This window comes from Novosphingobium sp. HII-3, assembly GCF_002916655.1.
Lineage (GTDB): Bacteria > Pseudomonadota > Alphaproteobacteria > Sphingomonadales > Sphingomonadaceae > Novosphingobium > Novosphingobium panipatense.
In genome coordinates this window covers 1-56290 of record NZ_PPSM01000015.1, presented here as the reverse complement: position 1 = coordinate 56290, position 56290 = coordinate 1, and the positions used below count along the sequence as shown (strand labels likewise).

45 protein-coding genes are annotated in these 56290 nt (G+C 63.1%); 26 read left to right on the top strand and 19 right to left on the bottom strand.

Translation table 11 applies throughout. The features are described from left to right. The first annotated feature begins 132 nt into the window (after positions 1-132). The 6 genes from C2R25_RS07775 to C2R25_RS07750 all read left to right on the top strand — a co-directional run bounded on the left by C2R25_RS07775 (position 133) and on the right by C2R25_RS07750 (position 11838). The gene (locus C2R25_RS07775; RefSeq protein WP_233203825.1) at positions 133-1338 is read left to right on the top strand and encodes a DUF6805 domain-containing protein; all 1206 of its coding nucleotides are present in this window, start codon (positions 133-135) and stop codon (positions 1336-1338) included. Between the two features lie 6 nt (positions 1339-1344). Further along, positions 1345-4158, top strand: a complete 2814-nt coding sequence (locus C2R25_RS20915) for a DUF885 family protein (RefSeq protein ID WP_103728674.1) — start codon at positions 1345-1347, stop codon at positions 4156-4158. Between the two features lie 178 nt (positions 4159-4336). Next, on the top strand, positions 4337-5245 hold the full coding sequence (locus tag C2R25_RS07765; protein ID WP_103728673.1) for a dihydrodipicolinate synthase family protein: 909 nt from the start codon (positions 4337-4339) through the stop codon (positions 5243-5245). Positions 5246-5255: 10 nt separating this feature from the next. Beyond that, on the top strand, positions 5256-6254 hold the full coding sequence (locus C2R25_RS07760) for a 4-hydroxyproline epimerase (RefSeq protein WP_103728672.1): 999 nt from the start codon (positions 5256-5258) through the stop codon (positions 6252-6254). 67 nt (positions 6255-6321) lie between these two features. Continuing rightward, positions 6322-8598, top strand: a complete 2277-nt coding sequence (locus C2R25_RS07755; protein WP_103728671.1) for a DPP IV N-terminal domain-containing protein — start codon at positions 6322-6324, stop codon at positions 8596-8598. 114 nt (positions 8599-8712) lie between these two features. Further along, positions 8713-11838, top strand: coding sequence for a glycoside hydrolase family 2 TIM barrel-domain containing protein (locus C2R25_RS07750; protein ID WP_233203824.1), 3126 nt, complete (start codon positions 8713-8715; stop codon positions 11836-11838). 221 nt (positions 11839-12059) lie between these two features. Here C2R25_RS07750 and C2R25_RS07745 read toward each other — a convergent pair whose 3' ends face one another. The 3 genes from C2R25_RS07745 to C2R25_RS07735 all read right to left on the bottom strand — a co-directional run bounded on the left by C2R25_RS07745 (position 12060) and on the right by C2R25_RS07735 (position 17347). Beyond that, entirely contained in the window at positions 12060-14975 is a 2916-nt protein-coding gene (locus C2R25_RS07745) for a TonB-dependent receptor domain-containing protein (protein ID WP_103728670.1), read from the bottom strand. Between the two features lie 262 nt (positions 14976-15237). Beyond that, positions 15238-16668, bottom strand: a complete 1431-nt coding sequence (locus tag C2R25_RS07740) for an amino acid permease (RefSeq protein ID WP_103728669.1) — start codon at positions 16666-16668, stop codon at positions 15238-15240. Positions 16669-16690: 22 nt separating this feature from the next. After that, positions 16691-17347, bottom strand: a complete 657-nt coding sequence (locus C2R25_RS07735; RefSeq protein ID WP_103728668.1) for a GntR family transcriptional regulator — start codon at positions 17345-17347, stop codon at positions 16691-16693. Between the two features lie 257 nt (positions 17348-17604). Between C2R25_RS07735 and C2R25_RS07730 the strand changes: the two genes are divergently transcribed. Next, on the top strand, positions 17605-18825 hold the full coding sequence (locus C2R25_RS07730) for an FAD-binding oxidoreductase (protein WP_103728667.1): 1221 nt from the start codon (positions 17605-17607) through the stop codon (positions 18823-18825). Between the two features lie 11 nt (positions 18826-18836). Further along, a complete protein-coding gene (locus C2R25_RS07725) occupies positions 18837-20024 on the top strand; it encodes a Xaa-Pro peptidase family protein (RefSeq protein ID WP_103728666.1) in 1188 nt (395 codons plus the stop codon). 146 nt (positions 20025-20170) lie between these two features. Here the strand turns inward: C2R25_RS07725 and C2R25_RS07720 are convergent, their stop codons facing one another. The 3 genes from C2R25_RS07720 to C2R25_RS20690 form a co-directional block, all read right to left on the bottom strand. Then, on the bottom strand, positions 20171-20377 hold the full coding sequence (locus C2R25_RS07720) for a cold-shock protein (protein ID WP_103728665.1): 207 nt from the start codon (positions 20375-20377) through the stop codon (positions 20171-20173). 224 nt (positions 20378-20601) lie between these two features. Then, complete coding sequence (locus C2R25_RS07715; RefSeq protein WP_103728664.1) at positions 20602-20865, bottom strand: antitoxin Xre/MbcA/ParS toxin-binding domain-containing protein; 264 nt, start codon at positions 20863-20865, stop codon at positions 20602-20604. Positions 20866-20962: 97 nt separating this feature from the next. Then, positions 20963-21136, bottom strand: a complete 174-nt coding sequence (locus C2R25_RS20690) for a hypothetical protein (protein ID WP_199183790.1) — start codon at positions 21134-21136, stop codon at positions 20963-20965. Between the two features lie 308 nt (positions 21137-21444). Between C2R25_RS20690 and infA the strand changes: the two genes are divergently transcribed. Both infA and C2R25_RS20365 read left to right on the top strand, forming a co-directional pair. Beyond that, a complete protein-coding gene (gene infA, locus C2R25_RS07710; protein ID WP_103728663.1) occupies positions 21445-21714 on the top strand; it encodes a translation initiation factor IF-1 in 270 nt (89 codons plus the stop codon). A gap of 32 nt (positions 21715-21746) precedes the next feature. Beyond that, on the top strand, positions 21747-21893 hold the full coding sequence (locus C2R25_RS20365) for a hypothetical protein (RefSeq protein WP_158250625.1): 147 nt from the start codon (positions 21747-21749) through the stop codon (positions 21891-21893). 138 nt (positions 21894-22031) lie between these two features. On the opposite strand, the gene C2R25_RS07705 is transcribed toward C2R25_RS20365, so the two are convergent. Further along, on the bottom strand, positions 22032-22763 hold the full coding sequence (locus C2R25_RS07705) for a dienelactone hydrolase family protein (RefSeq protein WP_103728662.1): 732 nt from the start codon (positions 22761-22763) through the stop codon (positions 22032-22034). Between the two features lie 689 nt (positions 22764-23452). Here C2R25_RS07705 and C2R25_RS07700 point away from each other — a divergent pair. Further along, positions 23453-25981: a TonB-dependent receptor gene (locus tag C2R25_RS07700; RefSeq protein WP_103728661.1), complete on the top strand. Its 2529-nt coding sequence runs from the start codon at positions 23453-23455 to the stop codon at positions 25979-25981. A 238-nt stretch (positions 25982-26219) separates the two neighbouring features. Then, a complete protein-coding gene (locus C2R25_RS07695) occupies positions 26220-27281 on the top strand; it encodes a choice-of-anchor A family protein (RefSeq protein ID WP_233203823.1) in 1062 nt (353 codons plus the stop codon). A gap of 161 nt (positions 27282-27442) precedes the next feature. Here the strand turns inward: C2R25_RS07695 and C2R25_RS07690 are convergent, their stop codons facing one another. The 5 genes from C2R25_RS07690 to C2R25_RS07670 all read right to left on the bottom strand — a co-directional run bounded on the left by C2R25_RS07690 (position 27443) and on the right by C2R25_RS07670 (position 34313). Next, positions 27443-29107, bottom strand: coding sequence for a GMC oxidoreductase (locus C2R25_RS07690; protein WP_103728659.1), 1665 nt, complete (start codon positions 29105-29107; stop codon positions 27443-27445). 234 nt (positions 29108-29341) lie between these two features. Then, positions 29342-30811, bottom strand: a complete 1470-nt coding sequence (locus C2R25_RS07685; RefSeq protein ID WP_233203826.1) for a sensor histidine kinase — start codon at positions 30809-30811, stop codon at positions 29342-29344. Next, positions 30811-31092 carry a circadian clock KaiB family protein gene (locus C2R25_RS07680; RefSeq protein WP_103728682.1) on the bottom strand — a complete coding sequence of 94 codons (282 nt, stop codon included), beginning with the start codon at positions 31090-31092 and terminating at the stop codon, positions 30811-30813. The genes C2R25_RS07685 and C2R25_RS07680 overlap by 1 nt, the downstream gene beginning before the upstream one ends. Positions 31093-31094: 2 nt before the next feature. Beyond that, positions 31095-32813, bottom strand: coding sequence for a circadian clock protein KaiC (kaiC, locus tag C2R25_RS07675; protein WP_199183789.1), 1719 nt, complete (start codon positions 32811-32813; stop codon positions 31095-31097). Between the two features lie 45 nt (positions 32814-32858). Continuing rightward, on the bottom strand, positions 32859-34313 hold the full coding sequence (locus tag C2R25_RS07670) for an L-serine ammonia-lyase (protein WP_199183788.1): 1455 nt from the start codon (positions 34311-34313) through the stop codon (positions 32859-32861). 265 nt (positions 34314-34578) lie between these two features. Here C2R25_RS07670 and C2R25_RS07665 point away from each other — a divergent pair, with 265 nt between their 5' ends. Beyond that, positions 34579-36678 carry a bifunctional diguanylate cyclase/phosphodiesterase gene (locus C2R25_RS07665; protein ID WP_233203822.1) on the top strand — a complete coding sequence of 700 codons (2100 nt, stop codon included), beginning with the start codon at positions 34579-34581 and terminating at the stop codon, positions 36676-36678. Between the two features lie 74 nt (positions 36679-36752). On the opposite strand, the gene C2R25_RS07660 is transcribed toward C2R25_RS07665, so the two are convergent. After that, complete coding sequence (locus C2R25_RS07660) at positions 36753-37757, bottom strand: sensor domain-containing diguanylate cyclase (protein ID WP_103728656.1); 1005 nt, start codon at positions 37755-37757, stop codon at positions 36753-36755. After that, the gene (locus C2R25_RS07655; protein ID WP_103728655.1) at positions 37750-37989 is read right to left on the bottom strand and encodes a hypothetical protein; all 240 of its coding nucleotides are present in this window, start codon (positions 37987-37989) and stop codon (positions 37750-37752) included. Before C2R25_RS07655 ends, C2R25_RS07660 begins: the two co-directional genes overlap by 8 nt. Positions 37990-38092: 103 nt before the next feature. Between C2R25_RS07655 and C2R25_RS07650 the strand changes: the two genes are divergently transcribed. The 13 genes from C2R25_RS07650 (at position 38093) to C2R25_RS07595 (ending at position 50452) form a co-directional block, all read left to right on the top strand. Then, positions 38093-38779, top strand: a complete 687-nt coding sequence (locus tag C2R25_RS07650) for a hypothetical protein (protein ID WP_103728654.1) — start codon at positions 38093-38095, stop codon at positions 38777-38779. A 127-nt stretch (positions 38780-38906) separates the two neighbouring features. After that, positions 38907-39899: a YihY/virulence factor BrkB family protein gene (locus C2R25_RS07645; RefSeq protein ID WP_233203821.1), complete on the top strand. Its 993-nt coding sequence runs from the start codon at positions 38907-38909 to the stop codon at positions 39897-39899. Between the two features lie 130 nt (positions 39900-40029). Further along, the gene (locus C2R25_RS07640; protein ID WP_233203820.1) at positions 40030-40407 is read left to right on the top strand and encodes a cytochrome c family protein; all 378 of its coding nucleotides are present in this window, start codon (positions 40030-40032) and stop codon (positions 40405-40407) included. 123 nt (positions 40408-40530) lie between these two features. Beyond that, positions 40531-41769 (top strand): CaiB/BaiF CoA-transferase family protein, encoded by a 1239-nt coding sequence (locus C2R25_RS07635; protein WP_103728652.1) that lies wholly within the window; start codon positions 40531-40533, stop codon positions 41767-41769. A 9-nt stretch (positions 41770-41778) separates the two neighbouring features. Next, complete coding sequence (locus tag C2R25_RS07630) at positions 41779-42426, top strand: GntR family transcriptional regulator (RefSeq protein ID WP_199183787.1); 648 nt, start codon at positions 41779-41781, stop codon at positions 42424-42426. A 196-nt stretch (positions 42427-42622) separates the two neighbouring features. Next, positions 42623-43831 carry a MaoC family dehydratase N-terminal domain-containing protein gene (locus C2R25_RS07625; RefSeq protein ID WP_103728651.1) on the top strand — a complete coding sequence of 403 codons (1209 nt, stop codon included), beginning with the start codon at positions 42623-42625 and terminating at the stop codon, positions 43829-43831. Positions 43832-43867: 36 nt separating this feature from the next. Then, positions 43868-45013 carry a CoA transferase gene (locus C2R25_RS07620; RefSeq protein WP_199183786.1) on the top strand — a complete coding sequence of 382 codons (1146 nt, stop codon included), beginning with the start codon at positions 43868-43870 and terminating at the stop codon, positions 45011-45013. Further along, positions 45010-45594, top strand: a complete 585-nt coding sequence (locus C2R25_RS21145) for a CoA transferase (protein ID WP_199183785.1) — start codon at positions 45010-45012, stop codon at positions 45592-45594. The genes C2R25_RS07620 and C2R25_RS21145 overlap by 4 nt, the downstream gene beginning before the upstream one ends. Further along, complete coding sequence (locus C2R25_RS21140) at positions 45506-46195, top strand: CoA transferase (protein ID WP_255400453.1); 690 nt, start codon at positions 45506-45508, stop codon at positions 46193-46195. Before C2R25_RS21145 ends, C2R25_RS21140 begins: the two co-directional genes overlap by 89 nt. Positions 46196-46215: 20 nt before the next feature. Then, on the top strand, positions 46216-47091 hold the full coding sequence (locus tag C2R25_RS07610) for an NAD(P)-dependent oxidoreductase (RefSeq protein ID WP_103728677.1): 876 nt from the start codon (positions 46216-46218) through the stop codon (positions 47089-47091). Between the two features lie 22 nt (positions 47092-47113). Then, positions 47114-48064: an SMP-30/gluconolactonase/LRE family protein gene (locus C2R25_RS07605; RefSeq protein WP_103728649.1), complete on the top strand. Its 951-nt coding sequence runs from the start codon at positions 47114-47116 to the stop codon at positions 48062-48064. Positions 48065-48134: 70 nt separating this feature from the next. Then, complete coding sequence (locus C2R25_RS07600) at positions 48135-48959, top strand: MaoC family dehydratase N-terminal domain-containing protein (protein ID WP_103728648.1); 825 nt, start codon at positions 48135-48137, stop codon at positions 48957-48959. A gap of 14 nt (positions 48960-48973) precedes the next feature. Continuing rightward, on the top strand, positions 48974-50452 hold the full coding sequence (locus C2R25_RS07595; protein WP_233203819.1) for an aldehyde dehydrogenase: 1479 nt from the start codon (positions 48974-48976) through the stop codon (positions 50450-50452). Between the two features lie 63 nt (positions 50453-50515). Here the strand turns inward: C2R25_RS07595 and C2R25_RS07590 are convergent, their stop codons facing one another. From C2R25_RS07590 to C2R25_RS07575, 5 genes are all read right to left on the bottom strand, one after another. After that, a complete protein-coding gene (locus C2R25_RS07590) occupies positions 50516-52336 on the bottom strand; it encodes an ABC transporter ATP-binding protein/permease (RefSeq protein WP_103728646.1) in 1821 nt (606 codons plus the stop codon). Between the two features lie 75 nt (positions 52337-52411). Further along, positions 52412-52645, bottom strand: a complete 234-nt coding sequence (locus C2R25_RS20905; RefSeq protein WP_233203818.1) for a hypothetical protein — start codon at positions 52643-52645, stop codon at positions 52412-52414. A gap of 30 nt (positions 52646-52675) precedes the next feature. Continuing rightward, the gene (locus C2R25_RS07585) at positions 52676-53320 is read right to left on the bottom strand and encodes a retropepsin-like aspartic protease (RefSeq protein ID WP_233203817.1); all 645 of its coding nucleotides are present in this window, start codon (positions 53318-53320) and stop codon (positions 52676-52678) included. 95 nt (positions 53321-53415) lie between these two features. Beyond that, positions 53416-54942 (bottom strand): oligosaccharide flippase family protein, encoded by a 1527-nt coding sequence (locus C2R25_RS07580; protein WP_103728676.1) that lies wholly within the window; start codon positions 54940-54942, stop codon positions 53416-53418. Positions 54943-54949: 7 nt separating this feature from the next. Further along, positions 54950-55951, bottom strand: a complete 1002-nt coding sequence (locus C2R25_RS07575) for a glycosyltransferase (RefSeq protein WP_103728645.1) — start codon at positions 55949-55951, stop codon at positions 54950-54952. Positions 55952-56290 lie beyond the last annotated feature (339 nt).

Below are 56290 nucleotides of genomic sequence, written 5' to 3'. Positions count from 1 at the left end.
AACCAACATCCCTGTACCCGCCGTCCGGAACCCAAACGGCGGCGCTTCTCATGATGAGATGAAGGGGGTCAATTTTAGACGCCGATCACCCCGCTAAGGGGGTCAATTTTGCACGCCGCTCCACACCACGTCATGTCGGCGCAGAACCCCGCGACGGGCGGTTTCACGTATATGACCCCGATGATGAGCGGCACTGCGCGCGGATACTCCGAGCCGGGCGGGGAAGAATTCTGGTGCTGCGTCGGGTCAGGCATGGAAAGCCACGCGAAGCATGGCGAGTCCATCTTCTGGGAAGGCGACGATACCCTGTTCGTGAACCTCTACATTCCTTCCACCGCGCGTTGGGAAGAGAAGGGGGTGAACCTGTCACTCGATACCCAGTACCCGTTCAAGTCAGACATCCGGATCGCGATCGACCAGGCACGGCAGAGTGCGTTTGCCATGGCGCTGCGCATCCCGGCCTGGGCTCGGGGCCGGGAGCAGGTGACGGTGAACGGCTCGGCTGTGCCCGTGACCACCGCCAACGGCTATGCAATGATCGAGCGCCGCTGGAAGAAGGGAGACGTCGTAGCCCTGAACCTGCCGCTCGATCTGCGTCTGGAGCCGGCGCAGGGCTCCACCGATGTCGTCGCCGTCGTACGCGGCCCGCTTGTGATGGCGGCGGACCTCGGTCCCGCGGAGAAGGACTGGGTCGGCGTGGAACCGGCGATGGTCGGCGAAAACCTCCTCGCCAGCTTCGTGCCGCAGGTTTCCGACCGTCCGCGTTTCCTCGCGAAGGGCGTCATCCGTCCCGGTGACATGACCTTCGTTCCCTTCTATAGCCAGTACGATCGTCGCAGCGCGGTCTACTTCAAGCGCTTCAGCGAGGCCGGCTGGAAGAAGGAAGAGGCCGCCTTCCTTGCCGAACAGGCGCGGCAGAAGGATCTGGCCGAACGCTCGATCGACATCATGCATCTGGGGGAAATGCAGCCTGAGCGTGATCACGATCTCACTTCGGAGATATCCTACCCCGTGTCCTATCGCGGCCGTAACGGGCGCGATGCGCGGTCCGGCGGCTTCTTTGATTTCAGCATGAAGGTGCAGCCGGGGCCTCTTACCCTTCAGGCGACCTACTGGGGCGACGAACGTCCCCGCGCTTTCGATATCCTTCTCGATGGTCAGAAGATCGCAACGCAGCGTCTCGCGCATGAAGCGCCCGGCACGTTCTTCGATGTCGATTACGCCATTCCGGAAAGTCTCACGAAGGGCAAGTCGAAGGTCCGCATCCGCGTCGTTCCCCATGACCGGACCACGGCGGGCCCGGTGTTCGGCATGCGCATCCTTAAAGCCAGGAAGTAACCCGCGATGAGTTCTGTGGAAGACGTCGCGCTCAGCATCGCCGAAGCGGATGAACTGGCGCGTGAGGTGCTGGGTGCGTGGGGACTGGCCCCGGATCATGCGGCAGCCGTGGCGGACACCATGGTACGCGGTGAACGGGACGGCTGCACCTCGCATGGCCTCTACCGCTTGTTGGTCGCCGCCAATTCGGTGGAGAGAGGCGTCGTTGCGCCCGATGCCGTGCCGCAGGTCAGTGAGCCTGCACCCGCTCTCGTGCGGGTGGACGGCGGTGGTGGCTTTGCTCAGTTGCCCTTCGAGCGTGGCGCACCCCTGCTGATCGAAAAGGCAAGGCGCTTTGGCATCGCGGCGCTGGCGATAAACAATGCGGTCCATTTCGCCGCTCTGTGGCCCGAAGTGGAAGCGTTGGCCGAGCAGGGGCTTGTGGCGCTCGCCTTCACGCCCAGCCACGCCTGGGTTGCCCCCGAAGGCGGCACCAGGCCCGTGTTCGGGACCAATCCGATCGCGTTCGGCTGGCCCCGCCCCGGCAGGCCCCCGTTCGTCTTCGATTTCGCCACAAGCGTGGTTGCGCGCGGAGAGATCGAGCTTCATCGCAGGGCTGGCAAACCGATCCCTTCCGAGTGGGGCTACGATGCCGATGGCAATCCCTCAACGAACGCGGAGGCGGTGCTGGCAGGAGCCATGCGAACCTTCGGTGCGCACAAGGGATCGGCGCTTGCCGCGATGGTGGAACTTCTTGCCGGGCCGTTGATAGGCGACATGACCAGCGCGGAATCACTTGCCGCCGATGAAGGGCGCGGAGGGTCGCCGCTTGGCGGAGAGTTGATTGTCGCAATCGATCCCGCCGGTTTCCTCGGCGCTGGAGTGGAAGAGCATCTGCGCCGGGCCGAAGCCATGTTCGGCGCCATCGAGGAGCAGGGCGCCCGTCTGCCCGGCGCGCGCCGTCTGGCCGCGCGGGCGCATTCCGAAGTGGCGGGGCTTCGCATCCCGCGCAAGCTCCACACTGAAATTCTTGAGGTTCTTGAAAGGGGGAAGAGTGTGAAGAAGTCCCTTGGAGGTGCCGTCCTCCTTGCCGGTGCCGCAATGGCTGCGCCGATGGTAGCGGTTTCCGCACCTGTCACTTCGGCCCCTGCGGCGAAAGTGCAGTCTGCCGACGCGATGTTCGAGGCGATTTCCTCGGCGGAGTTCACGTGGCGTCAGAACCAGGTTGGTCCGTGCGAGGATACGCCCAGGGACGCCAAGGTTTCTCTGCCTGACATCGGCCGGGAGGCGCAGGCGGAGCGCCTCGCCTGCTGGGAGAAGGTGGAACGGCAACTGGCCACAATACGGCAGGAGGATCTCTCTCCGGCGAACCGCGTCAACTTTGCGGTCTACAAGGGGCAGATCGACGCGCTTCTCGCGTCTCAACGCTACCGCGACTATGAGAAGCCGTTCAACGCCGATACCAGCTTCTGGGGTGACCTGACCGAGTGGGCCAGGAACCCGCTGAAGGATGCGGAGGCGGCCGAGGCTTATATCGAGATGCTGCGCGGCATACCGCGCTACTACGATCAGCAGATCGAGAACATGCGCGCCGGCCTGAAGCGTGGCTTCACGGCGCCCCATGTCACGCTGGCCGGCCGCGACAAGGGTATCGAACGTGTCGCGAACGCCAGGACCGCAGAAGAGTCCCCCTTCTACGAGCCGCTCAAGGAAATGCCGGCCACGATCCCTGCGGCCGAGCAGGAGCGGCTGCGCGCGGAAGCGCGCACGCTGATCACGCAAGGTGTGGTTCCGGCTCACGCCAAGCTGCTGTCGTTCATGCGTGGCGAGTACGAGACGGGCGCGCGCAAAACCCTGGCCGCCTATCATCTGCCCGATGGCAAGGCCTACTACCGTGCGAAGATCCAGGAGTTCGTCACGCTCGACAAGAGCGCCGAGGAGATCCACAAGATCGGTGTGTCCGAGATGGCCCGCATTCGCGGCCGCATGGCGGAGGTGATGGCGCAGGTCGGCTTCCAGGGCGACCTCAAGGCATTCCTGCATTTTCTGCGGACCGATCCTCAGTTCTATCCCAAGACGGCGAACGAACTGCTCTACCGTGCCGCATGGATCGCCAAGACCTTCGACGGAAAGGCCGACCAGTATTTCGGCAGGCTCCCGCGCAGCCGCTTCGCGATCAAGCCGGTCCCGGACGAAATTGCCCCCTTCTACACGGGCGGGCGGGGTGGCCCGGGCATCTACCTCGTCAACACCTACAACCTGCCGAGCCGGCCGTTCTATTCGCAGGTTGCCCTGACGCTGCACGAGAGCGCGCCCGGCCACGCGATGCAGATGCCGCTGGCGGCGGAGAACAAGGATCTGCCGGCCTTCCGACGGGAGACGTATCTCTCCGCCTACGGTGAAGGATGGGCGCTTTATTCGGAAGCACTTGGCGAGGACATGGGGATGTACGAGACGCCGTACGACCTCTTCGGCATGCTGAGCTACCAGGCATGGCGAGCATCCCGCCTTGTGGTGGACACCGGTATCCACGCCTTCGGGTGGAGCCGGGAACAGGCGCAGACGTACCTTCGCGAGAATACGGCCCTTTCCGATCACGAGATCGAGACCGAAGTGGATCGTTACATCTCATGGCCGGGACAGGCGCTGTCCTATTACATGGGCCAACTGGCCTTCGTGAACGGGCGCGCAAAGGCCGAAAAGGCGCTCGGCGCGAAGTTCGATATTCGCGCCTTCCATGATGCGATGCTGGAGCTTGGCGGAGTGCCGTTGACAGTGGTTGAGCAACGCGTCGATCGCTTTATCGCGGACGGCGGCAAGGGGCCCTACGCAGACGAATAGACTTCACGTTCAGCAGAGGGCTTCTACGGGAGGGGCGGTGCTGCGCATCCGCCCCTTTTCTCTCGCTCGCGGCGGCATGGACCCTCTCTGCGAACTTTGTGACAGGCGCTTTTTGCGTTTGCGAATGCCTCATGAATATCGTATACGATATCTAGTTTGTAACGTAGGACGGATATCGATGGCAATCGGATGGAAAGGCGTTTTTCCCGCAGTCACCACGCAGCTCAGGGAGGATCTTTCGATCGACCTGGCAGACACACAGCGGGTGGTCGACGACCTCATCCGTGATGGGGTGACAGGCGTCATCGCGCTGGGCACCGTCGGGGAAAACAACTCGCTCGAGTATGAGGAGAAGGTTCAGGTACTTTCCGCGATTGTGGAAGTCGTCGATGGCCGTGTGCCTGTCATCACCGGCTGTTCCGAATACGACACGCGCCGTGCCGTACGCTATGCCCAGGCAGCGGAAAGAGCGGGTGCCGACGGTCTCATGCTCTTGCCGCCCATGGTCTACGTGACCAAGCCGCATGAGCTGGTGGCGCACTTCAAGGGCGTGGCGGAGCAGGTCGGACTGCCGATCATGCTCTACAACAACCCACCGGCATACCGCACCGTGATCGACAAGGGCGTGCTGAGCGCGCTGGTGGACGTCCCCAACATCGTCGCCGTCAAGGAGTCCGCGCCGGACACTCGCCGTTTCACGGATTTCCGCAACGAATTCGGCGAGCGCTACGTGCTCTTCGCCGGGCTCGACGATGTCGCTCTCGAGGGTCTCTACCTCGGTGCTCAGGGCTGGGTCTCGGGCCTCACCAACGCCTTCCCCAAGGAGTCGGTCGAGCTCGTCGCCGCGTTCGAGCGGGGCGATCATGCCAAGGCGCTGGAGATCTATCGCTGGTTCATGCCGCTCCTTCACCTTGACGCGGAGCATGACCTCGTCCAGTCGATCAAGCTGGCCGAAGAGATCATGGGTCGCGGTTCGGAGCGCGTGCTGCCCCCGCGTTACGTGCTTGAGGGAGAGCGCCGCGCAGAAGTGATCGCGATGGTCGAGAAGGCCGCTGCCACGCGGCCTGACCTGACCCCCACCCGCTGAAGGAACGTCGATGCGGCACACATTCTTCTGCATCGACGGCCATACAGCCGGTAACCCCGTCCGCCTGGTGGCGGGCGGGGCGCCGCTGTTGAAGGGCGCCTCGATGTCCGAGCGGCGACAGGACTTTCTCGAACGCTTCGACTGGATCCGCACGGGTCTCTGCTTCGAGCCGCGCGGGCACGACATGATGTCGGGCGGCTTCCTCTATCCGCCGGTCGACCCGGCGAACGACGTGGGCATCCTGTTCATCGAGACCAGTGGTTGCCTTCCCATGTGCGGCCACGGTACGATCGGTATCGTGACGTTCGGCCTTGAACATGGCCTGATCCAGCCTGCGTTGCCGGGCCGGTTGCGGGTTGAGGTTCCGGCGGGGACGATCGAGATCGCGTATGAGGTGGAAGGCCCGAAGGTGACTTCGGTGCGCATCACCAACGTCCCGGCTTATGTAGCCGCACAAGGCATCGCGATCGACGTGGAGGGTATCGGCACTCTCTCCGTCGACGTGTCCTACGGCGGCAACTACTACGCCATAGTGGAGCCGCAGGGCGGCTACACCGGTCTCGACGATCTTGGCGCCGCGCGCATAATCGATCTCAGCGGCCGTGTGCGCGAAGCGGTACGGGCGAAGTTCGAGCCCATCCATCCCGTTGATCCGACCATTCGCGGCGTAAGCCACGTCCTGTGGGCGGACAAGCCGAAGCATGAAGGGGCCGATGGGCGCAACGCCGTCTTCTACGGAGACAAGGCGATCGACCGCAGTCCCTGCGGCACGGGCACCTCGGCACGGCTTGCGCATCTCGTGGCGACAGAGCGGCTCTCGGTCGGCGACACGTTCGTACACGAGAGCTACATCTGCAGCCGGTTCATCGGCCGCGTGGAAAAGGCCGTCACGCTGGGCGACCAGCCGGCGATCATTCCGTCGATCGAAGGTTCGGCGATCGCGACCGGCTTCAACACGGTCTGGATCGATCGTGAAGACCCGTTCTGGTCCGGGTTCCAGGTCAAGTGATCTGATGCGCCAGGCCCGCCGCGTAGGGGGCCTGGCACTCCATGCGTTTTTCCCGTGAGAGGTCTGTATGCCGCGTTCGCTCCGCCGTTCAAGCTCGTTTGGCGTTCTTGCCGCGGTGCTGTCTGCAGTTCTCTCTCCCGCCGCCGCTGCTCCCACGCGAGAGGAGATCGAAAGGTCTGTGAAGCTGCGCGAGGAGTGGCAGTACCTCACGCGCGAAATCGCCTGGCCGGCGCAGTGGACGCCGGATTCCCGAGCCTTCACGTACCGCAAGACCATTGAAGGCGGCTTTGCGTTTGAGACCGTGAATGCGGACACTCTGGCCAAGACGCCCGCGTTCGATCACCGGCGGCTCGCGAGCGAACTTGCCCGCGTCCTCGGCAGACCCGTGGAAGCTTTGCGGCTCCCCTTTGCGGAATTCCGCTACGAAGGCGACCGGCAGGTTATTGCGTTCTATCTGGATGAGCAGGGTTGGCGTTGCTCCATCGTGGCCTACTCCTGCGCGCGCCAGCGCGAAGCTGGACGGCCCAGGGGTTTCGGCGTTGTGCGCGATCTGTCCGTTCCCGCCGACAATCACCCGCGTGTTGCACCGGACGGGCGTCAGGAAGCGTTCGTCCAGGGCGATAACCTCGTCATTCGCCGAAATGAAACCGGTGCGATGGTGCAACTCAGCACGGACGGATCGGCGGGAGACTTCTATGATCCGGAAACGATCGCATGGTCTCCGGACAGCCGTTACCTGATGATCTATAGGGTGCGGCCCGGCTACCAGCGCCGCGTCGTGCGGGTAGAAGCGGCTCCTGAGGGCCAGATACAACCGGTCGTTCGATCGCAGCTCTATCCCAAGCCCGGTGATGCCGTGGATGTGGAGCAGCCCGTGCTCTTCGACGTGCAAACCGGGCGGCAGACGATGATCGATCCCGCACTGTTTCCGAACGCTTACGAACTCTCCGCGCCGCGATGGCGGCCAGATGGTCGAACCGTCGCTTTCGACTATGTGCGGCGCGGGCACCAGGAGGTGAAGATCATCGCCGTCGATGCGGCGAGCGGCAAGGCTCACGCAGCGGTCACCGAAGCAGCCGACACGTTCGTCTACGCGGATCGGCGCTTCGCGCACGAGCTTGGCCGATCCGGTGACGAGATCATCTGGGCATCCGAGCGGGATGGTTGGAATCACCTGTACCTCATCGATGGGCGTACCGGTCACGTGAAGAACCGGATCACACGCGGTGACTGGGTCGTCCGCGAGGTGGTGCGGGTGGACGAGGCGAAGCGGCAGATCTGGTTCGCCGCTAGCGGCATGAATAACGGCGAGGATCCTTATTTCCGCCACTACTACCGGGTCGACTTCGACGGGCGGAATCTCACGCCGTTGACCCCTGAGGCGGCCGATCACACGGCAACCCTGTCGCCCGACGGACGCTTCCTGGTGGACACCTATTCTCGCGTCGATGTTCCGAATGTCAGCGTGCTGCGGCAGTCTTCGGACGGCGCCGCGGTGGCGACCATCACGGAAGGCGACATATCCCGGCTGACAGCAGCGGGCTTCCGCCCCCCTGAAGTGTTCTCCACCAAGGGGCGGGATGGGAAAACGGATATCTGGGGCATGGTCGTCCGTCCGAGGGACTATGATCCCGCCAAGTCTTACCCGGTGATCGAGAACATCTACGCCGGGCCTCACGACAGCTTCGTGCCCAAGCAGTTCTGGCCGTTCGGCTACCATTCGGGCGGCGACAAGGTGATCGGGATGCAGGCGCTGGCCGATCTCGGGTTCATCGTCGTTCAGATAGACGGCATGGGCACGGCCAACCGGTCCAAGGCATTCCAGGACGTAGCGTGGAAGAACCTGCAGGATTCAGGCTTTCCCGACCGGATATTGTGGCACAAGGCGATGGCGGCTCGGGATCCTTCGTACGATGTCAGCCGCGTCGGCATCTACGGTGCGTCTGCCGGCGGCCAGAGCACTCTCAACGCCTTGCTGTTCCACGGGGACTTCTACAAGGCCGGGGTCGCCTACAACGGTTGCTACGACAACCGCATGGACAAGATCAGCTGGAACGAACAGTGGCTCGGCTGGCCGGTGGACGCGAGCTACGCGGCCGCTTCCGGCGTGGATCATGCGGCGCGGCTGCAGGGCAAGCTGTTCCTCATAGTGGGAGAACAGGACAGCAATGTGGATCCCGCTTCCAGCCTGCAGGTGGTGGATGCCTTGATAAAGGCGGACAAGGACTTCGATCTCCTGATTGTTCCGGGCGGCGAACACAGCGTCGGCCGGTCGAGCGGCCCGATCGACTACATCACCCGGCGTCAGGCAGAGTTCTTCATAGAGTCCCTTCAGCCTGACTGAGCAAGGCGGCTGTCGGCGTGACGGATGACGCGCCGACATCGCGTTCTACGATGGCTTTGCGGCGGTCGAGCAACATTTCACAGGGCACCGCGATGCCTGACCAAGGAGACCGACATGCGCCCTATCGTTCGATCAAGCGTGGCGGCGCTTGGCGTGAGTCTTCTGCAGTCGGTCGCCATGCCGCTAGCACTCGCCAACGAGGGAGGCACGGCCGAATGGGAGCAGCCCGAAGTCGTCCGGCTGGGCGCGGAGCCCATGCACACGACCTTCACGGGCTTCGACACCACTTCCGCCGCTCTCTCGCGCGACGCCAGAAAGTCCCGCTATCTGCTTTCGCTGGACGGAGAATGGAAGTTCAAGCTGTCGGCTACCCCGGAAACCCGCCCCGCCGGATTCTTCAGGCCGGACTACGACGTCTCCGGCTGGGGCACCATGCAGGTTCCCGGCATCCTGCAGGCGGAAGGCCATGGCAAGCCTGTTTTCATCGGCAGCGGTTATCCATTCCCGCGCAACCAGCCGAAGATCGATCATGGCCTGAATGAGGTCGGCTCCTACCGGCGCGACTTCACCGTGCCTGCGAACTTCGCGGGCCGGCGGATGCTTCTCACCATCGGAGCGGCCGGCGCTGCTTACTATGTCTGGGTCAATGGACAGCGCGTCGGCTATTCGGAGGATTCAAAGCTCCCCAGCGAATTCGACGTGAGCGCTCATGTGCGACCGGGCCGCAACACGGTGGCGGTCGAACTCTACCGCTTTGCGGACGGCAGCTATCTTGAGGACCAGGATTTCTGGCGCGTCAACGGCATCGAACGCAGCGTCACGCTCTATGCCGCGCCGCCGACTCACATTCGCGATCTGGTGATCGATGCCGGGCTGGAGGCGGATTACCGCACCGGCGCCCTGAAGGTGGCGGTCGACCTTGGTGGTCGTCCAGCCGCCATGGGCGTACGCACCACGCTTCTGGACGGCAAACGGCGCATCCTCGTACGCGAGGCATCAGGGCAAGGTACGCTGGTGACGTCGGCCCGTCTGCCGAACGTCCGCACCTGGACCGCCGAAGCGCCCAACCTCTACACGCTCCTTGTCGAACTGCTGGACGAGCAGGGCAGGCTGGTCGAGGCGACGAGCCGGCGCATCGGCTTCCGTACCGTCGAGGTGGCCGGCGGAGAGGTCCGGGTTAACGGCAAGCGGATCATGATCCGGGGGGTGAACCGGCATGAACATGACCCGCACACCTTCCGCATCGTGCCGGAGGAGGTCATGCGCCGGGACATCGAACTGATGAAGGCGGCGAACGTCAACGCCGTTCGCACCAGCCATTACCCGAACGATCCGCGCTGGTATGAGCTTGCCGACGAATACGGCCTCTACGTGATGGACGAAGCCAACATCGAAAGCCACGGCTACCTCAGTCTCTCGCAGGAGCATGGCAACGATCCCTCGCTCCTGCTCGGCAACGATCCCAGGTGGCGCATCGCACACCTGGACCGGGTTGCGCGCATGGTGCAGCGCGATCGCAACCATTCATCGATCATCTTCTGGTCGCTCGGCAACGAGACGGGGATCGGAGAAAGCTTCGAAGCCGCAGCGAAGTGGGTGAAGACCAACGATCCCACCCGCCTCGTCAGTTTTCTCGGGTGGAGCATGAGCAACTGGCGCCACCCGGTGAACAGCTACGTCGACATCTTCGCCCCCATGTACGACGACGTGCCCAAGATGATCGACTATGCCAGGGATCCCGCTTTCACGCAGCCGCTGATCCTTTGCGAGTACGCCCACGCAATGGGCAACAGCCTTGGCGACATCGCAGGATACTGGGAGGCGATGCGCAGCCATCCCAAGCTACAGGGTGGCTTCGTGTGGGACTGGGTGGACCAGACCATGCTGTTGAAGGACAAGGACGGACGGTCCTACTGGGCTCAGGGGGTGGACTTCGATCCCGATCCAAAGACACCAGGCATCCACACGGACGAAAGCCCGGTTGGCGACGGCGTTATACAGGCAGACCGTACGCCGGACCCGGAGTACTATGAACTGGCGCATGTACAGGCACCGGTGACCTTCACGAAGGAGGGCGAGCGTTACCTCGTCGTCAATCGGCATGACCATATCGACCTGTCGGGATTCACCTTCGACTGGAGCGTGACAGAAGACGGAATCGAGACCGCCAGGGGCGTATTGCGGGCGCCGCACGTCGACCCCGGCGAAAGTGGGGCGCTGGAACTGCAGCTTCCTGTCGCCGTCGACACGACGGCCGAGCGACTGCTGACGCTGCGAGCGCGTGCGAAAAAGGGTACAGTGCCGACCCAGCCGGCTGGCCACGTCGTCGGGTGGGAGCAGTTTGCGCTTGGTGAGCACAGGTCGCTGCTGGAGCACCGCGGTTCCGTCCTGCCGCAGGAGACCGAAAAAGGGCTGGCGCTTTCCGCTGCCGGCACGGTGATCGAGATCGACAGACACACCGGGCTTGTTATCCGCTACGATCGCGACGGTCGCACGCTGCTCACGGGTGGTGCGCCGAACTTCTGGCGTGCGCCGACGGACAACGACATCGGAGCGGGTGTCCCGAAGACTCACGCGATGTGGCAGCACTTCTCGGAACACCGCCGCGTCGAAGCGGTGACAAGGGAGGACAACAGCATCGTCGTGCGCCATGACATGGGCGTCGGATCGGTTAAGGTGGAGACCCGCTGGACCATGCAGCCCGACGGGACCGCGCGTGCCGTCGTCCGTTTCGACCCCCTTCGCGACACGCTGCCGGACCCGCTACGCCTCGGCCTTGCGTTCCAGACCTCTCCGGCGCTGGACCAGGTACGGTGGTTCGGCCGGGGGCCGCACGAGACGTACTCAGATCGCAAGACCGGGGGCATGGTCGGTCGCTGGAGCGGCAGTCTGGCAGATCAGTACCATGACTATGCGCGCCCGCAGGAAAGCGGCAACAAGAGCGACGTGCGGTGGCTGGAACTGAGCGGTGGTGGCAGCGGCCTGCGGGTGACCGGCGAGCAGCCTCTGTCGGTGAACGCGCTGGCGTTTCCTTACGCCGACCTCGCCATGAAGCCGTCCGGCACGAGGCGCAGTTCCGCCATTCGCTCACAGGGCAACGGCACGCTGTTGATCGACGCGGCACAGGCGGGGGTGGGAGGTGACACCGGCTGGAACCTGGATGGACGGCCTCATATGCCGTTTCGGATTCCCCTGAAGTCGGTCACCTGGTCCTTCACGATTGGCAGGCCCGGCGACTGAAGTTCCCGCGCTTCCGCCGCTAAAGGCGGAGCAGTCCCCTGTTTTGCAGTGCGTCCCCGGAGGCCGTCGGGCTGCCGGGGGGGATTTCGTCCGCGCCGCAACATCCGCGGCCACCTTCCGCGACCAAAAAGAGCCCGTCCGGTCTGAGACCGGACGGGCCACTCCGTCAGCGACGACTTTCCCGGGTGGATGAGTAAGGAAAGCCGCCGCTTGCTGGCGGATTAGAAGTTGACGGTGGCACCGATGAAGATCGTGCGACCAAGCGCATCGTAGACGCCTGGATACGTGTTTCCGTTGCCGAAGGTCTGCAGGAGGCCGGCGGACAGGGCCGGGGGATCCTTGTCGAACAGGTTGTTCACACCGGCCCGCAGCGTCAGTCCGTTGTCGATGGTCTGCGTAAGCGCCAGATCGATATAGTTGTAGGCATCGATCTTGCTGTTCACCACGGTTTCAGGCGCGCTGAGCAGCGGATTGTCAGTGAGGCTCGACAGCGTCGTGCCGCCGATGTGACGCCAGGAGACAGAGACGTTCGTGTCGCTCGGCGCCATCCAGGTGAAACGCGCGACATGGCGCCATTCCGGCGTCGGCTGACCGCAGGTGTAGCCGAACAGGCCCTTGCAGTCGTAGGTGCCCATCCCGGGGACCGGCTCCGAAACCTGCTCGAGCAGGTAGGTGCCGACAACGCCGACATTGATGCGACCGGCCTTCCCGATATCGAACGTGTAGTCCGCGTTGATGTCGAAGCCCGAGGTCTGCAGATAGCCGGTGTTGAGCGTCGTGGAAATCACATACCCGGCGTTCTGCCCGAACAAAGCACCCGATCGGGGATCGCGCCGGAAGAGCCCGCAGAAGTACGGATCGCCGGTTTCTGCGCACTGGCCAAGGATCAGGGAGGGTGCGATCGAGCCGATGTAGTCCTTCACCTTGATGTTGAAGTAGTCGATCGACAGCGAGAAGTTGCGCAGCGCCTTCGGCGTGATGACGACACCTGCGGTGTAGGTGTCCGCGGTTTCCGGCTTGAGTGCAAGGTTGCCGCCGCTGAGCGCGGAGCACGTTGCCGCGGGGCATTCGGCAATGCGGCCGTACTGTGCATCTGTCACGCCCGTGAGCTTGCAAATTTCCAGCGACGCCGAAGGGTTTGCCCCGGCGCAAGGGTCCTGCGCGGCGACGTTGCCAACTGCCGTCGTTGCGAACAGCTCTGCCACGTTAGGTGCGCGAATAGCGCGGTTGTAGCTTGCCCTGATGCGCAGATCGTCGATCGGCTGCCAGCTCAGCTCGCCCTTGTAAGTCCAGACGTTGTAACCGGAGCTGAAGCCGGTCGAGTTCTGCTTGTTGTCGTATGAAGAATAGCGAACGCCTGCGTTGAACGTCAGCGACTGGAAAAAGGGGCGGTCTTCGATCAGCGGGATCTCGATTTCACCGTAGGCTTCGGTGACCGAGATGATGCCGTCGGCGTTCATCGTGCCGTTCTGCTGTGCAACTTCGTCGGCTGTGAACTTGAGCGTCTCCCGGCGGCGTTCGAGGCCAAGCGCGATGCCGACACCCTGGCTGGCCCAGGGCATCGTGACGCCCAGCTTGCCCAGGTCACCACTGAGGTTCGCCGAAATGACCTGCAGGGAGTTGCGCGACGCGGTGTTGCTCTCCCCGAACAGGTATGCGGCCTGTTCCGCCGTCATCGCGTTGGGGAGGAACACATTGGCCGGGATGCAGTTGGGATCGGTGCCGTTGATCGCGGCAACGCAAGTCGGCACGCCGTTCACGTCGATCGCGTTCAGGGCATACCCGGCGCGAACCTGGTTCACGTCGTTGAGGTAGGTCTCCTTGAACTTGACCAGCGAGTACATGTAGTTGACGTCATAGCTGAAGCCGCTGCCGAGATCGCCGCGGAGACCCGCAGTGTAGCGGTAGTCGTTGTAGCGAAGGTTGTCCCGGCGGGGTGCCAGGGTGGTGCGGTACGCCACGAGCGATTCTTCGGTCGTGTTGGTGCCGGCTGCCGCGCCGCAGATGGCCTGAAGCTGGGCCGCGCTGGCGTAGGGATTGTTGCACGAGACGTCGAATGGGGTGCCCAGCCAGATCGCCGAGGGTGCGACCTGCGAGAACGTCTGGTCCTTCATGTACATGAAGCTGCCGTAGAGTTCCGCAGCCTGGCTGAACTCGTAGTGCGCGAAACCGCCGGCCGTGATGCGCTCGTCCGAACGCTGGAAGTAGGAATCGGGCGCGTAGTTGTAGGCGTATGAGGGATCGTAAGGAACCAGCGTACCGTCACCGTTGCGGTTGTTGACGAGCGTCTGGCCCTGGTACGCGCTCTTGTCCGACAAAGGAACGAAGACACCATAGGGCGACTGGCTGGAGCCACCGCAGAACAACGCGGTGGTCGTATCCTGCAGCGCACAGGCGGAAACGTCGCGGCTGGACTGGCGCACAGGGCTGAAGCTGCGATAACCGCCGTAGACGGTTATGTTACCGCGACCGTCCGCGAAGTTCTTGCCGACCGAGACGGTGATGTCCTGCTTGCCGCCGTCGATGACGGAACCCGGGGCGGGATCATAGCCGGCGGAACGCTGCAGCGCGCGCAGCGCACCGTTGTTGTTGTCATGTTGCGCAAAGCCGGCCTGGGCGTCGATCCGAACCCCGTCCAGATCCTTCTTCATGATGAAGTTGACGACACCCGAAAGCGCGTCGGAGCCGTAAACGGCCGAGGCGCCGCCCGACATGACGTCCACACGCTCGACCAGGCTGCTCGGCAGGAAGCTAAGGTTCACCGCCTGTGATGGCATCATGCGCTGACCGTCGACAAGGACGAGGACGCGCTGCGAGCCGAGGTTGCGCAGGTTGATCTTGGAGGTGCCGTCCGAACCGTTGGACACGTTCTCGTTCGCGTCAGCGGTGAACTGCGGCAAGCGGTTCAGGACCTGCTCCACGGTCGTGGCGCCCTGGTACCGGAACTCCTCCGACCCGACGATGGTCTGCGGGCTGTTCGATTCCAGATCTGCCCGCTTGATGCGTGTGCCGGTGACCACGATGTCATTGCTGATCCCGTCCTCCGAGCCGACCGGCGCTTGTTGCGCCTGAGCCGTCCCGGCGACGAGCGCAGTCAGCGCGACGGCGCAATAAAGTTTTCTCTGATGACCCCTCATACGGTGACTCCCTTGTTGGTAAGCCACAGGCTGCGTCATTTTGTACGACAAGTCAAATACCGTATACGAAATACTAAACGATCAGGAAAGCTTCTGTCTTGCCCGTGGAGATTTGGTCACAGAGCGGAGACAGCTGCCCCACTCGCACTGCCCCATTCCCGCAACTTCACGCGCGGGCTCGATCCAACAACGAGGGATGAGCGAGGGACGGCGGGCGTCGGCCCGGCGGTGCTGGCGGGCCGACGCAGGGCTTGAGTTCGGCTCAGGCCGAGGCTTGCCCAGCCGTTGCAGCTTCACGCGCGGCCTCGCTTCGGGTCCGGCCGTAGATGAAGTACAGCAACAATCCGATCACGTTCCAGGCTGCAAAGCGGACCAGCGTCGAACTCGGCAAGCTGAGAAGGAGATAGGCGCAGCCCGCGATGGTGAGCGTACCAACCAACATAGGCTGGGGGCAGCGGAACAGGCGGGGGAGCTGCGGTGCGCGCCGGCGAAGGATCATGAGGCATGCGCCTACGGACATGAACGCGATCAGAGTGCCTGCATTCGCAAGCTCCGCGATTTCATCGAGGCGGAAGATGCCTGCCACTATGGCGATGGAAATGCCGGTCATCAGCGTGATGCGCGTGGGAGCACCCGTACGCGGGCTCACTTCGGCCAGCGCGCGCGGCAACAGGCCGTCGCGTGCCATGACGAAGAAGACGCGGCTCTGGCCGTACATCATAACGAGGATGACGGATGGAAGGGCGATAACGGCGGCCAGTGCGACGAGGTGTGCCGCTACCGGGTGATCCAGGCTGCGCAGAACGAGCGCCAGGGGTTCGGGCGAATTGGCAAGGCTGAGGAAGGGGAGCGCGCCGACCGCAGTGATGGCGACAGCCATGTAGATCAGCGTGCAGACGACCATGGAGCCGATGATGCCGATGGTGAGGTCGCGACCGGGGTTCTTGGCTTCCTCCGCCGACGTGGCGACGGCATCGAAGCCGTAGAAGGCGAAGAAGACGATGGCCGCTGCGGCCATCACGCCACGCTTCTGACCTTCGATCTCGGTGCTCGCGAAGCCGTAAGGCATGAACGGTTCGAGGTTTGAGGACTGAAAGGCGGGCAGGGCCATTGCCACGAAAACAGAAAGTGCGGCCAGCTTGATGATAACCAGCACGATGTTGAGAGTGGCGCTTTCACGCGTGCCGGCAATCAGAAGACCCATCACGCCGAGAGCGACGACGACCGCTGGCAGGTTGATGATCCCACCGCCATGCGGTCCTACGAGCAGGGCCTGCGGAAGATCCAGTCCCGCCGCCTGCATCCACCCGACAAGGTAGCCGGACCAGCCCACCGCGACCGTGGAGCAGGCGAGCGAATACTCGAGTATGAGGCTCCATCCCACGATCCAGGCGATGGTTTCGCCCATCGCCGCGTAGCTGAACGTGTAGGCGCTACCCGCTGCGGGGATGAGCGTGGCCATTTCCGCATAGGCAAGAGCCGCGCAGGCACAGACCGCGCCTGCTATCGCGAATGCAAGGATGACTGCGGGCCCGGCCCGCTCCGCGCCGACGCCAGTCAGTGTGTAAATGCCGGTGCCTACGATGGCGCCGACGCCAAGAGCTATCAGGTGCGGCCAGCTCAATGTCTTGGCAAGGGAATGCCCGGAAGCGCGCTGGGATAGTTTCTCAATGGATTTTCGCGGTCCGAACATAGGTTTCCTGATGGTTGAGGGCTCAGCTCGGCTGGCTTGCGGTGAAATGGGCCCGCAGATCGTCCAGAGTGCTGGAGATGTGCGCGGTGAGAAGGTCTTTGACGCGGCTGGAGTCGCCCGCCAGCCACGCATCCAGCAGATCGCGGTGCTCAAGATGCGCACGGTCGCCACGGCCCGCCGGCTGCAGGTGCGCGATGACATAGCGTTCGGCAAGCACCTCAAGGCGCTCCACCAGCTGCGTGGTGAGAAGGCGGCCGCCTGGTCGAACGAGGCTTACGTGGAACTGTCGGTTGCGCACCGCTACGTCTTTGAGGTTTTCCTTCGTGGCGGCGTCAAGCCGCTCGAAAGCCTCGCACGCGGCGGCCCTGTCCGCATCATCGGCCTTAAGGCAGGCATAGGCTGCTGCTGCGGGTTCTATTGCAAGGCGTAGGAGATAAATCTCCTCCGCCTGGTCCTGCGACATGGGGCGCACGAACCATCCTCTATTGGCCTGACTGGTCAGCAGACCTTCGTGTTCAAGCTTGGCCAGCGCCTCACGAAGGGGGATCTTGCTCACCCCCAGTTCGGCTGCAAGCGCATCCTGACGCACCGGCTCCGAGACGGGAAGCTGCCCTTCAACGATACGCTCACGAATGACGTCGAATATGCGTTCGGCAAGAGTGCGGACGACGATGGTCACAGACGGGTCTCCATACAGGGGACGGCTGCACGGACCGTGTGTGCGGTGCCCCCGTATACGGTAGATGATCCTGGAAAGTGAGGCAATTGCGCTTCGCGAGGGGCATTCCTTTGGCCCAGCCGGGGCGACTCTGCGGCAATGCGGAGGAGCGGGTCAGCAACGGCAGCAGATAAGCGTGTCACAGCATCAAACCTTGCGTGGTTGCCCAGTTATATATACGGTATACGAAACAAGGCGGCTGTGGCAATGGAGTTTTCGTGAGCCTCATCGGAATCATAGGTGGAGGCGTAGTCGGGCTGAGCGCCGGCATCGAATTGCTGCAGGCCGGGCACCGGGTTGCGCTGGTCGATGATGACGCTGCTGGACAGGCCGCTTCGTGGGGCAATGCGGGGCACATCGCCGTCGAGCAGGTCGAACCGCTGGCTTCGTGGGCCATGGTGCGCTCGCTTCCCCACCGCCTGTTCATGCGTGGCGGCGCGGCGTCCTTCCCGCCGGGCGCGGTGGCCGAATGGCTGCCCTTCGGACTGCGCCTACTTTCAGCGGGACGCCCGAAGCGCTTTGCGACGGGATGTGCCGCGATGGCGCCGCTGATGGACCGCGCGCTCCCGGCCTGGTCTTCGCTCCTGCACCGGATCGGCGCGCAGGATCTTCTGCGGAGCGACGGGCATCTGGTGCTGTGGAACAGCGCCGCAGCAGCGCAGGCCGGCCGAAGAGCGTGGGAGGGCGCACGCACCGGTCCGGCCACCGTGCATCCGGCCAGCGGCGATGACCTCTCAGCCTTGTCGAGGATCTGCGCGCGGCCGATTTCGGGTGCCGTCCGCTTCAGCGGTACGGCTCAGATCGCCGATCTGGGTGCCTTGCGCCACGCGCTGAGGCAGGCCTTCGTCGACCTCGGAGGTGCGCTCGTACAGGAACGCGCCTCGCTTCAGCTGCAGCACGGGCGCGTGCAGGTGCACGGGTTGGAGGCGGACAAAATCATCGTTTGCGCGGGAGTCCGCTCAGGCGCGTTGATGAAAGCCGCGGGACACAAGGCACCGATCATCGCCGAGCGCGGCTATCATGTTCGCGCCGATGTGACCGGTTGGCCCCGCGATCTGCCGCCGGTCGTGTTTGAGGAGCGCGCGATGATCGTGACGCGGTACCGACAGGCCGTGCAGGCCGCCAGCTTCGTGGAGATGAACCGGCCGGACGCTCCGGCCGATCCGCGCAAGTGGGAGAGACTGGAAACACACATCGCCGAGCTTGGTTTGCCGATCAGCGGCCCCTTCCGCCGCTGGATGGGATGTCGGCCCACCTTGCCGGATTATCTTCCCGCCATGGGGCGCTCGACGCGGGTGCCAAACCTTTACTATGCGTTCGGTCATCAGCATCTGGGGCTGACGCTGGCCCCCGTCACCGGCAGGCTCATGGCATCCGTCATTGCCGGTGAGGCACCCGACATTCCGCTCGGCCCGTTTGACATCGAGCGATTTTCCTGAGGACCGATTTCATGATTGGCGGATCTACCATCGAAGCAGAGCTGGCGCGGCTGGCACCATGGGCGAATCCTGCAGCGGCGATTACACCTGATGAACGGGATGCTCGCATGGACCGGGCTTGCAGGTTCACCGCGAACAGTGGCGCTGACGCCCTGCTGGTGAACGCGGGCGCCTCGTTGCGGTATTTCGCCGGCGTGCCCTGGGGGCAGACGGAGCGCCTCGTTGCGATGTTGCTGGCCCCAGGGCGCAAGCCTGTCATCATCTGCCCGCACTTCGAGATCGGCACGCTGCAGGCGGATCTTGCCATCGCGGCGGAGATCCGGACCTGGCAGGAGGACGAGGATCCCATGGCGCTGGTCGTGGATAGCCTGCGAAGCATGGGAGCACGAACCCTTGCGCTCGATCCGGAATTGCCCTTCCACTTCGCCGAACGCATCCGGGTGGCGGAAGCGGTGAGGCTGATCGACGGCATGCCCGTGATCAAGCAGTGCCGCATGATCAAGTCGAGCGCTGAACTGGCGCTGATGCAGCAGGCCAAAAGCATGACGCTGCAGGTCCACGAGGCGGCGGCCAGGATACTGCGCCCGGGCATACGGCAAAGCGAAGTGGAGCACTTCATCGATGCCGCTCACCGCCGCCTCGGCGCGAGCGGGTCCAGCTTCTGCATCGTACAGTACGGAGAGGCGACCGCCTATCCCCACGGGCTTCCGGGTGACCGGGAGCTTCAGGAAGGGCAACTGGTGCTGATCGATACCGGATGCCGGGTCGAGGGATACCACTCCGACATTACGCGCACATACGCCTTTGGAACGGTGTCGCAGGACATCCGGGACATCTGGAACGTTGAAAAGGAAGCGCAGCAGGCAGCGTTCGATGCCGTGCGCGTCGGAGAAACCTGCGAGAGCGTGGATTACGCGGCGCGTGCCGTTCTGGACAAGGCAGGTCTGGGCCCCGACTATGCGCTGCCGGGCCTTCCTCACCGCACCGGCCACGGTATCGGCCTTTCCATTCACGAACCGGCCTATCTGGTGCGAGGCGACCGGACCCCGCTGGCGGTCGGAATGTGCTTTTCCAATGAGCCCATGATCGTCGTCCCCTCACGCTTCGGCGTGCGGCTGGAAGACCACATGTATGTGACCGAAGAGGGAGCGCGGTGGTTCACCGAGCCGCAGCACTCGCTTGAAGCGCCGTTCGGTTGACGCACCGGTGGCGGATCTGCGGCAAGCTGGCTGCCGTGGCCTGCGGTTCCGCCTGCTTCCGCTGGAACATCAGTCGTGACAGATAGCCACTCCTAACGCGGAAGCATGGTTGGCGGGCCTTGTGAAAGGCCCGCCGATCCGTGCGCTTACGCGGACTGGAGATTGACAGCCGAGGTCTTGCCGCGGCGATCGGTTTCCAGTTCGTAGGATACGCGCTGGTCCTTGTTGAGGGTGCGCATGCCAGCGCGCTCGACGGCGCTGATGTGCACGAACGCGTCGTCCCCGCCCGTTTCGGGAGCGATGAAGCCATAGCCCTTGTCGGCGTTGAAGAACTTTACGGTGCCGGTGATCATATGGGTATCCTTTGCCCAATGCAGGTATGACGGGCATACGCCAACGGCGGCGCATCCCGGCTTCGTGAGGCTGTAAGGGACAAAGGGGAGCCTTGGCGGCCCAATATCCGTCGCAGGCGACGTGTCAGCCCGGCTCTTGTACGCGGATCTGGACAATTAGATAGCCCTGATCGCATTTCTTCTCCAAATCGCCTTTCGAGCGCCGGTGAAACGCGACGGATGAATTAGCCCGTCGATTTCATGCCTGCCAAGGCATGTTCCACGCGGCCGAGGCCTTCGGCCGAATCCACCGCCAGATCAAGCGGTCGCCCGCCGAGCGTGACGCAGGCGGTGTTGAGGTAGGCGATGGCCTCGTCCCGGCCTCCCAGAACTTCGAACGCCAGCTTCGTCACCTTGCCCTGGCGGCTTGCCGCGTCCGGCGTCAGCTTCGGTGTGTTGATCCAGCGAGCCTTGGGGCGGGAAGGTCTTGGTTTCTCGTCTGTGTTCATTGCGGGGTTTCCTGCTTCTTGGTCGTTCACGTGATGGCAATCACCTCTCTGCCCTGCGGCAGGCCCGGGACTATGGCGTAGGCGGCGGATTGGATGCTCATGGCCATCGCGGATACGCGGCAGCGCCGATCTCGTGGCGCAGGCGCGCAATCCTGGCTTCGTAGTGGCGCACCAGATCGAAGCTCGTCCCATTGTCGCGACTGCTCTTATTATCGGCAGCGTACTGAATGAGTGCAACTTGATGGTGAAAAAGTAATTCATTGAGACCCATGCAAGCTCTCCATTCCGCGGAAGCGCGTTCAGTCTCTCAATCATCGACAGGCGATTGGATTTCGACGTTGAGAGTAGCATACATGATGTTTGGAGCTGTAGCGAGGACGATCGTCCTCATTGGCCGATATTTTGCGAAGGAAGCGCCGGTTGTAATTTCAGTTTTCCGATGTATATGGAGATAGCTGCGTCGGCTCTGTCGATGCTCGCTCGCATTTTGCGGGTGTTTTTCAAACATCAGCCAACTTTCATGATCGCAGACTGCGCACGCATGATCGCAGGCGCTCTCCGATTGTGGGAAATTCAAGTTTGGCCAAGGAAGAATTGCTGACCATGGAAGGGTTTATCGAGGAGATCCTCCCCGATGGCCGCTTCGCCGTCCTCCTCGACAATGAGCACAAGATCATCGCCTATACAGCGGGCAAGATGCGCAAGTTTCGCATCCGCTCCGTCGTCGGTGACCGCGTGCACGTCGAGATGACGCCTTACGATCTTTCCAAGGGTCGGATCGTGTTCCGTGAGAAGACACCTGGTCAAGCTGGCGGGCCGCCGAGGCGGCGCAGCGGATTCAGAAGATAAGAGGCGGGGCTGTCCCGTCAAAATAGGATACTATGCACATCGATACGCAAGGCGCTCAAGGGCGTTTCAATACTGCCACTTACCCCTCCCATGGATCGCGCGATCTCCAGATCAAGAAGCCGTCCGGCTTGTTGAGCCAGGAGCATCTTCGGCGTCTCGTCGCCGCCATGATCGACTGAGCCTCACCCATCGCGCAAGACCTCGCTGAGTGTCGGCGGTAAGCAGCGGTTCCGTCGTGGAACTCATTGTAGCCGCCCAAGCAGGCCCTCCTCCAGCGGGCGCGAGCGGGGGAGATGCTGCTTTCTCATTCTCCTCTGCTACACGTTCTCTTTTACTGTCGCCTCCAGGAACGCCAGTGTCTGCGCCCACGCCAGCCGGTCAATGAGCGGATCGTACCTGACGCCCGGCACCTGCTCCATTTCGGCGGCTTCGTCGTCCGAAAAGGCATGCCACCCCTCGCTATAGATCGTGATGTGGTGGTCGGCGCCAGCATGGCGTAACTCGTCCCGCAGCGCCTCGACATCGCTCGAAGGCGCATAAGGGTCCCGCTCGCCGGTCAGGATGAGCAGCTTCGCCTGCACCTCGCCGGCCTTGGCGCGGGCATGGGTGTTGAGGAGGCCGTGGAAGCTCACAACACCGCGCGCGGGGGCTCCGCTCCTCGCCAGTTCAAGGGCACACATCCCGCCAAAGCAGAAGCCGATGGCGCCGACACGCTCCGCATCGACCTGCGGCAAGCCACGCAGCGTCTCAAAGGCAGCCACGATCTTTGCTCGAAGCCGTGCAGGCTCATGGAAGAGAGGTGCCAACGACGCGTTCGCTTGCCTGGGATCGTGGTAGAAGGCGCCGTCGCCGTAGAGGTCACTTGCCAGAGCGACATAGCCTTCTTTCGCGAGAGCTTGTGCGCGCTTTATCGGTCCAAGTCCAAGGCCCCGTGCGTTGTGCATTACCAGGATAGCGGGGTGCGGGCCGGACCCTTCAGGCACGGCCAGTTGCCCTTTGAAGGTTGCTCCATCATGTGAATAATCGAATGCCCGCGCGTCAGTCATCATTCGCTGTTCCAGATTCTGTACAAGAAGGCGTGCTTTAACAAGAGTGTCACGGCGCCTCTAGGTTAGCGTCGCGCTTAGGAACCGGGGCCTTTGTTGCTCACAATGAAGCTCCCGCTTCTATGACCGTGATGCTGCCAATGCCTCTCTATGCCCAGAGCGCCTCTTGTATGCACAACTCTTCATAGCGGGTAGGCTTTCATCATCGTAGACCGCCGTCAAGCGCGGCAGGGGGCGCCGCCGAGTTTGCAGTCGCTGATCCTGCGCGCGATCAATGCCTCGAATCGCTCGCTGACCGCCTCGACATGGCGCTTCCATCGATCTGCAGGCAGCGTGTGCGCTCCGCACAACACGTCTGTAGTCCCTCGCGGCAACACCGATCCGTCCCAGTTGCCGCTCAAGAGCAGGAGCGCCGCCGACCGTTCTATCCGGGGGTGCAATCAGTTTTGTCTCGCGAGGCACAGACAACGTGCTTCGTGGCGCTGCCCTGTTCCGGTTTATCGGCGGAAAGTCGCCGCAAACTGCAGTATTTCCACGATTTGCAGGGAGAGCTGGAGCCTCCGCTTTGACGCTGCCGGTGTCGGTGACCGGCGGTTGGGTACTAGCCGAGCCGTTAAGTATGTCACACTGTAAGAACAGTGTTCCCGCAGCACTGGAAACCGGCGGCAAAGATCAGGGAGGGATCAAAAACAATGGGCGTTTCACGCTTCAAGATGGTTCTGGCGGCATCCACGTCGTTAGTTACCTGCACACCGGCGTTCGCGCAGTCTGCGACGGATGAAATCGTGGTGACCGCACGCCGTGTTGAAGAACGACTGCAGGACGTGCCGATCTCGATCACCGTGTTCAACGACCAGCAGCTCGACAACCGGAACGTTACCTCCGGCGCCGACCTGGCCACCTACACGCCCTCCCTGTCGGCGAATTCGCGCTATGGCCCGGAGGCTGCAACCTTTGCGCTGCGCGGATTCGTGCAGGAGAACTTCACCTCGCCGTCCGTTGCGGTGTACTTCGCGGATGTCATCGGTCCCCGCGCGCAAGGTGGCACCCCCGGCGGCAACGGAGCCGGGGTGGGGCAGTTTTTCGATCTGCAGAACGTACAGATTCTGAAAGGTCCGCAGGGGACCCTGTTCGGCCGCAATACCACCGGCGGCGCCGTGCTGATCGTACCTCAGCGTCCCACGGAAGAGCTGGGCGGTTACGTCGAAGGCTCGATCGGCAACTACGACATGTATCGCCTGCAAGGCGTGTTGAACCTGCCTCTAACCGACACTTTCAAGGTGCGCCTGGGATTTGAGCGGCACGAGCGCGACGGCTATCTGAAGAACCGGTCTGACATTGGCCCTGACGCTCTGGGTGATGTCGATTATTGGGCCGTTCGCGCGGGCATCCTGGCCGAACTGACTCCTACGCTCGAAAACTACACGATCGTTCGGTACGGCCATTCGGATTCGTACGGCATCACGGGCAAGGTTACGGTGGCTAACGTTGCGGGCTGCGATCAGGGCGTGGATCGCTCACGCTTCGGTTTGCCCACGCCCGGCAGCACGGCTTCCTTCCTCGCTCCGATCGCATGCAGCCAGGGCCTGGCTCGCGCCAAGGCGCAGGATTACGGGTACTGGGATGTCGAGAACGGCCATCCCGATCCTTCGCTCAAGATCAAGCAATGGTCGGTCATCAACACTACGACTTGGCAGGCCAGTGACGCGATCACGATCAAGAACATCGCGAGCTACCAGGAATTCCGTCAGAGCCAGGGCTTCAACATCGGCGCTGACAACTACGTCATTCCCGACACGAACCCCAATCCCGCTTTCCGCGGCCTTCCCTTCACCTGGGTCGGCCTTAATCCGGATCCGAATTTCGACAACGTCGAGCAGTACACCGCCACTGAAGAGCTGCAGATTCAGGGCCGCACGAGCGACGGCAAGTTGAACTATGTCCTGGGCGGTTATTACGAGACCAGCGGTCCGCTCAGCCCGTTCCAGGGTTCCTATTCGCCCATCACGTACACGTCCAACGCGCCGGTGGCGCCTGGCGTGACGATCCCAGTCCTTGTCACGATAAGTTGCAGCGATATCAACACGCTCCAGTGCCAGGGCGTCGACAGCCTCGGCAGCGGCCGGTTCCCGGGTCTGGTCCAGAATTCTCTGACACGCTATCGTTATGAAAATATTGGCTTCTTCGCGCAGGGGACTTACAACTTCACGGATCAACTCTCGGTTACCGGCGGTATCCGCTACACGATCGACAAGGTCAAAGGTCAAGGCGCGACGCGTCAGATCTTCTTCTTTGCCCCCAATACGCCGACCTTCACATGTGCGGCCTATCCGACGCGGCCGGCTGATAATCCCGAGAATTGCCTGACCACGATCAAGCAGAAGTCGGAAAAGCCCACGTGGCTCATCGATATTGACTACAAGCCCATGCCGGACGTGCTCCTGTACGCCAAGTATTCACGCGGCTATCGTCAGGGCAACGTGAACGCATCCAACACCGTGCCCGTCGCCTGGGGGCCTGAAAAGGTCGATGCCTACGAAATTGGCTTCAAGACCTCGTTCCGAGGCACGTTGAGCGGCTACCTGAACGCCGCTGCGTTCTACAACGACTTCTCCGATCAGCAGCTCGCTGCAAACCTCAATCCGGATCCGTCCATTCCCAACAACACGAACTCTCCGGCGCAGGCGATCGTCAACGCTGGTAAGTCCAAGATCCAGGGCATTGAAGTGGATGCGGCGCTGGCAGCCTACGGCTTCAACCTGACGCTTGGCTATGCCTATCTGGACACGAAGCTGAAGTCGTATACGCCTCCGATCTTCCCCGGCTACCTGCCTCCTACGACAGGGGCACTGGTTGGTGGTGAACTGCCTCAGTCACCGAAGCATCGCGTCACGATCACGCCCTCTTACACGCTGCCGCTCGATGACAGCATCGGCCAGATCACCTTGGCGGCGACGTACACTTACACCGCAAAGCAGGTCGCCTCCAACGATACGCCGTTGGGCATTCTGCCTTCTTCAAACCTCTGGAACTTGAATCTGAACTGGAATTCGATTGGCGGCAGCCCCGTCGACCTTTCCGGCTTCATCACCAATCTGACGAATGAAAAGTACCCGATCTTCGTCGGCAACAGCTGGGCCTCGACAGGCACTGAAAGCCTGATCCTCGGCCAGCCTCGCATGTACGGCCTCCGTCTGAAGGTTCGCTTCGGCGGAGAGTGACAATCCGCCAGGTGCCGCAGGACGGACGGTCCTGCGGCACTCGTACGTTTCGGGAGGTCCAACGCCGCCTCAGGCGTTCCCATGCGCCGGACGCAAGCTTACGGTGGCGGATCGAGGGCATCGTTGGAGGTGTTCCGGAAGCCGTTTCATCCGGAGACAGTCCGGCGTTTTCACTTGAAGCGGTTGCTCACCGCTGCAAGGCCCTCAGGCACTGTCCGCTTCCGCCCGAGGATTCTCCGTGCACCGCTTCCGTTCCGTCTCGCTACTCGTTTCCGGCGTTTCCGTAGTCCTCGCCGCCACACCCGCACTCGCCGGGTCTGGCATGATTGCTGGAACCGATGTTCTGCGCACGTGGAATCTCGTGGTGCTGGGCGATCTCACGTCCTCATCGGAAGTGGAGGGGCGCACCTTTGTCGGGGGCAACCTCAACGGCAACTCCTCCAACTATCAGATCCAGCCTCTTCCGCCGTCGAGCAGTGGAACGCCCGGGCTGACGGTCGTTGGTGATGTGAATGGCGGCACGAAGAACCTTAACAATGGTTCGGGTGCGATCGTGGGCGGCAATGTCAACAGCGGGTTCAATCTGAACGGTGCGAAGCAGACGGTCCAAGTGGGAGGAAGCGTTAGCAAGACGAACGTCAATAACAACGTACTCACCTCCGGGCTCGCAGCCAGTGATCCGGCCTTCGTTCAGAACCTATTTCAGCAAAAGAGCCTCATCGAGACATCGATGACCGGCCTGAGTCAGACGTTGAGTACGCAAACAGCCAACAGCCAGTTTAGTATTCGCGGCAACACCGGGACGTTCAATTCGCAGCCCGGAGCGGACGGCGTGGCGGTATTCAACATCTCTGCTGCCGACCTCGACAAGATTGGCGAGATCAAGTTCAACCTGAACGGTGCCGACACTGCCATCGTCAACGTGTCCGGCGAGGCAATCACGTTGAACGACAACTTCCTCGGCGGCACGCAAAACTTGGGCGAGCACGTGATCTGGAACTTCACCGAGGCGCAGAACCTTTCGCTGACGACCGCATGGGGCGGCTCTGTACTTGCCCCCGGCGCAGCCGCGACGACCGGGAATTATATTCAGGGTTCGGCAGTGTTTGGCAGCCTCGAACAGAACGGGGAGATGCACATCGGCACCTATGCCGGGGGGTATTACCCGCCGAGCACGCCGACACCTCCCTCGAGCAGCAGTTCCTCAGGGGGCACAGCCGTGCCTGAGCCGGGTACGCTTGGTCTGTTTGCCCTGGCCTTTGCCGCGCTGTTTTGGCGCCGGCGCCGCGTACCGGCCTGATAGGGAACAAGTAGAACACGTTCCATCCCCAAGATGTCTGCCCTTGCATGCGGACACTTTCGCTTCTGCGAACGGGTTCGACGCCAAAGTGCCACGTGGCAAATGCGAACTACATCGGCCGAAATCGGCGTCGACGGCAGATTGCAGCCGCCGTTCCCGAATCATCGGCTATGTGGATGTCGGGGGGGGCGCTTCACCTCATGCGTTGCCGAAGAGGGGTGGCCCTGCTCCGAAAGTCGCGCGCGTAGATGATCCGCCAGTCGCAGGGCGAGGGCGACAATTGTGAAGGTGGGATTTGCATGGCCGCCGGTCGTGAAGGTGGCACAACTCGATACGTAAAGGTTATCGACACCGTGAACCTGGCAATTGCCGTCCACCACACCTTCGCGAGGGTTGGACGCCATGCGCAGGGTTCCGATGTGGTGGAAGGTGCCGGATAGCTCGTCCCCGATGGGACCGGTGTCGTGAAGCCAGTCTTCCAAGACCAACGACCCGGTGCGGTTGCGCGAAAAGTGTTCGGCCAAGATCCTGGCGAAGTGCGCCGACGTTCGCCGTTCCTCAGGGTTGATGCGCCAGTCTACGTGAAGCTTGCGCAGGCCAAGCCTGTCCCTCTCGGCGGACAGGGTGACGCGGCTGTCGGGATCGGGCTTCTGCTCGAGGTCTATTACGAGATTGATCGACCTCACTGGAAATGCCGCGTGGCGGTGTTGCCACCCTCGCCGCCAGAGGTTCGTCAGCGCGGAACCGGGATCGCGCACAAGACGGTTTAAGGCCTTGGCCCTGCCAACAGGGGGAGCGGCAGTCGGGTAGGCCAGCGACTTCAGCGCCTCCCAGCCGGAGGCGGCATCGGCCTCGTATGTGAAGATCACGCTGGCGTTGAGCAGCTTACTCTCCCGCTGGACCTGCTCGGACATCGCAAGCCCGCTTTCATACTGCAGCCCCTGGCGGGCACCGAAGATGCCGTAACGATCCTGGAGGGAAAGGCCAGTGCGTTTGTCAGTTTCAAGGCGCGCGATGCGGCCCCTGGGATGCTGCATGAAGAAGCGGCCGGCGTTTTCCAGTCCCGTGCCAAGGCCGCCCTCAACATGGTCGCGGCTGGAAAGAAGCAGTCGTGTGCTCTCCAGACCCCCGGCGCAAAGCACGAAGGCGCGGGCCCGGACCAGTATGGTCCTGCCTTCGAGCGTGGAGGCCGTCACCGCCTCCACCCGCTGCGGCAGGCCTGTCTTCCCGGAAGCGTGCCAACGGATCACGTTGGCATGCAGGAGAACCTCCACGTTGGAGGAGGCTTCGAGCAAGGGCCGGTATTCGCGCCCCCAGTGGCGATAGAGCCGGTTGCCGATCGGGGCGTAGCGCCAGAGATAATTCGCCAGACGAGGATCATCAGGGGCTGCAATTTCCAGATCGCGAGCGGCTTCGGCGTCGTCAACCCAGGGGGTCGCGAACCCACATACCGTTTCCGCTGCACGGTAGTAATGAGCCAGGTCGGCATGGCGGATCGGCCAGCCGGAGTGCGGAACCCAGTTCCGCCGCGCGAAATCGATGCGGTCGAGCTTGCCGCAGCGTCCGGTCCATTCCGATGTGGAGCCACCTAGAATCCGGCACCGGCCGGTGTCCATGGTCATCGGGTGACCGCCGACTTGGCCTTCATACAGAGACTGCGTGTCCGGTTCGAATGCGGAACCCCCGCTTTCAAGGACGCCTATCGAAAGGCGGCTTCCTGCCAAGGCCTGAGCGATGGAAATGCCGGCTGCTCCCGCACCGATCAGGCACACATCGTAGTGCAGCCCGCCGTGCGGAGTGTCCGCGATGCGAAGATCCGTTATCACCGTTACTATTCACCCCGTATGCGTGACGGGTGTAGCGCGCGGTAAATGTCATGAGAACAGGGACAAGCCGAAGTGGACCTTTCAACGCCGGACGCGGGTCCAGTAGGCTTGGCTTATGTTAGTGATGTTATTGCAAAGGCAGCGGAAGTTTTGCTGTTGCACTGCAATGCGCATTGAAACCATAACGGATCGTCGCCCTTGCAAAAGGCGTGGAGAGATCCGTTGGCGCCTTTTTCAGGTCTCGACTTCGATGGGCAGGACCATGCGACAGACGACCCCGTCTGGTGCGAAATCGACGGTTGCTCCGGTGCCCTCGCCACGCGCGAGGCTGCGCGTGATGAGTGTCTGGCCAAATCCCTGCCGGATCGGTGGCGTCACAGGCGGGCCTCCGCTTTCCGCCCATACCACTTCGTAGAGGTTGCCGTTCAAGGTGGCGCCTGAGACCGTCACTTTGCCGTTCTCTGCCGACAGTGCCCCGTACTTTACCGCGTTCGTTGCCAGTTCATGCACGACAAGGCCGAATGCGATTGCCACATCCGGAGCCACTGTCCGTTCCAGCTTCGAAACAGCCAGGTGAGGGCCGGCGGCGCTGACGTAGGGCGCAAGTTCGGTCTCAATCAGCGCGGCCAGGTCTATGCCCGCCCAGGAGGCGTCCGCGAGAAGACTGTGGGTCGCGGCAAGAGCCTGTATCCGGCGCGTAAACCGCAGTCGAAATTCCTCGAGGCTGTCCGATCCCGCCAGAGTGCGGCCGCATATGGAAAGGACCATGGCAAGCGTGTTCTTCACGCGATGATCCAGTTCATGCATCATCAGCGTCTGCCGCTTTTCGAACGCCTTGCGCTCCGAGAGGTCGACGAGAGTTATCACCGACCCGCCGATGGTCTCTCCCGAAACGCGAAGGGGGGCTACGCTGACCAGCAGGTCCTTGCGGGCGTCCGGATGGAATGCGAAGGCTTCCACCCCCCTGGCGGCGCTGCCGGCGGCCGCCAGGTCAAGCAGGCCGTCCGATGTCGAAATCCCGCCGTCCTCGGCGAAGGCAAGGGGCAGCGCATCCGTGAAATGGCGGCCGATTGCCTCACCGGGCATCAGGGCGGAGGCGGCCGCATTGGCCTTGATGATGTTGCCGGCGCGATCGCACACCACGACCGCTTCGTTGGCGGAGGCGATGACGGCTTCGCCGATGCGCTCGGATTCTTCCAGGGCCGCTGCCTCGACGCGGGCGGTCACGTCGCTGAACGTCAGGGCACAGCCAGTGCCGAACGCCATCGGCAAAGGCGCTGCCGTGACCATGAGGTGCCGATTGCTTCCTCTATGGCTCTGCACGAACTGCACCTGATGGCGCCCGTGGCGCGCCTGTTCGATTGTCTCACGTACGACCTGCGCCGAGTTCGCATCGAGCTTCTCAAAAATGGGAAGATGCTGCAGTTGCGTCGCCGCGCAGCCGATGAGGGCGCAGAAAGCGGCGTTGGCGTAGAGCACGCGGCCCTGGTCATCGAGCGCTATTGCACCGATGTCCATCGCTTCCATGATGGCGCGGTAACTCTCCTGTCCTCCCGACAGCGCGAAAACCGTATCTTCGTTGGCGTTGCGGACGACGACCGCGTCTGCATCACCTTCGCGGATGGCGCGGAGTGTGTCCTCCGCTTCGACCAGGCGGCGCCGCAGCTCTTCCAGGGAAAGCGTATCAGGCACCGCTTCGTCCATCACGCAGGATCACCCAGTTGCAGATGGACCAGCACCTTTTCCGTATCCGACAGGTCCCCGATTATCTTCTGAATCGGCACCGGAAGTTGGCGGACGAGGGTGGGTATCGCCACGATGTTGTGCTCCCGGGCGAGCCGCGGGTTCTCTTTCAGGTCGACTACCTTGACCACGTAGCTGGAATCGAGGTGTTCGGCGCAGATCTTCTCGAGGTTGCGGATGGCGGCCACGGACTTCGGGGTCTGCCCGGCAACGTAGAGGGTGAGTTCTTTCGGCTTATTCATGATCATCCCCCAGAAGCGTTTCGACCAGCTGCGAGTTCCGCAAGATCTGCAGCGGCTTGATTACGGTAGTCTTCTTCCGCCTTCAGAAGGCGACGGAGTTCAGCTTCCTCGGCGGCCACTTCGGCCTGCAATGTCGCAATCTCCAGTTCCGCGCGGTGCCGGCGTTGAGTCACCTTGTCCTGCAGGGCCATGACCTCTGCCCGACGGGAGGTCTCTTGCCTGCGGTCCTGCGCCTCTGCAAGGCGACGCGCGGATCCTGTCAAGGCGCCGTGAGCGCCAAGATAGGGCTCAAGGAGCCGTATTCCGTTTTCCGTCATCACGAACTCGCGCACCTGGTTCGAGTGCGCCATGCCGCGGGCCTTGAGGAGGTAGAGTTCGCGATTGAATTCACCATTGACCTCGCGGTTCAGCAGCAGCAGCCAAGCGTCCATCAGCGAAGAGAGCCCGGCGTCAGTCTTCCCGACAGTCTGGTCATGGGCCAGATTTGTGAAAATGCCCGTGATGCCGTTGGACTTCAGGTAATCGACCATGCGCAGGAGCATGGCCTGCACCTCGAGCTGCTCGCCGCTGTCGAGGAAGGCTGAAATCGGATCGAGCACCACCAGCGACGGCCGGAAGCGCGAAATTTCCCGTACCATGATGGCGAGATGCATCTCGAGGCTGTAGAATGTCGGTCGTGCCGAAATGCAGCGCAGACGCCCTTCGTCGATCCACTTGGCCACATCGAGGCCGATGGAGCGCATGTTGCGCACGATCTGGTCGGCCGATTCCTCGAACGAAAAGACCATCGCCCGCTCGCCCCGGGCACAAGCCGCGTCGACGAAGCACATGGCGACCGAGCTCTTGCCGGCGCCCGCCACGCCGGAGAACAGGATGCTGCTTGCGCGGTGGAAGCCCCCGCCGGTCAGCATCGCGTCAAGGTCCGCGATACCGCTCGACAGGCGTTCGTCGTAAACCTGGTGTTCGAGCCCCAGCGAACTGACCGGAAGTACGCTGAAGCCGTCCTCGCCGATGAGGAAGGGGTATTCGTTTGTGCCGTGCGGGGTGCCACGGTACTTGACGATCCGCATCCGGCGGGTGGAGATCTGGTTGTGGACACGGTGATCGAGGAGGATCACGCAGTCCGAGACATATTCCTCCAGTCCCTGCCGGGTCAGGGCTCCGTCGCCCCGTTCCCCCGTGATGACGGCGGTAAGCCCCTTGTCCTTCAGCCAGTCGAACAGCCGTCGAATTTCAGCCCTGAGAATCGCGGGATTCTGGAAGGCGGAGAACAGGCTTTCGATCGTGTCGAGCACGATACGCTTGGCGCCGACTTCTTCGACGGCAAGCTCGAGGCGCATGAAGAGGCCTTCGAGGTCGTAATCGCCCACTTCAGCCAGTTCGGAGGGATCGATGGCGATATGTTCGATCGCGATCAGCTCCTCCTCGACGAGACTGTCGAGTTCAAAGCCTAGCGAGGCAACATTGTCTACGATATCCGAAGGGCGTTCCTCGAAGGTGACGAACACCCCCGGTTCGCCCGCGCGCGCGCCGTTCACGAGGAACGTGGACGCAAACAGCGTCTTGCCGCAACCGGCCGATCCGCAGACCAGTGTCGGCCGCCCGCGGGGAAGGCCGCCCATCGTTATGTCGTCGAAGCCCTCTATGCCCGTGAGGGCTTTTTCGATGCCGGCGGTCATGATCGTCCCAAGTTTCTTGAGGCCGGTGCTTAAGGCAGGCACGGGCCGGTGGCAACTACAGGATAGTTCCTTTGCGCCGGCGCAGAATCAGCATTCGACGACGTTGGCGGCAAGACCGCCAAGGCTCGTCTCCTTGTACTTGCTGCCCATGTCCAGGCCCGTCTGCCGCATGGTCTCGATCACGGCATCGAGGCTGACGATGTGCCGCCCATCGCCTTGCAGGGCCAGGTAAGCGGCGTTGATCGCCTTGACGACGCCCATGGTGTTGCGCTCGATGCAGGGTATTTGAACAAGCCCCCCGATAGGATCGCAGGTGAGGCCGAGATTGTGTTCCATGCCAATCTCGGCCGCATTCTCGATCTGCTGGTTCGTCCCGCCGAGGGCGGCGACCAGGCCGGCAGCCGCCATGGAGCAGGCGACGCCGACTTCCCCCTGACAGCCCATCTCCGCAGCCGAGATCGAGGCCCGCTTCTTGTACAGGAAGCCGATCGCGGCAGCCGTCAGCAGCAGCGTCCGTTCGCCATCGCGGTCCGCTCCCGGCACGAACTTGCGATAGTACAGGAGAGTGGCCGGGATCACCCCGGCGGCCCCGTTGGTGGGGGCTGTGACAACCCGGCCGCCGGCGGCGTTCTCCTCGTTCACCGCGAGCGCGAAAAGGCTCACCCACTCGAAGGTCTGAGCCGGCCCGAGGCTTTCCGCCTGAGACCTGAGCCGCGTGTGGATGGATTTGGCGCGGCGGCGAACCCTGAGGCCGCCCGGCAGGACACCCTCTTGCCTCAGGCCCCTCTGCACACAGGCGTCCATGGCATCGATGATGTGGTCAAGACCTGCAAGGGTCTCCGGCTCCGTCCGCCAGATCCCTTCGTTTCTGAGAACCAGCGTGGCAATACTAAAGCCGGTCTCTTCACCGAGAGCCAGCAGTTCGGCGCCCGAGGAAAAGGGGTAGGGCTGGCGTTGGTTATGCAGGCCCGCCGCTGTGTCCGCCGTTGCGCCTGCCGCTTCCGAGGCCATGAGCGAGTCGGCCGTGCCGCACACGATCGCGCCACCCCCGACGGAATACCAATAGGAGGATACCGGCTCGCTCTCACCGCCGATCCAGGCGGAGAACCGCATCCCGTTGGCGTGCACGGGGAGGAACGTGTCCGCGTGGAACACCAGATCGACAGCTTCCTCGAAGGCGATATCCTGCCCAAACTGGCGACTGCGCAGGCAGCCATGCTCCCGGATGTCCGAGAGAATGGCGGGCACCTCGTCGGGATTGATCGCTTCCGGCCGCAGCCCGGAGAGACCGAGCAGGATGGCGCTGTCGGTCGCATGGCCCCGGCCGGTGAGAGCGAGCGATCCATAGAGATCGCATGTGACACGGCGAGGCGCTTGCGGCAGACTTTCCATGAAGGACAGCGCCGCGCGCATCGGCCCCACCGTGTGGGAACTCGATGGACCTATGCCGATGGAGAAGATCTCCAGCACGCTGATCGCGAGGGCTGAGAGGTCGGCATCGGAGATGTCGTGAGTGGCGGGGGCTGCGGCGTGTGTCTGCATGGCGTTATCGACGGTATAACGTGGTTTCCCGGCGGCGAAAGAGCGGCTCGCAACGCGGGAAGGTGCATCTTCGCGCGTCCATCGCTTTGCCGGACCGGGACAGTCCATCGGGCATGCGATTGATACAAAGTGTTAAGGCGTGATCATGCAGGGTCGAATCGGAGAAGTGCACTTCAAGGTAGGATGATCAGTTGATGGTGCTGGTCCAGTTATGATCGTTGCGTTCGCCAGAAAGATCCGAAGCAGTCTGGCTTCGGAATACCTGTTGCCACTGCTTCTACTTACAGGCGCAAGCTTTTCCTGTGTGCTGATACTGCTGTTCTACGGAGCCTCGGTTCAGGACCAGATGCAGCTGGAACGGGAGGAGAAAGCGCTTCAGAACGTGGTGAAATCGGCTTCCCTGCTGGTGCGTCACGACCTTCAGGATTATGCGAAGTGGGACGAAGCGGTTCGCCATATCGACCAGCGCGTCGATCCCGCCTGGATCGAGGATAACGTCGTGGCCTATCTGGGCGGCACCCAAGGATACAACGAGATCTTCGTCCTCGATGGAGAGGATAGGGTAGTCTACAGCTGGAAGGACAGCCGGTTCGACACCCGCGTGGCTCAGCGGCGGCTTGGCCGCGATTTCATGGACTCGCTCGCCCTCGTACGACGCATTCCTCAAGACGGTGCGCCGATCGTCAGCGGCTTCTCCCGGGCCAACGGGCAGATCTATCTCTTCGCGACAGCGGCCATCGTTCCACTCACCTCAAAGGTGAGCCTCAGTGGACCACGCCCCAAGCTGCTTGTGATCGCACGGATCGTCGATTTCGACTGGCTGACACAGTTTGCGGATGATCTCCCGGTCAGCGTCGTCCGGCTGTCCCGATCTCGCGACGGTACCGAGCAGCAAAATGTCGCCATTCGCGGACTGAATGGTGCTCCCCTCGGCTGGATCGGATGGGAGCCCTTCCGGCCCGGAACTCTCCTTCGGCAGCGGCTCGCACCGGGCGTGGTCTTCTTCATGCTGATCGGGGCGATGGCCGCCGTACTGATCCTGCGGCGGGGGAAACGGGCCGTTGAGGATCTGCAGCAAAGCGAAAGGCGGGCGCGGCACCTTTCCGACCATGACATGCTGACAGGCTTGCCGAACCGCCGCGCGCTGATGGCGCGGATGGCCGTGGCCGTTTCGGGCGGGACAAGACTGACCTTGCTCCTCATGGACCTTGACGGATTCAAGAACGCCAATGACGTCTACGGACATTCGGCCGGTGATCTCCTGCTGCAGAATGCCGCCGCGCGTATACGCAATCTCGCGCGTGACGTGACGGTTGCGCGCCTTGGTGGTGACGAGTTTGCGGTGCTCCTCCCCTCCGAGGCCCGGGTGTCGGCGACTGAACTTTGTGTCGCCATCCTGCATGCGTTTCGCGAGCCCTTGCGGATCGGAGCGTACAAGATACGGCTCGGCATAAGCATCGGCTACGCGGTGTCCGACCCGGAACGAACTGACCGGGAAAGCGAACTCCTGCGCCGGGCGGACGTCGCCATGTACGCGGCCAAGGCCGCAGGCAGGAACTGCTTTCGAGCCTACGAGCCTGAACTGGACGACAGCCATCGTCTTCGGGTTCAGATGGAGAACGATCTGCGCCTTGCGGTGGAGGAAGGGCGGATCAGCGTGCAGTACCAGCCGATCGTGGATGCGGCGACGTTCGAAGTCGTCGCCGTGGAAGCGCTGGCGCGGTGGTGGGATCCCGTCCACGGCAATGTTCCGCCGGACGTGTTCATTCCCATCGCGGAGATGAGCGGACTGATCACCGGACTGGGCCGCCATGTCCTTCTGACCGCCTGCGCGGCGATGCGGGACAGCAAGTTCGATCTTGCCGTCAATCTGTCGCCTGCGCAGTTCTGGGACGGAGAGCTGCTGCGCGAGGTCCAGGCCATACTTCAAGAGACGGGGTTCCCTCCGGAGCGCCTTGAGCTGGAAATAACGGAGAGCCTGATGCTGCGCCAGCCGCAGGGCGCCTGCGAGATCATCGACGGCTTGCGCGCACTCGGCGTGCGGTTTGCGCTTGATGATTTCGGAACCGGCTTTGCGGGTATTGCTTACCTGCGGCAGCTCCATCTCGATCGCCTCAAGATCGACAAGGCCTTCATCACCGCCATCGAAAGCGAACGGCGCGCGCAAGACATGCTGGTGTCGATCACCGGCCTTGCCCGCGCGTGCAACCTCGATGTCTGCGCCGAAGGCATCGAAACGGCGGAGCAGGCCCGCATCGCTCTCATGTCGGGCTGCAACCGGCTCCAGGGTTGGCTGTTCGGCCGCCCACAGGATGCCGAGCACCTTCTGGCTTTTTCGTCCGACACGGCCAGCCGCGTCGCGTAAGGCCGCGTTCCCGGGACGTGAGCCCCCGAAGTCGCGCACACGGTGACGGCCGGCGGCGGCGTCGAGTCAGCCGCTCACGATGATCCCGAGGAAGACTCCGGCGCGGTGGAGCATACGCGGTTGCGGCCGTTCTTCTTCGCTTTGTAGAGCAGGCCATCGGCGGCTGCGAACCAGCCTTCAACGCTGGCGATGCCGGGATCCAGGGATGATACGCCCAGACTGGCCGTCACGCGCAGCTTCTCCCCGCCTGGGATATCGAAGCTGTGGCTTTCGATGGCGGCTCGGAAGCGTTCTGCCGCAGCGACAGCCTCCACGCCATCGGCTTCGGGAAGAAGCAGCGCAAATTCCTCCCCGCCCAGGCGACCGAAGGAATCGCTTGGTCGCATCGATGAGGTGCACAGCTGGGCAACCTGGCGCAGAACCTCGTCACCCGCCGGATGGCCGTGCTGATCGTTGATTATCTTGAAGTGATCGATGTCCAGAGCGATCAACGCGGCCGAACGCTGATGCCTCGTGAAGCGGGAGAATTCCTTGGCGGCCTGTTCCATGAAGCCGCGGCGGTTGAGAGCGCCGGTCAAGTGGTCCCGCTGAGCGATCAGGCGCAGTTCCAGCTCATCCACCACGATATGCGCAAAGTTCGTCAGGATCGCCATGTCGCCATCGCTGAATGTGCGCGGCTCCGTGTCGATAGCGCACAGTGCACCAACGTTGTAACCATCGGGCGTCTGCAGCGGAACGCCCGCATAGCTGCGGATATGCGGCGCCTCCTGAACGAGCGGGCTATCGGCAAAACGGGGATCCAGAAGGGCGTCGGGCACGACGAGTGGCTCGCGCTGCTGGATCGTGTGCGTGCAGAACGATATCGACCGGGGCGTTTCCGCAGCGCAAAGACCGCTGCGCGCCTTGAACCACTGCCGCTCGCGATCGACCAGCGTCACTGTTGCCATGGGAACGCCGAGGACGGTCCGGACCAGATTCACGATCTTCTCGAACGCCTCTTCTGGACCGGTATCAAGCACCTCCAGCCGCTCCAGCGCTGCCATGCGCCCCTCTTCGTCTTGCAATTTGGCGTCAGACATCGGGCGTTCCTCGAACCACAGCCTGCATGGCGGCGGTCAACTCCCGCCCGTAGCTTTCGACGAGCTGTGTGACGCTTGCTGTCACGACATCCTCATCCACGCCGGCCGCGCGAAGGCTGGTGACGAGGGCAGCCAGATGCTGATGGTGCCGCTTGACACTGGCTGCAAGCTCGGGCGGCAACTCCGCCTCGTCCGGAAGGGGCGGTACAATGCTCGGCATGGTGTCAGGCATGAGCGGCCTCCACCTGCGGAATATTGTCTGGTAGCATGTGCATCCTCACGATCCGGAAGCGATAACAAGCCGCTACCGGTTAAGTCTGCTATCTTGCTGCAAGTTGGTTAAAAATTCCCTTCAGGGCTGCTGCGGGTTCTGGCCTTTCGGCATCGCGATATCTCTCAAGGCAGCCGCTCTCGGCAGCGGAAGCCGCGAGCCGGCGTTCTTTGCCCGGCTTGCCGAGGAGTCGGGCCGCTTCGCAGGGCAGGAGGTGGCAATCAATGCTTTCCTACAGAGCGATCCGGCCTTCATAGCCCTGTGTCACTGGAACGCGAACATCGACAACGCTTTCTTCTGGCGCGGCGAAGATGGCCCGCTTGAATGCGGCCTCATGGATTGGGGGCGGGCCGGGCGCATGAATGTTGCGTTCGCCATATGGGGATCGTTGAGCGCGGCGCACCACGACATTTGGGAGCATCATCTCGACGACCTGCTTCTCCTCTTTGCAAAGACGCTGGCACGCGAGGGCGGACCCCGCCTGCCGGTCAGCGTGCTGCGGCTGCACCTTGAACTCTATGCGGGAATCATGGGGCTTAGCTACTTCCTGGACTGTCCGGCGCGCATCCGGAATGCTGTGCCTACGGTGATGACGGCGGCAGGGATCCGCGACCCGGTTGTGGAGGGGCATGAGCACGTGCGCAATCAACTCCACATCGCAACCGTGGTCCTCAACCTGTGGCGTCGGCGCGGCCTTGGAGCCCTGCTTGACAGCCTGTCGCATCAAACGGCCGGGCACGCGGGGTCCTGATTGCCCAGCGCGTGCTGGGGGAACGCTTGAAGGTGCAGCGTCACGGCCGCTGTTCCCGTCGGTCATATTTCCGGAAGGAACGCATCTTCGGCTGACTTGTTGGGCTTTCAAGACAGGGAGCTTATTGATGCCGACCATGCAGAATGCCGACGCTTCGGGTGCCCGGGCCGCAACGCCTGTGGCCATACCGGCAGTGGGATGGAAGCAGATCCTCTTGCGCAGTTGGCGGGAAGCCGGAAACGACAACCTCGGCCTGATCGCATCGGGCGTGGCGTTCTGTGCGATTCTGGCGATGGTGCCCGCGCTTGGCGCACTGGTCATGACCTACGGGCTCGTCGCTACACCGGAGACTGTGGCTTCCAACATCGGATCCCTGACTGCGATGATGCCCGAGGATGCTGCCAGGCTGATCGGTGAGCAACTCGCCAACGTTGTGAGCACGTCAGACGGAAAAAAGGGTTTCGGGCTAATCATCGCGCTCGGCATTGCCCTTTACGGCGTGATGAAAGGCGCGTCCGCACTCATCACCGCGCTGAACATCGCGTACGACGAGGAGGAGACGCGCAGCTTCATCCGCGTCAACCTCCTTGCCTTTTCAATCGCCGTCGGCAGCGTCCTTGTGGCCATACTCGCGATGATCGCAATCGCAGCCATGGCGGCGGTCGAGGCCATGTTCCCGGCTGCTCCGCCGTTCCTGACAGGGCTGGCCAAGCTGGCGTCCTATCTCGTCGTCGGGATTGTCGGCAGCGGCATGGCGGCTGGGGTCTATCGCTATGGTCCTGATCGCGCGCACGCCAAATGGAAGTGGCTGACACCGGGATCGATCTTCGCCTCGCTGTCCTGGATCCTCATCACGTTCGGCTTTGGCCTCTACGTTGCCAACTTCGGAAATTATGACGCCACCTATGGATCGCTCGGTGCGGCGATGGTGCTGCTGACCTGGCTCTACCTGTCCGCCTACACGCTCCTGTTGGGCGCAGAGCTGAACTGCGAAATCGAACGCCAGACCGCGCGTGACACGACCACAGGTCCCGAACTTCCTATGGGTGAACGCGGTGCCTATGCCGCCGATACCGTTGCTGCCGAGGTTGACGGCAACCGGCAGGCAAGCGCTTCCTGAAAAGTCGCGTCATCCGCCGATCCGATCAGCAAGGGCAGGAAATGCGTTTTTCCACCGAGGCTGGGAAGATCTAATAACGCCGGAGCTCTTTGGTTGATCGCGGGAAAAGCGTGGAACGATGCAAATTTACATGATGGCGACACTCTCCCTCGTTGGATCGGTGGTCATCCTCGGACTGGGGGTGCCGGTGGCGAGCGAGGCGAGCCAGCAGAAGGGCCAGGCCCAGTTCATCCGCTGTGCCGCCTGCCATTCCACACGAGCCGCTGACCGGCCTTCCACCGGACCGCATCTCGAAGGCATCGTCGGCCGCAAGGCGGGAGCGGTGACGAACTTCACGTATTCCGAACGACTGCGCAAAGGGGATTTCATTTGGGACGAAGCCAGGATCGACGCCTTCCTTGCAGCGCCGCAGTCGACCGATCCCGGCATGTGTCTCACATTCCGGGGGCTGGCGAAGGCAGAGGACCGTGCGGCGCTTCTTGCTTACCTGAAAGCACCCGCGTCTTGACGACGATCCGCCCCGCGCGATCGTTGGCAGGAGCCGCTGTCGGGTCGCCTCACAGTGCCCTCATATCAGCCGGGCGATCCGCCGTTCCTTGATGGATAATGCATTATCTGTCAGTGACAGCTTATGGACGAACCCTTTCTTCCCCTCGCAGGTAAGCGGGTGCTGGAACTCGGCACGATGATTGCGGCGCCGTTCGCAACTCACATCCTTTCGCAGCTTGGTGCGGAGGTTATCAAGATCGAGCCGCCGGGCGGGGACACCACGCGTTCGCTCGTGCGCGGCGGACCGTCCGGAACGATCGTCGCCTACAGCCACTCCAAGCAGGCGCTGTGCCTCGACCTGACGACTGAAGCCGGCAAGGACGTCTTCCGGAGGCTGGCTGCCACGGCCGACGTCGTGATCCATAATCTTGCGCCGTCCGCCGCGCGGAAGCTGGGCTTGACCGCTCAGGACTGCATGGCGGTGAACCCCGGGATCGTGCACGTGCACATCAGAGGCTATACGCGTGGCCCGCTGGCCGACGGTTTGATGACGAACCCGATCGCCGAAGCCGCGACGGGGGCGATGGACGATCATCGCGTGGATGGGCGGCCCACGCGCTTTGGCCCTTCCTATCATGACCAGTTCGCAGGAACCTATGCCGTCATTCGGGTTCTGGCGGCGATGCTGGATCCCGCTGCCAGTGCGGAGGCGCGGACGATCGAGATCGGTCTTTACGAGACGGGGCTTCACCTTGCCGCTCGCGATCTCGCCGGGATGCAGCTCAAGACGCAGCTGCTTGGGCGTTTGGAAAAGGAAGGCGGCGGTGAGTTCTCGATGCCCGGCTACGGCGCCTACGTCACCGCGGATCAGCGCTGGGTTTACTTGCTGGTCCTGACAGACGCGCACTGGGCGCGGCTGACGCAGGCGCTTGACATGGCGGAGCAGGGCGACCCCGCTTTTGCGCGGCTGAGAGACCGGAAGAAGGCGCGGGAACAGATAGAAGACGCCGTCGCGCTGGCGGTGTCCGGCTTCGGTTTCGCGGAGCTGGAAAGGCGGCTGGAGGATGCGGGCATAGGCTTTCATGAGGTCATGCCGCTGGAGCGGGTTCTGGAAAGGCCGCAGGCGAGGCAGCCGGGCAAGCTGCGAGAACTCAGCTTCCGCGGCCTTCACTTCGAGGTGCCGGAATTTCCCGGCGCCCGCTGCGTTGCTGCCAATCGTCCCCCGCCCGAGGTGGGTCAGGATACCACCCGATTGCTGCGGGAACTCGGCTACGATGCTGCCGGCGTGGACGAACTGTTGTCATCGGGCGCTGCCCGCGCCTATCAACCGGGCGACTTCGCATGGGCGCCCGTTCGGAAGGGTGCAGGCGAAAAAGGGTAGCAAGCCGGCATGATGCAGTACCGCACGAAAGAAGAGCAAGTCGCCGATTTTCTGCGCGAAGGCATCATTTCCGGGCGGATCGCGCGGGGCTCTCGCCTGAAGCAGCAGGAAATCGCGACGCTGCTGAATACGAGCATCACTCCTGTACGGGAGGCGCTGAAGCTCCTTGCAGCCGAAGGCTACGTGCTTGGAGACAGTTTCCGCGGCGCGACCGTTGCGCCTTTCGACCTAGAGGCATCCAGCGAGGTGCTGTCCCTGCGCATTCTCCTGGAGACGCAGCTCGTACGGGCGGCGGTCGAGAAGGTGACGGCTGCCGATATCGGTGAGTTGCGCACGATGGCCGCCGAATTCGCCAGCGCCTTCCATGCCGGTGACAACGAGGGCGCGCGGGCTGCAAACTACCGCTTTCACCACCGCATGTTCGAAATTGCGCGAATGCCGCAGACGCTGCATTTCGTTCAGATTCTCTGGGCGCGCTATCCATTCGACCTCATCAATCGGTTGCAGGGCCGGGTCAGCCGGGCGGCGGACGAGCATGACGAGATGCTGGCCGCCCTGATCGCGGGTGATGCAGCTGCGGCGATGCTGGCCACGCGGGAGCACATCGAAGCGGGCTTTCGCGAACTGCGCAATTCCGTAGCCGGCACCGCAACCTAAGGCACCTTCAGCACTGCTATTCTTCAGCCTCTCAGGAGAGGGTGCCAGTCCGTGCCCGCTTCTCCTGCGCTGTAACGCCTTGGCGATACCGGCCGATCTACGGCCGGGCGCAATGGACACTGGCAGTTGGGCAAAATAATGCATTATCCATCATCAGCGGCAATCATGGATTGATCGCGCCGAACGGAGATCAGCAATGGCAGTGGACGTGAAGGAAAAGGAGGTCGGGGCAGCACCGGCGGAAGGGAAGATTACAGCGGACGCCATCAAGGCCGCCGAAAACATGATCGGCATGCAGCTGCGGCCGGAAGGTCCCTATCTGCAGGATGCGACCGAAGATACGATCCGGAACTTCTGCAACGGGATCGGTGACCTCAATCCGCTCTACCGCGATTTGGAGCATGGCCGTCTGACCCGGCACGGCTCCATGCTGGCCCACCCGAATTTCCCAATGGCTTTTGGCTGGGTCGGTAGGACGCGCTGGGGGCTGCCCGGCGTCCACGGCTTCTACGCCGGGAACGATTGGGAAATGTTCCGTCATGTCCGGCCTGGTGATCGCATCAATGCGATCGAGCGGGTCGTCGGGGTCGATGTGAAGGAAAGCCAGTTCTCCGGCACTCTGGTGCTGCAGTACGTGGAAGCGAGCTACTTCAACCAGCGTGGCGAACTGGTGGCGCGCGCCCTCGGCACCTGCACCCGCCATGAACGCAAGGCTGCGCGGGAAGCCGGCAAGTATGCCGACATCAAGACGCACGAATACACTCCCGAAGAGTTCGAGCACATCGATCACGCGATCCTGAACGAGGAAAAGAACATCCGCGGCGGCAACGTGCGCTACTGGGAAGAAGTGCAGGAAGGCGAGACCCTCCCTGAGATCGTGCGCGGGCCCTTGAGCCTCATGGACACGATGGGCTTCCTCGTCGGATGCGGACGCGGCCACACGCACGGTGTCATCTTCAAGAACGCCGTGAAACACCCTGGCCACTTCTTCCGGAACCCGGAAGCTGGCGGCGGAATCGAATACACGGGCATCGGCCACCATCGCGAATCCACCGCCAAGGAGGTGGGCGTGCCCGGCGTGTACGATTACGGACCGCAGCGCTCGGCATGGATGGCCTCGCTCATCAGCAACTGGATGGGGGACGCCGGTTTTCTCAAGCGCATCAAGACGCGAATGAGCCGCTTCAACACGATGGGCGATTGCACTTGGGCTCGCGGAACAGTTACGCGCAAGTACATCAAGGATGGCTACGCGCTCGTCGATATCGAGATCAAGGGGGAGAACCAGCGCGGGGAGTTGACGACGCCGGGCCTCGCCACTGTGGTCCTTCCTTCGCTCGATCCGAACACGAAGGTGTTCGTCGACGGTTCCGGGCTGGATCTCGAACTTCCGGTGGTCCGGTAAGAGGGCGTCATGGCGGCGGAGGAGCAAGGCGCACCTTTGAGCGGCACGCGGGTTGTCGTCATCGCCAACAGCGTGGCGGCGGCCTATGCCGCCCGGATGCTGTGTACGCTTGGTGCGCAGGTGGTCCTGGTGGAGCCGCCTGGCGGCTCCCCCCTTCGCCGCGAGCCTCCTTTCCTCCCTGCCTCAGGCGGGGAGTTGACGCAGACCAGCGCTCTGTTCGCCTATCTGGCCGCAGGCTTCGAAAGCAAGGTGATCGACCCCCGGCGAGCGGCGGGAGCGGCCTCGCTGGCGGAGACGTTGAGCGCGGCCGACATCCTTGTTGCCGACACTCCCGTTGCCGGGCGAGAGGCGTTGGGGCTCGACCCACAAGCCATCGCCGCCCGGTTTCCGGATCTCATCCATGTTTCTGTCCTGCCGTTCGGCAGCGAGGGTCCGAAAGCTGAATGGAAGGGCACAGACCTCATCGTCCAGCACGCGGGCGGCGAGGGCAATCTGCTGCCCAACGGGCTCGCGGTGGAGATGTTTCCTGACCGGGCACCCCTCAAGATCGGCGGGTATTTCGGCGAGATGCAGGGTGGTGTTGCTGCGGCTCTCGGCGCGCTTTCCGCCTTATGGGCGAGAGGGGAGGTCGGCGGGCAAGCCGTTGATGTCTCCAGCCAGGACGCCATGCTTGCGGTCGGCGCCTTTGCGATCCAGCGCCTTGGCGACGGTTCGGTCGAACATCGGGTGGAGCGCAGTTTCCGATATGGCGGCGTGATCCCCTGCGCAGATGGCTTCGTGGAACTGCTCACGCTGGAGCAGCGGCAGTGGGAGGGGCTTGTCGAACTGCTGGGCCGCCCGGATTGGGCGCTCGCCCCCGCACTGGCCGACAACATCGAGCGCAGCAGACGCGGCCCCGAAATCAATCGCCACATCCGGGAATGGGCCAGCCTCCGGACTGCCGATGAGATCGTCACGGCCGGGCAGCGGCTGAACGTGCCACTGGCCCGCTACAAGAGCCCGGCTGATATCCTCGCGGGAGAGCAGGAGTGGCACCGGGCGCTCTTTCAGAAGATCTCAGTCAAGGGGACGGGAATGCTCGATGTGCTTGTGTCGCCCTTCCACTTCGATGACGAGCCGCTCAGCCTTTGCGGCGCCCCCCCTGAACTGCCCGCGGGAAAGGCCGTGGAGGCGGTGTCGTGAAGCCGCTGGAAGGCATCCGCATCGCCGATTTTACCGTGCACAACGCAGGTCCCTTCTGCACGCACCTGCTGTCGCAACTCGGCGCAGAAGTCATCAAAGTCGAAAGCGCCATGCGTCCCGATGCATTTCGCAAGCCGCATCCGGTCTATGGGAGAGAAGGGCCGGCGACGTTCGATCAAGTGGCATCGAACAAGCTGTCGGTCCGTATGAACCTCAAGAAGCCGGAGGGGGTCGCACTCGCCAGGCGCCTCGTCGCAGCCAGTGACGTTGCTGCGGAAAGCTTCCGTCCGGGTGTAATGGCAAGGCTGGGGTTGGGATACGATGCCTTGAAAAGCGTGCGCGAAGACATCGTTCTGCTCTCGATATCGTCTTCCGGGCAGAGCGGTCCGGATGCGCACTTCGCGGGTTATGCGCCTCTTTTCGGCGCCTGGGGCGGACTGGGTGAACTGACAGGCTACGCGGACGGCCCCCCCGGTGGAGGTGCGCCACGTGATGGATCACACCGTCGGGATGAACGCGGCTGTCGCGTTGATGGCGGCTCTTCACCGTCGCCGCCGGACGGCCCGGGGCGCACACGTTGACGTTGCCGCACGCGAGGTTGCCGCCTCCCTGATCGGCGACCAGCTCCTGCTGGCTGCGGCCGGCGGGCAGCCGGCGCGCTCGGGCAATGCGCATCCGCGCATGTCGCCGCATGGCGTTTACCGGGCCGCAGGAGAGGACCGCTGGCTGGCACTTGCGATCGAGAACGACGCGCGATGGCAGGCGTTCGTGCGTGTGGCCGGTGTTCCTGATGACCCGCGGTTCCGCAGCGAAGAAGGCCGCCGCGTCCATGCCGAAGCGGTCGATGCGCTGATCAGCGAATGGGCCTTGCGGCAGGATGCGACACAGGCCGCTGCAGCCTTGCAGAAATCCGGCATTGCCGCGCACGTGTCCTGGACCACACCGGAACTGGCCGCTGACTCCCATCTGCGCGAGCGCAGGGCGATCGTGCCGGTTTCCGAGCCCGACGGCACCGTGCGGGCTGCGGTCGGCGTGCCGATGCGCCTGTCCAAGGGCCAGGAGATCGGTATCGTTCGCGGAACGCCGGCGCTTGGCGAGCATGAGGACTACGTTTTTGGCGAAATCCTCCAGATCGGGCGGGAGGAACGCCGCCGGCTTGAGGACGAGCAGGTGATCTACTGATCACGGTGGAAAGGATGGGCATGAGCGACATACCGACCCTGGGTTTTATCGGGCTGGGCGTCATGGGGGGCGGGATGTGCGCCAATGCGGTGCGCAGGCACCCGAAGCCGCTTCATGCCTTCGACATGAACGCACAGGCTCTGCGGACCCAAACCGATGTCGGAGCGGTTGCCGCGGCTTCGGTGGAAGATGTGGCTCGGGCGGCGCAGGTCATCTTCCTTTCCCTTCCAGGCGGAAAGCAGGTTCGGGCCGTCGCCGCAGAAATCGCTGCGCATGCCGCGAAAGGCACGGTCGTGGTGGACTTGTCCACGACGAGCGTTGCCGATGCCCGCGACGTGGCCTCTCTGCTGGCGGATCACGGCATGGTCTTTGCGGACGCGCCGGTGGCGCGGACGCGGCAGGCAGCCGTAGAAGGTACGCTTTCCATCATGGTCGGCGCGGATGAGGCGGTTTTCGCCCGCATCGAGCCGCTGCTGCGCTACATGGGATCGGACGTCACGCTTTGCGGCGGCATCGGCTGCGGGCAGGTGGTCAAGCTCATCAACAACACCCTGCTGTTCGAACAGGTGGCGGCCTTGGCGGAAATGTTCGTGGTGGCCGAGCGGGCTGGGGTGACCCGCGAAAAGTTAGTGGAGGCCGTCTCGCTCGGTTCGGGTGACAGTTTCGCTCTGCGCAACCACGGGCTCAAGGCCATGGCCCCCCGGGTGTTCCCTGAAAAGGCCTTCCCGATGGCCTACACCCTCAAGGATCTTTCCTACACCATCGAACTGGCCGAGCAGATGGGGGTTGAGCCAAGGCTGCCAAGATTGGCCGCCGAGTATTACCAGGCGGCGATCGATCAGGGGCTGGGAGAGCGATATTTCCCCGCCATCGTGGAGGTGGTCGACCGCAAGTAGCGGCGATCGAAGGGAGAGCAGGATGCAGGAACGCGAGCTGAAATACCGGGTCATCGCCGATGGCCTGCTGTTTCCCGAAGGCCCGATTGCGATGAACGACGGTACGGTCCTGGTCGTGGAGATCAAGGGGGGGCGCCTCATTCGTGTGCAGGAGGACGGTAGCAAGACGGTTGTGGCGGAGCTTGGCGGCGGTCCCAATGGTGCCGCCATAGGTCCCGACGGCGCATGCTACGTGTGCAACAACGGCGGCTTCCACTGGCTGACGGAGGACATCTTCGACACCACGGGATACATGCGTCCGCACGGGCGGGCGCACGACTATACAGGCGGCTCCATCCAGCGGGTTGACCTTGGGACCGGAGAGGTCACTACCCTCTACACGCACTGCGATGGCGTGCCGATCAATGGCCCTAACGACATCGCCTTCGATGCGCAGGGGGACATGTGGTTCACCGATCATGGCAAGACTTACGGCCGCGTCATGGACACGGGCGCGGTATACCACGCGGCGGCGGACGGTTCATGGATCCGGGAGGCCGTTTTCCCGGTGCTGACCCCGAACGGCGTCGCGCTGTCTCCCGATGAGAAGACCCTTTACGTCTCCGAAACGGAAACCGGCCGCCTGTGGCGCTGGACTGTGGCCGCAGGTGGGCAGGTGCTGCGCGAGCCCTGGCCCTCACCGAACGGTGGCGTTCTGCACGGGCATGCCAAAGGCTACCAACGGTTCGATTCCATGGCGCTTGAGGAGGGGGGCAATATCTGCGTCGCCACGCTGGTCACGGGCGGAATAACGGTCTTCTCCCCAGAAGGAGAGAAGCTGGAGTATTGGCAAGGGCCGGAACCGTATTGCACCAACATCTGCTTCGGCGGGGCCGACAGGAAGACGGCGTACATAACGGTTTCCGGACGCGGCTTGCTCATAGCTGCGGAATGGCCGCGCGCCGGGCTTCCGCTGCCCCATCAGCGCGGGTGATCATGAGGGATTGGGCTTTCCTGCCGCCGCGTCTGCAAGTGAGCGGCACCGTGCAACAAGGACATCATGCGTGAGTGGATTTGAAGACTGGCTCGGACGCAGCCAGAGCACGAGCGACGTTCTGGACGCCGGCCGCAGCAATGCGCTGGATCTGGCGCTTGGTGGTGACGGCATACTGAAAGCGGGTGATCCGCTCCCTGCACTGGACCACTGGCTTCATTTCTGGGACGTCAGGCCGCCGCAGGGACTTGGGGCGGACGGCCACCCCGCCAAGGGAGGCTTCCTGCCGCCCGTTCCGTTGCCGCGCCGCATGTGGGCAGGCGGGCGCCTGACGTTCCACAAGCCCCTGTTTCTGGGCGACGAGGTGCGTCGTACGTCAACCATCGTCGCCGTCGCCGAGAAGAGCGGGCGCAGCGGAACGCTTGTCTTCGTCACCGTCCGACATGAACTTGCGGGCCGCGACGGGCTCGCCGTTACCGAGGAGCAGGACCTCGTCTATCGCGAACCTGCGCCCGGCGTCCTGCCGATGCCGACCGCCATGCCGGCGCCTCCGGCGAAGTGGACGCGCAGTGTCGATCCAGACACGGTCCTGCTGTTCCGCTACTCGGCCCTCACCATGAACGGGCATCGCATTCATTATGATCGGCCTTACGCCATGGCTGAGGAGGGCTATCCAGCGCTCGTCGTGCATGGGCCCTTGCAGGCGGCCTTGCTGATCCGCCTGGCGGCCAGCAGTCTCGACAGACCCATCGCGAGCTTTGAATTTCGCGGACAGCAGCCGGCCTTCGATGGTGTTTCGCTGCATATCTGCGGAGAGCCCGAGGAGGGCGGAGCGCAGCTCTGGACCCAGCAGGGCGAGAGCCGCAACATGATCGCCACCGTGCGCACCGCCTGACGCCGGAGATGATGATGACGCAGACCTACCAGCTTTATATCGATGGCGCGTGGCGCGCAGGGTCCGGCGGGCGTACGCTCCCGGCGATCAACCCTTACGACCAGTCGGTTCACGCTCATATCGCCGTCGCCACCGAGGAGGATGTGGACGCGGCGGTCCGTGCGGCGCGCCGCGCCTTCGAGGCGGTATGGAGCAAGTCCACCCCTGGCGAGCGTGCGCGCCTGCTGAACCGGGTTGCGGACCTGCTCGACGGGGATGCCGAGAGGATGGCGCTGCTGGAGACCACCGACAACGGCAAGGTCATCCGCGAAACTCACAACCAGATGGGATATGCGGCGCGTATCTTCCGCTACTACGCCGCCTGGGCCGACAAGATGCATGGCGATGTCGTGCCGCTGGATCAGAAGGACACGCTCGATTTCGCTATTCGCGTGCCTTATGGCGTCATCGGTGCGATCACGGCCTGGAACTCCCCCGTCGCCATCCTGTGCAACACACTGCCCGCCGCTCTTGCCGCCGGCAATTGCGTCGTCCTGAAGCCGTCGGAACATGCGTCCACCACCACGCTGGAGATTGCGCGGCTGATCGAGCGCGCCGGTTTTCCGGCAGGCGTGGTGAACGTCGTGACGGGAGAGGCGGACACGGGCAGGGCGCTGGTCAGCAACCCCGGGATCGACAAGATCAGTTTCACCGGCAGCCCTGGCGTCGGACGCGCGATCGCGGCGGCGGCGGGGCACAACCTGAAGCCGCTGACGTTGGAGTTGGGGGGCAAGTCGCCCAACATCGTCTTCGACGATGCGGACTTCGACAGGGCCCTTATTGGCGCTTTGGCCGGCATCTTCGGTGCGACCGGGCAGACATGCATCGCCGGGTCGAGGCTGCTGGTGCAGCGCGGGATATATGAGCGGATGGTCGAAGGTCTTGCCGGGCGTGCTGCACGGATACGGATGGGCGATCCGCGACTGGCCGAGACCGAGATGGGCACAGCCGCCAACGAGCCGCAGTTCAACCGTATCCTCTCGTTCATCGAAGACGCGAAGGGGCAGGGCGCCCGCCTTGTCGCGGGAGGCAGCAGGGCGGAAGGTCCGGGGCTGGAAAACGGCTTTTTCATCCAGCCCACCATCTTTGCCGACGTTCGCAACGAGATGAAGGTCGCCTCGGAAGAGATCTTCGGCCCCGTCCTCTCCATCATTCCCTTCGAGGAGGAGGACGAAGCCGTCCAGATCGCCAACGACACCGCCTATGGTCTCGCCAGCGGGATCTGGTCCCAGGATATCAGCCGTTGCCTTCGCATGATGCGGGCGATCCAGAGCGGGGTTGTCTGGGTCAACACGTACCGGGTGGCCGCTCCGCAAGCGCCATTCGGCGGTATGAAGGATTCCGGCTACGGCCGCGTGCGCGGCGAGGCGGGCATCCTGGAGTTCATGCAGACGAAGAACGTCTTCATCGACTTCTCAGGCGACCGCCGAGATCCTTTCTCGATGAAGTTCTAGCCCCCCGTCCGTCGAAGCCGATCCTGATAGCTGGGCCTCACCTTGGGCAGGGAGAGGGGAAGCTCATTGGGCCGCTTCGCCGATTTCTTCGGCCTCCGCTGCCTGGCGCGCCCACATTTCGGCATAGAGGCCATCGCGGCGCAGCAATTCGGCATGGCGGCCGCTCTCCGCTAACCGGCCCTCGTTCAGGACGAGGATTCGGTCCGCGTCTGCGATCGTCGAAAGACGATGGGCGATCGTCAAAGACGTGCGGTGCTCGGCCACCCGGTGCAGGGTGGCCAGGATATCCTGCTCGGTGCGGGTGTCGAGAGCGCTCGTCGCCTCATCCAGGATGAGGATCGGCGGGTTCTTGACCAGGGTCCGGGCAATGGCCACCCGCTGTTTCTCTCCCCCTGACAACTTGAGACCGCGTTCTCCCACTTCCGTGTCGAAGCCTTGTGGCAGGCGGGCAATCAATCCGGTCAAGGCGGCACCCTTTGCTGCGGCGATGATCTCGTCCGCGCCGGCTCCTTCGCGGCCGTAGCCGATGTTGTAGCCGATGGTGTCGTTGAACAGGACGGAGTCCTGCGGGACGATGCCGATCGCCTTGCGCAGGGACGCCTGAGTGACGTTCCGGATATCCTGCCCGTCTATCAGAATGCGGCCGGAGAGGGGATCGTAGAAGCGGAACAATAGGCGCGCGATGGTGGACTTTCCCGCACCGGACGGTCCGACGATTGCGAACGCCTGCCCCGCTGGAACCTCGAAGGAAAGGCCCTGAAGGATCGTCCTGTCCTTGTCGTATCCAAATACGACGTCGTCGAACACGATGGAGGGCTGCCGGACGATCAGTGCCGGAGCGTCCGGGGCATCGGGCACCTCCACTTCGGTATCGAGCAGCCGGAACATCTCAGCCATGTCGATCAGGCCCTGCCGAATGGTGCGGTAGACCATGCCCAGCATGTCGAGAGGTCGGAAAAGCTGCGTGAGGTACGTCTGCACGAAGACGAGCTGGCCCGCAGTATACTCGCCCCGCCACCAGCCGTAGACGGTCCAGCCAAGGGCGCCCGCCATCAGCAGGTTCACCACCAGGCCCTGGGCGATGTTAAGCAGGCCTAGCGAGTTCTCGCTCTTGACAGCTGCGACGGCGTAGGCGCCGGTCGCCTGTGCGTATCGCTTTTCTTCCCGCTTCTCCGCCGAGAAATACTTCACCGTCTCATAGTTGAGGAGGGAGTCCACCGCACGGGCGAGCGCCTGACCGTCAAGCCGGTTCATCTGCTCGCGCAGCTTCGTGCGCCATTCGGTGATCACGCGAGTCACCCAGATGTACGCGGCGATGGCCACGGCCGTGGCTATCACAAGCCCGGGACCGAAATTGACGTAGAAGATGACTGCCACCACCGCGAGCTGCAGGATGGTCGGCGCGATGTTGAAGAGCATGAAGTAAAGCATCGTGTCGATGCTCTTTGTGCCGCGCTCGATCGTCTTCGTGACCTCGCCCGTGCGCCGGGCGAGATGGAACCGCAGCGAAAGGCGATGAAGCTGGCCGAACACGTTCTCTGCAAGCTGCCGCGTGGCTTCCTGGCCCACGCGTTCGAAGACGATGTTGCGCAAGTTGTCGAACGCCGTCTGGGCGAGGCGTCCCGCCGAGTAGCCAAGCACCATCAGCATGGCGAGCCGCACCATCTTGGGGCCGCTCGTCCCCATGAGGTCGATCGCCCACTTCATCAGGTATGGCAACATCAACTGCGTTGCGGTGGACAGGAGGATGAACACGCAAGCCCACACGATCCGCCATCGAAGCGCAGCATTCTCCTTTGGCCAAAGGTAGGGCAGGAAGCGGAGGAGGGTGCGCCAGCCGTCATGGCGGGCTTGGGGATCACGTACGGCGGTATCTGGAGGCATCGCTGCTATTTAGGCAATGCGTCTCTCGAAACAATCCGGCAATGTCTCGGAACGGGCTGCCGACTGGAATGTTGGCTACTCCGCGTCGACAAGGTCGAACAGAACCTTGCGGCTTGAAAAGTCTATCGCCACGCGCTTGAAGGCCCGCAGCTCCCTCATGCCAAGGAATATGGCCGGCTTCCTGTCCAGCCTGAGTTCGGCGAAAGCCGGGGCGTCGGCGTAGGCGACGGGCACATTGGAAAGGGTCATGCGTCCAAGCTCCAGCTTCCCGGCGACCGCAAGCTCCACCGGAAGCAGATGGCCCGTCACGCTTGACACCTCGCTGGTGCCCAATGCCTTCTACCGCTTGCGGGCAAGGGACCGTTGTAACGCCCGGTTGCCGATCGTTCCGCTGGCTCCGGTGTCAATGACCACATCGGTGCGTGTGCCATCGATGAGAGCATTCGTGAGGATGAGGCGGCCGGAGCGGCGCTTTGCCCGCACCACGATTTCGAACTCGCCGCGCGTGGCCGTGGCGGCCCTATCTGCGATGCTGATCCGGTTGCGGGTGAAATCGAGCAGGACACGCTGGTGCTGGAGGCTGTCCGTGCCGAGGATGCCATCGGCGCCGATGTTTATCCGTTCGAGCAGAGGAACGGTCAGGTCACGAAACGAAAGCGCCCCCACGGCGATCGAGTGGACCTGAGCCGTCGTGACGTGCCTCGAGCCGGCGATGCCCACCACGCGGACTTGTGGCCCTTCCGCCAGACCCAGCGTGGCGGCGGGAGCCGTCGACAAGACGGTCCGCTGGGAACCGGTGTCGATGATGAAGCGGAACGGGCCGATGCCGTGCACCACCGCCTCTATCGTCATGCGGTCATAGGTGTCGGCCTCCGCCTGGACGACGTCCTCGGCCGGCTTCTCCTGCGAGATCGGCGGGGGCGTGGCGCCTAAAATCACCGGATCGGCGATCAGCATCGCCAGTGCCATGCTCGCTGCAGACATCGCATCCTCCCGGCGGCGACTACCCGTCGCTTCTGCCAAGTCTCCAGGATATCACGTGTGCCGGAGGGACGCCACGCCCCAAAAAGCCCGGTAGTTCAGCCGGTACCGGGATTAAGCCGCGCCCGGATCGGCCCGGTCGCGTGCAGGAGCATGCCAAGGAGATCCGCCCGGGCGGGGTGCCTCACCAGAATCACGGCGGCAAGCCATGTCAGACCCGACGCGAAGCCCGTTACGGCCAGCTCAAGGAAGCCCATGGTCGAGGGCGTCCGCCAGACCGTGACCGCAATGACGGCGGGCACGATCGTCGCCACAGCGATGACGGCGCTGGTGACGTAGACTTTCAGCACGGCCTTCCATGTGAAGCCGACGAGGCGGTGGAGCCACACGGCGTAGAGACAGAACCACCCCGCTCCATAGACAAGGCGCGAACCCGCGGCCGCCTCGACGCTGATGGCCGCGCCGAGTGCGAGCGTCGTCACCGAAAGGGCGGTGTCCGCCAGGTTCAGCACCAGCAATTGCCGCAGGCGCCCCAGTAGGATCGGCAGATCCATGTGCAGGGGCAGGGCCACGAAGAAGCATTCCGCAAGCGCCGCAAAGGCCAGCAATGGTGCCGCATCCACCCAGGCTGGGCCGTACAGCAGCAGGATGATCGGCTCGCTCAGGACGGCCAGCAGGGCCATCGCAGGCCACACGATCGCCCCATGGGCGGCAACAACCCGTTCATAGTAAGGTCCGAGGTCGCGGCCCTCGTCGCGAAGTCGGGCGAAAGCCGGATAGTAGATCGCGCTTACCGCTCCAGCCACGAGGTAGTGCAACTGGGAGGCCAAAGCGAGACCCCGGCTGAAAAGCCCTGCCGCCGCCATGCCTTGCATCCGGCCGACAACAAGGTCCGGAGTGCGCATGCCGATGCCGCCGGAAAGATAGAGGAGCGCGCTGCCCGATCCAAAGCCGATAATCTCGCGGGCTCTGGCTAGGCGGATGGGGCCGCCTGGCCGCGCGGGATTGAGGAATTGCGCTACCACGGCGCGCGCAGCGGCTTGCGCGATCATCGCCCAGGCAAGGGACTCGGCCGAGAAGCCGGAAGCCGCAAGTACCAGCGCGCAACCGCTGTTCGTCACGGCTCCGGCCACGTTGACGAGGAACGTCCCCTTGAAGTCGAGCTTCCGCGACAGCAGCGCGACGGGCACGATACTCCAGGGCGTGAGCAGATAGGAGGCGGCGATCAGTCCCAGAATCGGGAAGAGCCGCGGTTCGGAGTAGAAGCGGGCCAGCGGAGACGCGATGGCCAGGATGAGTGCCGCGAGCACGAAGGAGAAGCCCACCGCGATCACGGTGCAGTGCCGGATCGTTTCGCCGTCGGCCGTGGGATGGCGTCCGAGGTAGCGCGTCAGGCCGAAGTCCTGAATGACCGACAGGATCATCGCTGCGGCAAGCGCCACCGAGAACAGGCCGATCTCGTCAGGTCTCAGGAAGAACCGGGAAATGATGACCGAGGTGGCGAACTGGAGGACGAACTGCGTGTACTGACTGCCCGCAGCCCAAAGAGCCGCAGATTTCACGCTGCCTTCGCCGCGGCCCGTGGTCGCCGGAGGCCTCGCTTCCTGCTCCATGTGTGAAGACATGAAAGCGTCAGGCTCCGGAGGATCGAAGCAGCAGCCATGCCAGGCGAAGCGCGCGCCGGGGCTCGCCAAAGCGAACGAGCCGCAGCACGGTTCGCCACATCCCCTCGCGCCGGCCACCGTCCTTCAGGTAGCTGAGGAGAAACTCGAATCCCTCTCCCCGCAGGGCTGCGGGTGAGTAGAGAAGGCCGAGCGCCGCTTGCTCCCGCACCGTCCAGGCCAGCCCGGTCTGTCCGAACAGGGTGTCGAGCTCGTCGATGGGAGGCAGGTGAAGCAGACTGGCGGTCGGGTCAGGCCGACCGGCCCGGCGTTCCCGCCAGGCCGCGTGCGCCACGACGGATCCGATTTGCTGCTCCATCGCATGGCGGGATGAAACCTGATCGGGATAACGTCGGTATTTCAACAGCCGCTCCGGTATGTTGCCGAGCCGGGTGACGGAGGACAGGCGCAACCACAGATCAAGATCCTCGCAATGCACGAAGGCGGAGTGATAGCCACCGACGGCACGAACGATCTCGCGGCGGAACATGGCCGCAGGGTGACAGATGAGCGGGCCTCTGGACTGGATCGAAGATAGCATCTCTTCGTGGGTCACCGGGTGATCGGCACCCGTGCGGACAAGGGGTTCGCCATGAACGCCGATGTCTTCGCTCCAGCTCCCTACGACCCCGTAGTCAGGATGCGCGTTGAGAAACCTGACCTGCCGGATAAATCGATCAGGTCGGCAGATGTCGTCAGAGTCCATGCGGGCAATGAGGGGCGCCCGCGCGCTTTCGATCATCTCATTGAGGCTGGCCACCAGGCCCCGGTTTTCCCGCAGTATCGGGCGTATCCGGCTGTCCTTCGCTGCATAGTCACGTACGATAGTGGGGGACGCGTCGGTGGAGCCGTCGTCGACGATGAGGAACTCGAAGTCGCCGAAATCCTGGCCCAAAACGCTCTCGATAGCCTCGGACAGGAACGGCGCTCCGTTAAAGACGCTCATGGCTACAGTGACGGCCGGCTCAGGCATGAAGGTCCGTGGTTCCTTGGCATGCCCGCCACGCGGGCCTGTTCTCGATCAACGCGTGGTAACCCTTAGCTGGTAAAGAAAGGGTTCGGGATCTTTTTATGCCGCCGGCCGATGCTGCCGCTCTTGAAGGTCTGAAGGGTCTGCCCATATGGGTGCCTGGAAGAGGCGCATCGTGGCCACCGGGTCCTGTTGAAAACATTTTTGAAATTAGGGTTTGACCGAATCGCGGGGTCACCTTAGAGGGCGCTTCACCGCAGCGGACCACACGGTTTTGCAGCGGTCGCCAAGAGAGACGGACAGCTGGTTTCCCCCGGTCGCAAGAAAGGGGGAGCGATGGTT

Excerpts from the sequence above, each read along its gene's own strand:
- C2R25_RS07760 (WP_103728672.1), top strand. The coding sequence starts at position 5,256 with ATGCGGCACACATTCTTCTGCATCGACGGCCATACAGCCGGTAACCCC.
- C2R25_RS20365 (WP_158250625.1), top strand. The coding sequence starts at position 21,747 with ATGCACATCGATACGCAAGGCGCTCAAGGGCGTTTCAATACTGCCACT.
- C2R25_RS07700 (WP_103728661.1), top strand. The coding sequence starts at position 23,453 with ATGGGCGTTTCACGCTTCAAGATGGTTCTGGCGGCATCCACGTCGTTA.
- C2R25_RS07725 (WP_103728666.1), top strand. The coding sequence starts at position 18,837 with ATGATTGGCGGATCTACCATCGAAGCAGAGCTGGCGCGGCTGGCACCA.
- C2R25_RS07740 (WP_103728669.1), bottom strand. The coding sequence starts at position 16,668 with ATGTTCGGACCGCGAAAATCCATTGAGAAACTATCCCAGCGCGCTTCC.
- C2R25_RS07630 (WP_199183787.1), top strand. The coding sequence starts at position 41,779 with ATGATGCAGTACCGCACGAAAGAAGAGCAAGTCGCCGATTTTCTGCGC.
- C2R25_RS20915 (WP_103728674.1), top strand. The coding sequence starts at position 1,345 with ATGAGTTCTGTGGAAGACGTCGCGCTCAGCATCGCCGAAGCGGATGAA.
- C2R25_RS07660 (WP_103728656.1), bottom strand. The coding sequence starts at position 37,757 with ATGTCTGACGCCAAATTGCAAGACGAAGAGGGGCGCATGGCAGCGCTG.
- C2R25_RS07775 (WP_233203825.1), top strand. The coding sequence starts at position 133 with ATGTCGGCGCAGAACCCCGCGACGGGCGGTTTCACGTATATGACCCCG.
- C2R25_RS07755 (WP_103728671.1), top strand. The coding sequence starts at position 6,322 with ATGCCGCGTTCGCTCCGCCGTTCAAGCTCGTTTGGCGTTCTTGCCGCG.
- C2R25_RS07575 (WP_103728645.1), bottom strand. The coding sequence starts at position 55,951 with ATGCCTGAGCCGGCCGTCACTGTAGCCATGAGCGTCTTTAACGGAGCG.
- C2R25_RS07670 (WP_199183788.1), bottom strand. The coding sequence starts at position 34,313 with ATGCAGACACACGCCGCAGCCCCCGCCACTCACGACATCTCCGATGCC.
- C2R25_RS07720 (WP_103728665.1), bottom strand. The coding sequence starts at position 20,377 with ATGATCACCGGCACCGTAAAGTTCTTCAACGCCGACAAGGGCTATGGC.
- C2R25_RS07610 (WP_103728677.1), top strand. The coding sequence starts at position 46,216 with ATGAGCGACATACCGACCCTGGGTTTTATCGGGCTGGGCGTCATGGGG.
- C2R25_RS21140 (WP_255400453.1), top strand. The coding sequence starts at position 45,506 with ATGGATCACACCGTCGGGATGAACGCGGCTGTCGCGTTGATGGCGGCT.
- C2R25_RS07715 (WP_103728664.1), bottom strand. The coding sequence starts at position 20,865 with ATGAACACAGACGAGAAACCAAGACCTTCCCGCCCCAAGGCTCGCTGG.
- C2R25_RS07625 (WP_103728651.1), top strand. The coding sequence starts at position 42,623 with ATGGCAGTGGACGTGAAGGAAAAGGAGGTCGGGGCAGCACCGGCGGAA.
- C2R25_RS07705 (WP_103728662.1), bottom strand. The coding sequence starts at position 22,763 with ATGATGACTGACGCGCGGGCATTCGATTATTCACATGATGGAGCAACC.
- C2R25_RS07655 (WP_103728655.1), bottom strand. The coding sequence starts at position 37,989 with ATGCCTGACACCATGCCGAGCATTGTACCGCCCCTTCCGGACGAGGCG.
- C2R25_RS07765 (WP_103728673.1), top strand. The coding sequence starts at position 4,337 with ATGGCAATCGGATGGAAAGGCGTTTTTCCCGCAGTCACCACGCAGCTC.
- C2R25_RS07580 (WP_103728676.1), bottom strand. The coding sequence starts at position 54,942 with ATGTCTTCACACATGGAGCAGGAAGCGAGGCCTCCGGCGACCACGGGC.
- C2R25_RS07595 (WP_233203819.1), top strand. The coding sequence starts at position 48,974 with ATGACGCAGACCTACCAGCTTTATATCGATGGCGCGTGGCGCGCAGGG.
- C2R25_RS07640 (WP_233203820.1), top strand. The coding sequence starts at position 40,030 with ATGATGGCGACACTCTCCCTCGTTGGATCGGTGGTCATCCTCGGACTG.
- C2R25_RS07750 (WP_233203824.1), top strand. The coding sequence starts at position 8,713 with ATGCGCCCTATCGTTCGATCAAGCGTGGCGGCGCTTGGCGTGAGTCTT.
- C2R25_RS07585 (WP_233203817.1), bottom strand. The coding sequence starts at position 53,320 with ATGTCTGCAGCGAGCATGGCACTGGCGATGCTGATCGCCGATCCGGTG.
- C2R25_RS07590 (WP_103728646.1), bottom strand. The coding sequence starts at position 52,336 with ATGCCTCCAGATACCGCCGTACGTGATCCCCAAGCCCGCCATGACGGC.
- C2R25_RS07645 (WP_233203821.1), top strand. The coding sequence starts at position 38,907 with ATGCCGACCATGCAGAATGCCGACGCTTCGGGTGCCCGGGCCGCAACG.
- C2R25_RS07680 (WP_103728682.1), bottom strand. The coding sequence starts at position 31,092 with ATGAATAAGCCGAAAGAACTCACCCTCTACGTTGCCGGGCAGACCCCG.
- C2R25_RS07685 (WP_233203826.1), bottom strand. The coding sequence starts at position 30,811 with ATGGACGAAGCGGTGCCTGATACGCTTTCCCTGGAAGAGCTGCGGCGC.
- C2R25_RS07605 (WP_103728649.1), top strand. The coding sequence starts at position 47,114 with ATGCAGGAACGCGAGCTGAAATACCGGGTCATCGCCGATGGCCTGCTG.
- C2R25_RS20690 (WP_199183790.1), bottom strand. The coding sequence starts at position 21,136 with ATGGGTCTCAATGAATTACTTTTTCACCATCAAGTTGCACTCATTCAG.
- C2R25_RS07745 (WP_103728670.1), bottom strand. The coding sequence starts at position 14,975 with ATGAGGGGTCATCAGAGAAAACTTTATTGCGCCGTCGCGCTGACTGCG.
- C2R25_RS07635 (WP_103728652.1), top strand. The coding sequence starts at position 40,531 with ATGGACGAACCCTTTCTTCCCCTCGCAGGTAAGCGGGTGCTGGAACTC.